Here is a 56,321-nt window from a genome sequence, read left to right as displayed (position 1 = left end):
GCGCCGCATGGCAGGCCGGCGATCACGGCGCCGCCGGCGAAGACCTCCGGATAGTCGGCCAAGAGCGCGCTCGCCATCGCGCCGCCGGCCGACAGGCCGGTGACGAAGATGCGCGCTTCGTCGATCTTGTGACGGTCGACCATGAGGGCGATCATCTCGCGGATGGAGCGGGTCTCTCCCAATCCACGCGCGGCGTCTGCGGCCAAAAACCAGTTGAAGCAGCGCTGGGGGTTGTTGCCGCGCTGCTGCTCCGGATAAAGCACCGCGAAGCCCTCGCGGTCCGCAAGCCGCGTCCAGCCGGCGTGGGAATCATAGCCATGCGCGTCCTGGGTGCAGCCGTGTAGCACCACGACCAGGGGAGCTCCGGGCGCCAGATCCCGCGGCGCATAGGCCAGCATGCGCAACGATCCCGGATTGGGTCCGAACTGCTCGATCTCCCGAAGCCGCCGCTCGCCCGTGGCGGAGCCGGCGGTTCGCTTCGACTTCGGCGCAGCCCACGCTTCCCAGCGATTCCGCTCGCGCCGGCCGTCCAGATCGAGTTTGGCCAAAGCCACCTCCTGAGAATGCTTTCGCGCCCGCCGCGTTACCCTGATGTGGATGCTGCGCTGCGCAAAGCAATATTGCGATGCAGCAACACCGCCATGCGCCGGCACGGCGCGACGGTCATATTTCGGCCGCTCGGCGCGGACTTGACGCCGTCGTCGGGATCGTGGCCCAACACCGTCGATCGCAGGAGCTGACAGAATGGCCGACACCCCGCCCGACCATCTTTCCGTGAATCCCGAGAGCCCGTTCTATGACGAGGCCGCTCTGGCGCGCGGCGTCGGCATCCGGTTCAAGGGCGTCGAGAAGACCAATGTCGAGGAATATTCCGTCAGCGAAGGCTGGATTAAGGTCGCCGCCGGAACCGCGCGGGACCGGGCGGGGAATCCGATGACGCTGAAGCTCAAGGGCGCGGTCGAGCCCTATTTCAGGGACGACGCCGACGCCGGCGAGGCCTGACCGCTTCACTCGATCGCCACGACCTCGACGGTCCCGTTCGGGATCGTCGCCCTATCCCCGACCTCCTTACCCATCAGCGCCTGCGCGAGCGGAGCGATATAGGACACCGACCCGCGGGCCGGATCGGCCTCGTCCTCGCCCACGATGCGGAAGCTCTGCTGGCGGCCGTCTTCCCGCTCGAAGGTGACGCGCACGCCGAAGGCGACGCTGGTCGGGGCCTGCGCATGCGGGACGAGTTCGGCGCTGGCGCGACGCGCCGCATAATAGCGTAGGTCGCGCGTGGCGCGCGCCATGGCGGTTCTGTCGCCGGCGATGTCGCCTGCAGCCTGAGCGGCGGCGTAGGCGGCGCGCGCCTCGGCGAGCGCCCGATCAAGCTCGGCCAGCCCCTCGGGCGTCACAAGATTGCGGTGAGGCGAAATCGGCCGGTCGGGCAGATTGGCCGCCACCGACTCGAAATCCTGCTCCTTTGTAAACGCGACGCTCATGACGACCTGCCGGATGGAACCCGGCTGAGCCAAGCATGCGCCGAGCGGAAGCGATAGCGGGCGAAAAGTGCAACGCCGCCATCTTCAACGCTTCCTAAAGGCGTGACCGATAGGCTCACCAGCCGCCGGGCGCGAAATGGAACGCCCGGATGCGGAGGGTGGCGTGACATTCGGGATGGCGGCCGCCTTCGCAGGAGGGATTACGGTCGGGGCGCTGGCGGCGGCCGGGCTGGCGCGCCGCGCGCTGGGGCGCCTGCGCGCCCGGACCGATGCGGAACTGGAGAGCCAGCAGGACGCGCTGTGGCGCGCGACCGAAGCCGAGGAGCGCGCGCGCGGCGAGCGCGAGGCTGCGCTCAGGGCGGCGGAAGCCGGCGACCGGGCCAAGGCCAAGTTCCTCGCGAGCGTCACGCATGAGATGCGGACGCCGCTGTCCGGCGTGATCGGAACCACGGATCTTCTGCTCGAGACGGGGCTCGCCCCGGACCAGCGGACCTACGCCAGCGCAGTCCGGCGGTCGGCGACCGCCATGCTCGATCTGGTGGACGAGATCCTGGACCACTCGCGCATCGAGGCCGGCGGCTTGACGCTGCAGGACGAGCCTTTCGACCCGGTCGATCTCGTCGAAGGCGTCGCCGAACTGTTGGCGCCGCGCGCGCAGGCCAAGGGCCTCGACCTCGCCTGCCTGACGGGGCCGGGCGCCGCCACGCTGCGCGGCGACGCCGGACGCGTGCGCCAGATCCTGCTGAACCTGGCCGGCAACGCGATCAAGTTCACCGCTCAAGGCGGCGTCGGCCTGCGGCTCGATCTTGCTGATGAGGAGGCGAGGTTCTCCGTCGTCGACACCGGCCCCGGCTTCGAGCCGTCCGACGCCGAACGGTTGTTCGAGGAGTTCACCCGGGAGGCTGCGGACCCCGCCGCGAGCGGCGTCGGCCTTGGCCTTGCGATCAGCCGCAAGCTCGCCACGGCGATGGGCGGCTCGATCGCCGCCGAAGGCCGCCCCGGGGCTGGGGCGACTTTCATGCTGCGGCTTCCGCTGCGGCGCGCCGAGGCGGCGTCTTCCGCGGCCGGTAAGCCGCCTCTGGCGGGCCGCCGGGTCCTGGTGGTGTCGGACGCCCCGTTCACCGGCCCCTGGCTTGCCGAAACACTCCGGAACCTGGGCGCGGACGCCGCCCTGTCCGCGCAGCGCGACGACGTCACGGGCGGCTACGACATCGTGATCATCGACAGCGTGGCCCCGCCGGCGTTGGCGCGCGCCATGGCGGCGAAGGCGGCGGGCGCAGCGCGCGCCGTGGTGCTGCTGACGCCTGCGGAGCGCAGGGACCTCAGCGGACTGCTCTCGGACGGCTTCGACGGCTATCTGGTGAAGCCGATCCGGGCGGCGTCGCTCTACAGCCGGCTGGTCGAGCCGCGCCGCAGCCGCCCCGCCCCCGTCCCGGCGGCGACCGCCTCCGCCCTGCCGATGTCCGCCGAGAGCGGGCTGCGGGTGCTGCTGGCGGAGGACGACCCGGTGAGTTCGCTGATCGCGCTCGCGCATCTCAACCGCCTCGGACACTCGGCGCACCATGTCGCCGACGGCGCCTCCGCCCGGGCGGCATTCGCGGCCGCGTCCTACGACGCCGCCCTTCTCGACCTCCGGATGCCGACGCTCGACGGCTGCGCCGCCGCCCGGGCGATCCGGGCGGTCGAGGCCGCCGAGGGCCGGCGGCCGGCGCTGCTGCTCGCCGTCACGGCGAACGCGACGTTGGAGGACCGGGCCGCTGCGCTCGCCGCCGGCATCGACGACGTGCTGGCGAAGCCGCTCGAGCGCAAGGCGCTCGCGGAGGCTCTCGCGCGCCTGCGGCGGACGGGATCCCGGGTGGCCTGAGCGGGGAGCGGGCCGCGCTCTCGTTGTCACACGGGTGTGCGGCGAATATGGTCTTGCGTTGCGCGGGACCGGTTCGGCCCCCGGATGGCCAGAGTTCCGCTGCCTCCGGACATCGGGGACATGAGACGTCCCCTTGGGGAGGCGCCTCATGTCGACAGATCCGATCGATTTCCCGCCTGCGGCCATCGCTCTCGAGCCTTCTGTCGGGGGGCTCGGCTTCAGAACAAAGCCGCCGTCCCAGAAGCTGCTGGCCCGGCCGCTCGGGCGGATCGGCTCGCTGGAGATCAAGCTCGCGGAGTCCGCGAAGGAAATCCGCCGCGCGCAGCGGCTCCGGTACCGTGTGTTCTTCGAAGAGATGCAGGGCGCGCCGAGCATGATGGCGCGGTTTGCGCGGCGCGACGCCGACCCGTTCGACGCGGTGTGCGACCACCTGCTCGTCACGGATCACCAGCTGCGGGCGCCGAAGCCGACCGCAGTGCTGCCTGGCCTGAAGGGTTTCGACGTCGGCGCGGTGGACCCGTCCTCGCCGTTCAGGATGAGGAAGCCCAAAGTCGTCGGAACCTATCGCCTGCTGCGCGGCGAGGTCGCCGACCGAACGTTCGGGTTCTACAGCGCGAGCGAGTTCGAGGTCGACGGGCTGGTTTCAAGGCACCCGCGTCTGTCGTTTCTGGAGCTCGGCCGGTCCTGCGTGCTCGAGCCCTACCGCGACAAGCGAACCGTCGAGCTGCTGTGGCACGGCATCTGGGCCTATGTGCTCGCGCATGGCGTGGACGTGATGATCGGCTGCGCCTCGCTCGAGGGAACCGACCCCGAGCGGCTCGCGCTGCCGCTTTCCTACCTGCACCACTTCCACGCCGCTCCGCCGCAATGGCGGGTTCCGGCGGTCGAATCGCGGCGCGCCGAGATGCGTCTGCTGGCGCGCGAGGCCATCGACCCCCGCGCCGCGCTGCGCGCCCTGCCGCCGCTGATCAAGGGCTACCTCAGGCTCGGCGCCTTCATCGGGGACGGCGCTGTGGTCGACCATGCGTTCGGCACGACGGACGTGCTGATCGTGCTGCCGCGCCAGTCTATCAATCCGCGCTACGTTGCGTATTACGGAGCCGACGCGGGCCGTCACGCCGCCTGAGGGCGTGCGACGTCGCGTCGGCTTCACGCTCCGCGGCGGACTGCGCCACCTTCGGGCGGGCCGGGCGGAGGCGCGGCCGCCTGTGCAGGAACATTGATGCCCGAACGCCCGCCCGTCCCGGACCGGCCCGTCAAGATCGTGCTCATCGACGAGAGCCCGGTCCGCGCCGCCATTCTGGAGGAAGGCCTGCGGGCGGCCGGGCATGAGGCCATCATGCTCATCTCCGACCATGTGAACCTGCTGGAGCGGATCTACGCGATAGACCCGGACGTCATCCTCATCGATCTCGAGAACCCGAGCCGGGACGTGCTGGAGCAGATGTTCCAGGTGAGTCGGGCGGTTCGCCGGCCGGTCGGCATGTTCGTGGATCAGACCGACGCCGCCTCGATCGAACTCGCCATCGACGCCGGCGTCTCGGCCTATGTGGTGGACGGGCTGAAGAAGGAGCGCATCAAGCCGATCCTCGACACCACGATCAGCCGGTTCAACGCCTTCGCGAAGCTGAAGGCCGAGCTCGAGCAGGCCAAGGGGCAGCTCGAGGAACGCAAGATCATCGACCGCGCGAAGGGCATCCTGATGCGCTCGAAGAACATCGACGAGGAGCAGGCCTATGTGCTGCTGCGCAAGGTCGCGATGAACGAGAAGAAGAAGATCTCGGAGATCGCCCAGTCGGTGGTCACCGCCGCGGAGCTGCTGGGATGAACGCTGAGCGCGTGAAGATCGGCTTCATCCCGCTGGTCGACGCCGCCGCGCCCATCATCGCGGCCGAGCGCGGCTTCGCCGCCGAGGAGGGACTCGAGATCGAGCTGGTCCGCGAAGTCTCCTGGGCCAACATCCGCGACCGCCTGACCTTCGGCCATTTCGACGCCGCCCATCTTCTCGCGCCGCTCGCGATCTCGACGTCGCTCGGCCTGGGCGGGATACGCGCGGCTCTCGCGGCCCCGATGGCGCTGGGCCTGAACGGCAACGCCATCACCCTGACGCCCCACCTCCACGAGGAACTGCTCGCGAACCTTGCGCCGGGCGCCGACCCGAACGATCCCGCGGCGACCGGCGCAGCTTTCGCACAGACGGTGCGGGCCCGCCGACGGCGGGGCGACGAGCGCCCGACGCTTGGAATGACGTTTCCGTTCTCGACACACAACTACCAGCTCCGGCTCTGGCTCGCGGCCGCGGGCCTCGACCCGGACGACGACGTGCGTCTGGCGGTCGCGCCGCCGCCCTACATGGTCGACGCGCTCCGCAGCGGGCACGTCGAAGGCTTCTGCGTCGGCGCGCCCTGGAACTCGGTCGCAGTCGAGCTCGGCATCGGCCGCATCCTGCATCTCGGCGTCGACCTCGTACGGCGCTGCCCCGAAAAGGTGCTGGCCACGCGGGCGGCCTGGCTGGACGAGGATACCGGGCGGACCGAGCGACTGGTCCGGGCGATGGTCAAGGCTGGCGAATGGCTCGACGCGCCGGACAACCACGCCGAAGCCGCCCGTCTGCTCGGCGCGCCCGGCATGCTGGACGTGCCGGAGCCGCTGATCCGGCGCGCGCTCGACGGCCGCATTCCGACCGGCCCGAATGGCCCTGTCCGAGAGGCCGCAGACTATCTCGTCTTCGCCCGCGACGGCGCCATGCGGCCCGATCCGCGTCACGCGCGCTGGCTCTATGGCGAGATGGCGCGGTGGGGCCAGGCGACCGGCGCCGAGGCCGCAGAAGCCGAGGCTGTCTACCGACCCGACATCTTTGACGCCGCCGTCGGGGCGCCCGCCGTGCCGCAGCCGGCCGATCCGCTGGGCCTGTTCACCGACTGACGCGTGCCCGCTTCGGGTGCATCGCACAATTTTCACGCACCATCGGCCCGACCTTGCGGCGCCGACGCGATTGTCGAGGGGGTCGGGCCACGCTCGGCCTCGGTCAAAACTGCTCCGATCCCAGCGCTTCCAGAAGCTGAAACCCGGTTGGCACGCCGCTTGTATGGAGAGTGGCGCAGGTTCGCGTCGCCGCTGACGCCCGGACCCGCCGCCCAATGATGGGCCGCCAGCGACGCCGCTGAACGACTGCGCGACTGCGCATCTCGTCAGCGGCTTTTTTTTGTTCTCACGCCCTCCTTCGGGGCGATCCGCAGCGCCGGCGCCTTGCGCCTTCACGGAGCCGACCAGCATGACCGACCGCGTGAAGACCCTCCTGACGACCGGCGCCAGCCGCCGGTCCGTGCTGCGCGCCGGCGCAGGCGCCGCCGCCACGCTGCTGGCGGCCCGCGCCCTGCTGCCCTCCGGCGCCTACGCCCAGGCGGCGGGGCCCGAGACGCCCAAGGCGAAGCTCGGCTTCATCGCCCTGACCGACGCAGCGCCGCTGTTCGTCGCCAAGGAGAAGGGGCTGTTCGACAAGCACGGCATGACGGAGGTCGAGATCGCCAAGCAGTCGTCCTGGGGCACGACGCGCGACAACATCGTGCTCGGTTCCAGCGGCGGCGGTATCGACGGCGCGCACATCCTGACCCCGATGCCGTACCTCATCACCACCGGGGCGATGACCCAGAACAACCGGCCGACCGAGATGATGATCCTCGGCCGGCTGAACGTCGCCGGCCAGTGCATCTCGGTCGGCCAGGAATATGCGGATCTCAAGCTCGGGCTCGACACCAGGCCGTTCAAGACTGCGCTCGACAAGAAGAAGGCTTCGGGCAAGGACGTCAAAGCCGCGATGACCTTCCCGGGCGGCACCCACGATCTGTGGATCCGCTACTGGCTCGCGGCCGGCGGCGTCGATCCCAACAAGGACATCCAGACGATCGTCGTGCCGCCCGCCCAGATGGTGGCGAACATGAAGGTCGGCACGATGGATTGCTTCTGCGTCTGCGAGCCCTGGAACGAGCAGCTCAAGAACCAGAAGATCGGCTACACGGCGCTGACCACCGGCGAACTCTGGGACAAGCATCCCGAGAAGGCGTTCGCGCTGCGCGCCGACTATGTCGAGAAGAACCCCAAATCCGCAAAAGCCCTGCTGATGGCCGTGATGGAGGCCCAGCAGTGGTGCGAGAAGATGGAGAACAAGGAGGAGCTCGCCGCCATCTGCGCCAAGCGCAACTGGATCGGCGCTCCCGTCTCCGACACTGTGGCCCGGATGAAGGGCACGTTCGACTACGGCGCCGGCAAGCCAGTGGTCGAGAACAGCCCGTTCATCATGCACTATTGGGCCGACAACGCCGGCTATCCTTACAAGAGCCATGACCTTTGGTTCATCACCGAGGACATGCGCTGGGGCTATCTGCCCGAAAGCACCGACGCGAAGGCGCTGATCAACAAGGTCAACCGCGAGGATCTGTGGCGTGAGGCGGCCAAGGAGCTTGGCGTGACCGACCTCCCGGCCTCCACGTCGCGCGGCGTAGAGACATTTTTCGACGGCAAAGTATTCGACCCGGAAAAGCCCGGCGAATACCTGGCGAGCCTCGACATCAAGCGCATGGCCTGAGGCGGCGGACGCCGCCCGCCGCGCCGCCCCCTGCCCGGAGACATCTGATGACACAGACCGCCGCCGCGACGTCGAACGTGACGCCGCTCAAGACGCCGGCCTCTTCGGGAGGAACGGTGGTCAGCCTGCCCGCCCCTGTCGCCCGGCCGCTGTTCGGACGCCGCGCGCGGACGCAGCTTGCGGATATCGCCCGCGCCATCGTGCCGCCGCTGCTGACGGTCGCGGCGCTGCTGCTGCTGTGGGAACTGCTCTGTTCCTCCCCGACCGCCTCGCTGCCCTCGCCCTCGCGGGTCGTCGGCGACACCTGGGAGCTGATCACGCACCCGTTCTACGACAATGGCGGCAACGACAAGGGGCTCGGCTGGCAACTCTATGCCAGCCTGAAGCGCGTGGCGCTCGGCTATGCGCTGGCGGCGATCGCCGGCGTCGCGCTCGGAGCGCTGGTGGGCGGTTCCGTGTGGGCGATGCGCGGCCTCGATCCCGTGTTCCAGGTGCTGCGGACGATCCCGCCGCTCGCCTGGCTGCCGCTGTCGCTCGCGGCGTTCCGCGACGGCGAGCCCTCGGCGATCTTCGTGATCTTCATCACCGCGATCTGGCCGGTGATCATCAATACGGCGGTCGGCATCCGCAACATTCCGCAGGATTACAAGAACGTCGCCCAGGTCCTGCGGCTGAATCCGCTCGAATATTTCATCAAGATCATGCTGCCCGCCGCCGCTCCATACATCTTCACCGGGCTTCGCATCGGCATCGGACTGTCGTGGCTCGCTATCGTCGCAGCCGAGATGCTGATCGGCGGCGTGGGCATCGGCTTCTTCATCTGGGACGCGTGGAACTCGTCGCGGATCAGCGACATCATCCTTGCGCTCGTCTATGTCGGCGCGGTCGGCTTCATCCTCGATCGCATCGTCGCCCTGATCGCCGTCGCGGTGACCCGCGGCACGGCCAACGCGTGAGGACGAGCCCATGGCCAAGTCGTTCCTGACCGTCGACCACGTCGACAAAAGCTTCACCCGCGGCGCCGTCACCAACGAGGTGCTCAAGGACATCTCGCTCGAAGTGAAAGAGGGCGAGTTCATCTCGATCATCGGCCATTCGGGCTGCGGAAAGTCGACGCTGCTCAACATCGTCGCGGGCCTGACCCAGGCCACGACGGGCGTCGTCTTCCTGGAAGGCGCGGTGGTCGACGAGCCCGGCCCGGATCGCGCGGTCGTGTTCCAGAACCACAGTCTTCTGCCCTGGCTGACCTGTTACGAGAACGTCGCGCTCGCGGTCGACAAGGTGTTCGGCAAGACCAAGTCGAAGGCCGAGCGCCACGACTGGACGATGCACAAGCTCAAGCTCGTCCACATGGAGCACGCCAAGGATCGGCGGCCGTCGGAAATCTCGGGCGGCATGAAGCAGCGCATCGGGATCGCCCGCGCGCTTGCGATGCAGCCGAAGGTGCTCTTGCTCGACGAGCCGTTCGGGGCGCTCGACGCGCTGACCCGCACGCATCTGCAGGACCAGGTCATGCAGATCCAGGCGGAGCTCCGCAACACCGTGATGATGATCACGCACGACGTCGACGAGGCCGTGCTGCTGTCGGACCGCATCGTGATGATGACGAACGGCCCCGCGGCCCGCATCGGCGACGTGCTCGAAGTGCCGCTGGAACGTCCGCGCAAGCGGCTCGAGCTGGTGTCGGACCGCGCCTACATCGCGGCGCGGGCGGCGGTGCTCAAGTTCCTCTACGAGCGCCATCGCTTCGTCGAGGCGGCGTGAGCGAGATGGAGCGCGAGCGCCTCGTCGTCATCGGGAACGGCATGGCCGGCCTGAAGCTCCTCGAGGAGCTGAGCGTCGCCTGCCGGGGCCGTTACGCGGTCACCGTGGTCGGCGGAGAAGAGAAGCCGGCTTATAATCGCGTCCTGCTGTCCTCTCTGCTCGCCGGCGAGGCGAGCGAGCAGGACCTTCGCCTCCGCGACCGCGACTGGTATGCGGCGAACGGCTTCGGCCTGCTGACCGGCGCGCCGGCCCAGGCGATCGACCGCGCCGAAAGGCTGCTAACCCTGAGCGACGGCCGCGCGGTCGCCTATGACAAGCTCGTCCTCGCGACCGGCTCCGAGGCGATCCGCCTGCCCCTGCCGGGCGCCGATCTGCCCCAGGCGCTGGTATTCCGCGACCATAACGACGCCACCCGGCTGCGCGCGCTCGCAGGCCCTGGCCGGCGCGCGGTCGTGATCGGCGGCGGACTGCTCGGGCTCGAGGCCGCCTGTGGCCTCGTCCGGCTCGGCTGCTCGGTCACGGTCGTCCACCTGGTCGACCGGCTCATGGAGCGGCAGCTCGACGCGAGAGGCGCCGCCACGCTGCGGCGCACGCTGGAGCGGCAGGGCGTCGCCTTCGTGCTCGGCGCCGAAAGCCGTCGCATCGTGGGCGAGGCCGAAGTCGCGGGCCTCGAACTGAGCTCGGGCGAAATCCTGCCGGCCGACTTCGTGGTGATGGCCTGCGGCGTGCGGCCCAACATCGGCCTCGCGAGGGCGGCAGGGCTGGCCGTCAATCGCGGGATCGTGGTCGACGACCGCCTCGCGACCTCGGATCCGGAGATTTTCGCCCTCGGCGAGTGCGCCGAGCATCGCGGCGCGCTCTACGGCCTCGTCGCTCCAGCCTATGAGCAGGCCAGGACGCTCGCCCGCCACCTCGCAGGCGACAGCGGCGCAAGCTACGCCGGCAGCGTGCTCTCGACCAACCTCAAGGTCTCCGGGATCGGCGTGTTCTCCGCCGGCGCGATCGAAGCGGAGGACGGGGACGAAACCATCACCCTCGCTGACCCGGGCCATGGCCAGTACCGCAAGCTGATCGTTCGCGATGACCGGCTGAAGGGAGCGATCCTGGTCGGCGAGACCTCTGACGCGCTCTGGTACCTCGATCTGATCACGGCCAAGACGCCGCTCGGCCCGCTGCGCGAAGACCTCGCCTTCGGCCGCGGCTTCGCCGTGGCGGCGTGAGGGAGAGACGATGAGCCAGGATTTTTCTCCCGACCAGAAACGCTATCTCGAAGGCTTCGTCTCGGGCGTGCAGGCGGTGCGCGGCGCGCGCGGGCTGCCGGGCTTTGGCGGCGCGACTGCGTTCCAGACGCAGCCGGCCGTAAATTCGCCGGCTACGGTTTCAGGACCTGACGCGGTTCATCTGGAGGCGATGGCGCGCTTCGAGCGCGAGGGCCGGAAGCTCAGCCCGCAGGAGGTCGCCAAGCGCGAGGAGCACCCGTTCGACGCCTACGCCCGGTTCAAGACCATGGCGAAGGAGAACAGGTTCGCAAAGCAGCTCGACGATTTTCGCATCCGCTTCCACGGCCTGTTCTATGTCGGGCCGACCCAGGACTCATACATGTGCCGGCTAAGGATCCACAATGGCATCCTGCGCGCGTGGCAGTTTCGCGGCGTCGCCGACCTCGCGCGGCAGTATGGCGGCGGCTACAGCCACGTCACGACCCGCGCCAACTTGCAGGTGCGCGAGATCGGCGCCGCTGACGGCATCCCGTTCATCGAGGGCCTCGTCGACCTGGGCCTGACCTCGAAGGGCTCTGGCGCCGACAACATCCGCAACGTCACGGGGACGCCCACCGCCGGGATCGACCCGCAGGAGTTGGTCGACACACGGCCCTACGCCAAGGAGTGGCACCACCACATCCTGAACGACCGCTCGCTCTATGGCCTGCCCCGCAAGTTCAACGTCGCGTTCGACGGCGCGGGCCGCATCGCGGCGCTCGAGGACACCAACGACATCGGCTTCCAAGCCGTTGAACTGCGCGAGGGGTTTGGCGTCGAGGCGGGCGTGTGGTGGCGGCTCGCGCTCGGCGGCATCACCGGACACAAGGATTTCGCGCGCGACACCGGCGTGATCGTTCCGCTCGAGCAGGCCACGAGGGTCGCCGACGCCATCGTCCGCGTCTTCATCCGCGCCGGCGACCGCACCGACCGGACCAAGTCGCGGCTGAAATACCTGCTCGACGCCTGGGGCTTCGAAAAATTCCTCGAAGCGGTCGAAACCGAGCTTGGCCTCAAGCTCACCCGGGCGCCGGCGGGAGCCGTGGCGCCGCGCCCCGAGAGCGATCGGATGGCGCATATCGGCGTCCATCCGCAGCGGCAGCCCGGCCACAACTGGATCGGCGTCACCCTGCCGCTCGGCCGGATGACCTATGAGCAGATGCGCGACCTTGCCGGGCTGGCCGAGGAATATGGCGACGGCGATATCCGCCTCACCGTCTGGCAGAACCTGCTGATCTCCGGCGTGCGCAACGCCTATGTGGCCGAGGTCGAGCGGCGCGTCGCGGAGATCGGGCTCGCGACCTCCGCCTCCAACGTCCGGGCCGGCCTCGTGGCCTGCACCGGCAGCCGCGGCTGCAAGTTCTCCGCCGCTGACACCAAGGGCTACGCGGACCAGATCGCGAGCCACATCGACGCCGTCGGGCTCACGGTGGATACGCCCATCAACATCCATGCGACCGGCTGCCACAACTCGTGCGCGCAGCACTACATCGGCGACATAGGCCTGATCGGCGCCCGCGTCGCGGTCAGCGAGGAGGACACCGTCGACGGCTTTCATCTGCATGTCGGCGGCGGCTTCGGCGGCGACGCCAATATCGGCCGCGAGCTCGTCCGGGACGTGAAGGGCGAGGACTGCCCGGCCGTCGTTGAGAAGATGCTGCGCGGCTATCTCGCCCGCCGCTCCGGCCCGCAGGAGACCTTCGCGGCCTTCTCGCGCCGTCACGAGATCGACGAGCTGAAAGCCATCTTCGAACTCGAGGGAGCGTGAGAGATGACCGCGCAGACCCCCATTCTGCCGCCGATCTTGCCCGAGAACGCGCCCTTCAGCCCGGAGCAGCGCGCCTGGCTCAACGGCTTCTTCGCCGGCCTGCTGTCGCTCGACGGCGGGGTGCAGTCGCTGTCTCCGGACGCCGCCAAGGCGCTGCTGGGTTCGCCGCTTCCCGGTGAGGCGAAGCCTGCGGAGGAGGATGACGGCGCGCCCTGGCACGACGCCTCTATGCCGATCAACGAGCGCATGCAGCTCGCGGAGAGCAAGCCGCTGCGGCGGCGCATGATGGCCGCGATGGCGCAGCAGGACTGTGGCCAGTGCGGCTATCTCTGCGAGAGCTATGCGGACGCGCTCGCCCGGGGCGAGGAGAAGAAGCTCAACCTCTGCGTGCCGGGCGGCAAGGAAACGCAGCGCATGCTGAAGAAGCTTGCGCTCGAGCTCGACGGCGGCGCGGCCCCGACGGCCGAGGCGCCCCCCCCGGGCGCGCCGGCCGCGGACGCCCCCGGACGGTCGCGGGAGTCCCCGGTTGAGGCGACCTTCCTGTCGCGGCGGCGCCTGAACGCGGAAGGCTCCGATAAGGAGACGAACCATGTCGAGATCGATCTCTCGCAATGCGGGCTGACCTACGAGCCCGGCGACAGCTTCGGCCTGTTCGCCAGCAACGCGCCGGAGCTCTGCGGCGAGGTCACGGCGCGGCTCGGCGCCGCAATGGACGACGCCGTGACGCATGACGGCGAGACCCTGACCCTGAGGGCGTGGCTCTCCGACAAGGTTTCGCTCGGCGTCGCGCCGGACGCGCTGTTCGAACTGCTCGGAACTTACGCGGAAGACGCCGACGACAAGGCGAAGCTCGCGCGCCTCGCCGAGGGCGATGATCCGGACGGCGACCTCGAGACGCTGGACGTGCTCGCCGCGCTTGAGAAATTCCCGGGCGCGACGCCGCCCGTCGCCGAATTCCTGGCGAGCCTCGAACCGCTGCAGCCGCGGCTGTACTCGATCTCCTCCGCGCTTTCCGCCGACCCGGGCAAGGTCAGCCTCACCGTCGACGCCGTGCGCTACCGCGTCGGCGACCGCACCCGTCTCGGCCTCGCCTCGACCTATCTGGCCGACCGGGTGGGACCGGGTGACCGTCTCAGGGTCTATGTGCAGAAGGCGCACGGCTTCGCGCTGCCGAAGGACGGCGCCACGCCGATCATCATGGTCGGCCCCGGCACCGGGATCGCGCCGTTCCGGTCGTTCCTGCGGGAGCGGCGCGCGACCGGCGCCGAGGGCGACGCCTGGTTGTTCTTCGGTCATCAGCGCGAGGCGACCGATTTTCTTTACCGCGAGGAGCTCGCCGAGCTTCAGGAGGCCAAAACCCTGACCCGGTTGTCGCTCGCCTGGTCGCGCGACGGGTCGGAGAAGGTCTATGTGCAGGACCGCATGCGTGAGGCCGGAGCCGAGCTCTGGAGCTGGCTCGAGCGCGGCGCGCATTTCTATGTCTGCGGCGACGCCAAGCGCATGGCGGCGGACGTCGAGAAGGCGCTGGTCGACATCGTCTCCGAGCATGGCGGGCGGGACGGCAAGGCGTTCGTCGCCGAGCTGCGCAAGGCGGGCCGCTATCAGGCGGACGTCTATTGATGAACGCAGCCGCTACTGGATCCTGGGCGGCTGTCCGCCGATGAACGCCTATGCGCGCGAGCGGCCTCCGGTCCGCACCACCTGCCCCTATTGCGGCGTCGGCTGCGGGGTGCTGGCGACCCCCGACGGCGCCGGCGGCGCGACGATCGCGGGCGACCCGGAGCATCCGTCGAATTTCGGCCGGCTCTGCTCGAAGGGCTCAGCGCTGGGCGAGACGCTGTCGCTCGACGGGCGGCTGCTGCACCCGGAGATCGACGGCCGCAGGGTTTCCTGGGACGAGGCGCTCGACGCCACCGCGCGCGGCTTCCGGGACACTCTGGAGCGCCACGGGCCGGAGGCGATCGCCGTCTATCTGTCCGGGCAACTGCTGACCGAGGATTATTACGTCGCCAACAAGCTGTTCAAAGGCTTCTTGGGCTCGGCCAATGTCGACACCAACTCGCGGCTTTGCATGTCCTCGTCGGTCGCCGGCCACAAGCGGGCGTTCGGCGCCGACACGGTGCCGGGCGTCTATCGCGACCTCGAGACCGCCGACCTCCTCGTGCTCGTCGGCTCCAACGCCGCCTGGTGCCACCCGGTGCTGCACCAGCGGATGCTGGCGGCGCGGGCGGCGCGTGGCGCCAGAATTGTCGTGCTGGACCCCCGCCGCACGGCGACCGCCGAAGAGGCTGACCTGCACCTGCCGCTGAAGGGCGGCTCCGACGTCGCGCTGTTCTCCGGCCTGCTCGTCGCGCTGGCGGACGGCGGCTTCGTTGATCAGGCTTATGTCGACGATCACACCGCCGGCTTCGAAGCGGCGCTCGCGCGGGCCCGCGAGATCGCTCCCGACCGCGCCGCCGTGGCGGCGGCCTGCGGGCTGGCCGAGACCGAGCTCGTCGCGTTCTACGAGCTGTTCGCCGGCGCCGAGCGGGTGGTGACGCTCTACAGCCAGGGCGTGAACCAGTCGGCGCGCGGCACCGACAAGGTCAACGCGATCATCAACGTTCATCTCGCGACGGGACGCATCGGCCGCGAAGGCATGGGGCCGTTCTCGCTGACCGGCCAGCCGAACGCGATGGGCGGCCGCGAGGTCGGCGGCCTGGCCAACCAGCTCGCGGCCCATATGGGCTTCGACGCCGTCTCGATCGACAGGGTCCGGCGGTTCTGGGGCGCGCCCCGCATGGCGCATTCCGAGGGCCGCATGGCCGTCGACATGTTCGACGCGATCGGCCGTGGCGAGATCAAGGCGCTCTGGGTGATGGGCACCAACCCCGCCGCGTCGCTGCCGCGCGCCGACGCGGCGCGTGACGCGCTTCGAAAGCTCGAGCACTTCGTGGCGTCGGAAAACGTCGCCTCCAACGACACGCTTGGGGCCGGAGCGAAGATCCGCCTGCCGGCCGCGGCCTGGGGCGAGAAGGACGGCACGGTCACGAATTCCGAACGTCGCATCTCTCGGCAGCGCCCGTTCCTCGCTCCGCCGGGCGAGGCGCGCCCCGACTGGTGGATTCTTTCGCGCGTCGCCGGGCGGCTCGGCTTCGGAAGTGACTTCGGGTGGCGGACGGCCGGCGAGGTGTTTCGCGAGCACGCCGCGCTATCGGCGTTCGAGAATGACGGCGCGCGCGACTTCGACATCGGCGCGCTCGCCGCGCTGGACGGGCCGGCCTATGACGATCTGGAGCCCACCCAGTGGCCTGCCCGCAAGGGCGCGGCTGGCGGCGAGACCCGCTTCTTCGCCGAAGGCGGGTTCTTCACGCCGGACCGCCGCGCGCGCTTCGTGGCGGTGGAGGTCCCGGCCGCCACCGACGCCGCCCGACCGCTCCGGCTCAACACCGGCCGCATCCGCGACCAGTGGCACACCATGACGCGAACCGGCAAAAGCCCGCGCCTCGCCAGCCACCTGCCTGAACCCTTCCTCGAGATATCGCCTGCGGACGCGCTTCGCGCCGGGCTCGCCGACGGCGGCTTCGCGCGCGTGACGAGCGCCCATGGCGAGGCGGTGCTCCGGGTGCAGCTCGACGAGCGCGCCGCCGACGGCGCCGTGTTCGCGCCGATCCACTGGACCCGCGAGACCTCCTCCCACGGCCACGTTGGCGCGCTCGTGCACGCCGTCACCGACCCGATCTCCGGCCAGCCGGACGCCAAGGCGACGCCGGTCTCGGTTGCGCCCGCGGCCTTTGCGCGACAGGGCTTTGCGCTGACTCGCGGCGTCCTCGGCGTACTGGATGGCGACGCCTGGTGGGCCCGGGCCGCGGCCCCGCAGGGTGTCAGCCTGCTGTTCGCCACCAACGCCGCCGTCGCGCTCGACCGGGTATTTCCCGATCTTCACGAGCGCGACGAGGTCGTCGACTTCGTCGACGCCGCCCGCAAGACCTACCGGGCCGCGGCGTTCCGCGACGGACTGCTCCAGGCGGCGCTCTTCGTCGGCGCCGGGCCGCAGGCGGGAGCGTGGAACTTCCTTCGAGCCAAGCTCGGGACCGCGCTCACCGACGGCGAGATCCGCGGCCTTCTTCTGGCCGGACGCGGGCGGGACGAAGCGGACTGCGGTCCTCTGGTCTGCGCGTGCCATGGCGTCGCCCGGGGCGCGATCGAGGATGCGCTGCGCTCGGGCGCGAGAGACGCCTCGGCAGTCGGCAGCATGACGAAGGCCGGCACCAATTGCGGCTCCTGCCTTCCGGAAATTCGCCGGATGGTCGCCGCGAGCGCGAGGACAAGCGTCCCGGCGTGAGCCTGTGCCCGGGACGGCTCAGGCCGGAAAGGCGAGCACGATGCGCGTGCCGTGATGCCCGGAGTCGCGTTCGATGCGTGACTGGATCGTCGCCGCCATGGTGCGGACGATCTTCTGGCCGAGCCCGGTGCCCTTCGGAGCGGCGTCTTCCGCCATGCCGATCCCGTCATCCTCCACGCTGAGCGCCAAGGTCGCGCCGGCGCGCGTGAGCTTGACGCGGACCTCGCCTTCGACGCCCGTCGGATAGGCGTATTTGAACGCGTTCGTGACGAGCTCCGTCACGATCACGCCGAGCGAGACTGCCCGGTCCGTCGCCATCTTCATCGGCTCGACCGCAAGCGCGATGCGGTGCGGGCGATCGCTGGTCCGAAGCGAGCTCTCGAGCTCTTCGGCGAGCCCGGTCAGATAATCGTCCATGTCGACGGATCGCACGTCGTGCGACGTGTAGAGCCGGCGATGGATCTGGGCGATGGCCAGGATGCGGGCCTCGGTCTCGCGCATCATGTCGCGCGCCGGACCGTCAGGCAGCGCCGAGGACTGCAGGTGCACGAAGGCGGAGACGAGCTGCAGGCTGTTGCCGACGCGGTGGTTGACCTCGCGCAGCAGCGTCTCGGCGCGATCGCGCGCCTCGACCATGGCGCGCTCGGCGGCTTCCTTCTGGCGCCGCACCTCGACCTGCTCGATCGCCTGCGTGATCGCGGCCCGCAGCAGAGCAAGGAACTCGCCCGCGACATCCTTAATGACATAGTCCGAGGCGCCGGCCTTGAGGGCCGCGACCGCGACCCGGCCGTCATCCGTGCCGGTGACGTAGATCACCGGCGGCCGCTCGGGCAGCGCCCTGATCGCCGGCAGCAGATCGAGACCCGTTTCGCCGGCGAGGAAATGATCGAGCGCGACGACGTCGAAGCGCTGCTCCCCGAGCAGCATCAGACCCTCGGCGCAGGTTCCGACCGCCGTCACCGCGTAGCCGGCCCGCGCCAAATCGCGCGAGACGAGGCGGCGCAGCGCCTCGTCATCCTCGATGTAGAGGATCTTGCCCGCGACCTCTGAGGGCCCTTGGCTCATGCGTCGGGGACCTGCATCACCGACAGGAACAGGCCGAGCTGGCGGATGGCGGTTGCGAAGGTGTCGTAGTCGACCGGCTTGGTGATGTAGACGTTGCAGCCGAGATCATAGCAGCGCTGGATTTCGACCTTGTCGTCGGTGGTGGTCAGCACGATCACCGGCGCGCGCTTCAGTCGGTCGTGGTGCTTGAGGATCGTCAGGATGTCGATCCCGGTCATGTCCGGCAGGTTGAGGTCGAGCAGGATCAGCAGGGGGCCGTTCGCGGTCGTCTCGCTCGACCGCAGGAACTGCAGCGCGGACGTGCCGTCGGCGAAATGGCGGATCTCGTTGTTCACGCCCGCCCGCCGGACGTTCTTCTCGATCAGCCGGGCATGACCTTCATCGTCCTCGATCATCACGATCACGACGGGACGTTGGTTGCTGGTGCTCATGCGGCGGCCTGCGTCTCGGTTTGCGGCCGCAGAACGGCCGGGAAGGTCAGATGGAAGCTCGAGCCCTTGCCCGCCTCGGAGGTCAGGCTGATCGTTCCGCCAAGGCGGCGCACGCTCGCGCGCACGAAGGCGAGGCCAAGGCCCTCGCCGGGCTTGTCCTGCGCGCCCGCGCGGCGGAAGAGCTCGAACACGCGCTCATGATCCCTGGCGTCGATGCCGCGTCCATTGTCCTCAATCGTATACTCGACCTGCGGCCCAATCCGCCGGCCGCGGATCTCGATCCGCCCCGGGCGCGCCGGATCAAGATATTTGACGGCGTTCTCTATCAGGTTCTGGAAGATCTGCTCTATAGAAAGCCGGTCCGTCACGAGCGCAGGCATGGCGGGATCGACCACGATCTCCGCGCCCACCGCAGTGGTCTGCTGATGCAGCGTCGCCGCGATGCCGTTCGCCATTTCGCTGACTGAGACGCTCTCGGGCGTCACCACGCGTCGGCCCTCGCGCGACAGCCGCAGGATCGCGTTGATCAGCCGGTCCATCTTCGAGGTCGACGTCCGGATGAAGCCGATCGCCTCCGGCAGGTCGACCTCCACCGCCTCACGCGTCTCCGGCTTGATCTTGTCCGGCACGCTTTCAGTCAGCTCGTCGAGCTGCTCCTTCAGCACGGCCCGCGCGGCGTCGAGTTCGCTGGTGAAGCCCATCACATTGACCAGCGGCGCCCGGAGATCATGGCTGACGATATAGGCGAAGCGCTGGATTTCCGCATTGGCGGCGAGGAGCTCCGACGTGCGCTCGGTCACCGCCGCCTCGAGCCCCTGATTGGCCTGAGCGAGCTCTTCCTGCGCCGCCGCAAGCACGCGCGTCTGACGGCGGACGAGCATTTGCGCCACGAAGGCGAGCGCCCCCGCGATGAGCAGGCCGAGCACCACGACGGCGAGCAGCCCGTTGGACAACCGGGCGGCGTCGTCGGTGCGTTCCGCAAGCGTGCGATCCTCGCGGACCGTCATCTGCGCGACCAGCTGGCGGACCTGCTGCATCGCCTCGCGCCCGCGGTCCGACATCACGATGGCGAGCGCCTCGTCGCGCTTGCCCGAGGTGCTGAGCCCAACGGTCTCCGAAAGCTCGTCGAACTTGACCTTCACCGCCGCCCGCAAGGCCTCGAAATCGGCGCGCTGCGGCCCCTCCGGGGCGACCAACTCGCCGAGGCGACGAATGTGATCGGCGATCTGCTCCATGGCCCGGCGGTAGGGCCTGAGATAGCGATCCTCGTTGGTGAGCAGATAGCCCCGCTGGCCCGTCTCGGCGTCCTGCGTGAGGCTCAGCGTCCTGACGATCTCGTTCTTGGTCTCGAGCGTGACCGCGACCTGGCGATTGAAGTCATCCGACTTGCTGACGAGCCAGACCGAAGCTCCCGCCACGCCAACGAGGGCGGCGAAGCCGAGAATGAGCATCAGGATTTCGTTGCGGACGGCCGAGCTCTTCGCGAGCATCCCAGTCATCGCGGCGTCCCGCGCGACGCGGAAAGGCGCAGTTCCCAGTCCCCCGGCACCCCGATTATCAACGTCACCGCCTGGTTGTTTATCCGCGGGTAGTCAAATGCCCCCTATCGGGGGCGCCGTCCAGCCCGAAATCGGCCGTGCGGCCCAGCTCTGGAGAAAAAACGGCGGATATCGCTCAGTCGGCGATCTTCAGGCTCCCGGCCGCCGCCTTGTCGAGCGCGCGGCGACGCAGGTCGACGGCGCGCCAGTTGAAGGTCATCCGGACGCGGCCGCCCGGCAGCCGCTTCACGCCCGCGATCCGACGCGGGCCGGCGGCCGCCCCGAAGGTCGCGACCGGGACGGTCCCGGTCACCTTGAAGCCGCGCGCGGCGAGCAGCGCCCTCACCTTCACGCAATAGTCGACCGAGCGCTGCGAGTAGCGGGTCTCGCCGTGGCCGGCGCGGTATTTCATGACGGTCGCGCAGATGTCCTGGCCGGTCTTCCGCCAGGCTTGGCTGAGATAGCGGACGCCGTAGCGCACGTTCACCGCGGGATCGAACAGTTCCGGCAGAGGCTCACGGAAGCCCAGCATGCGGGCCGTCGAGGGCAGCACCTGCATCAGCCCGACCTCGCCGACCGAGCCGACCGCATTCGGGTTGAAACCGCTCTCGACTTCGGCCACCGCCTCGGCGACCTCCGGCGGCAGTTCGTCCGCCACCGCCTGCTCGCGAACCATCTTGCGCAGGGTCGCGGCGTCGGGCGCGGCCGGAGGAGCCTCCGCAGCCGCGGGCGGCGCTGCGGGCGGGTCCGCGGGCGCCTGCGCGGTCGCGACATGCGCCCAGGCCAGCCACCCAAGCGCCGCCAGGCCGATCCGCCCGAGGCCGCCGCCGGTCGATCGACGCGGGCGCAGGCTGGCGCAGATTTGGGTCTCGCAAGGCATCGGGTCGATCTTGCGCAGCCGCGCGCCGCGACGGCAATCCTGGAGCGCCGTTAGGCTTTCAAGAAAGCTTTGGCGCCATGCTTCGCGCCTTGCCGCGCGAGACGCCGGAGCCAGACGCATGACCGCCTTCGACGCCGCGGGTCGGCCGCGCAGCCTGCCGTTCGATCGCTGGACGGCCGTCACCGTGATCGCAGTCGCGCTCGCGGCGGCGCTCGTCGCAGCGGCTCTTTATCGCGCGCTCGGCGAACATGGCGGCGTCAACAGCTACGCGCTGCTCGCCGACGCCTTCCTGCACGGCCGCTTCGACAGCCCGACCTGCTTCGACAGCGACTGCGCCCGCTTCCAGGACCGCATCTATGTGATCTTCCCGCCGGTTCCGGCGGTGATCGCGATGCCGCTGGTGGCGCTGTTCGGCGTCGACGCCCGCGGCTTCATTCCGATCTCGCTGGCGCTCACCGCCGTCAGCGGCTGGGCCTGGTGGAGCATCGCCGGCCGGCTCGGCCTCGGCCGTGACGCGCGGCTCTGGGCGACGCTCGCCTTCATCTTCGGCGCGCCCGCCGCTTATGTGACGCTGCGCGGCGACGGCGTCTGGTTCTTCGCCCAGGTCGTAGCGCTGGCCCTGGTCAGCCTGGCGATCCTGGCCGCGCTCGACCGGCGCCTCGTGCTCGCCGGCGCGCTGATCGGCCTCGCCTTCCTGTCGCGCCAGATGGCGCTGTTCGTCGCGCCGTTCCTGTTCGCGCTGTCGCGCCCCAGGGGCGCCCGGCTGATCGCCTTCGACCGCGACACGATCTCGGACGCGCTCCGGCTCGGCGCGCCGATCGTCGCCGCGATCGGCCTCTACTGCCTCTACAACTGGGCCCGGTTCGGGGCGCCGCTCGACACCGGCTACGCCCACATCGCCGACTACCCGCCGGAGAACGACCGCAACTTCATCACCTGGCGGATCCTCGATTTCGGCCTGTTCTCGAAGGACTACCTCGTCTTCAACCTGGCGCATCTGTTCCTGCAGGGCTTCCATGTCGAGTTCGGCGGCAAGTACATGACGGAGCTGGTCCGGATGGACCCGATGGGGACCTCGCTGATCGCCGCCAGCCCGTTCCTGCTCTACGTCTTCTACGCCCGGGCGGACGCCAGGCTCCTGGTCGGCGTCGTCGTGATCGCGATCGTCGCCGGGATCACGCTGTTCTACCATTCCAACGGGTTTTCGCAGCACAACGTGCAGCGCTACGCGCTCGACTGGCTGCCGGTGCTGTACGTCCTGCTGCTGCCCGCCTTCGCGGCCGATCCGGAGAAGGCGGCCGAGCGTCTCAAGATGTTCAGGCTGCTCGCGACCTACGCGATCGCGCTCAACGTGGCGGCGTTCGCGCTGGCGGCGGTCACCAAGGGCGCGACCTGAGCAAACGGCTCAGCGCGAGCCCTTCATGATCTGCCGGAAAGCGTCATCGAAGATGTAGCTGATCGCGAGCGCCGCCCCGATCGTGATGTGATCGGCGTCGCTGTAGAGCAGCTGCCCGTCCTGCTCGACCGGGCACACGACCGGTCCGCAGAGCGCCGCCGTCGGGTCGACGAACAGGCCGCCGTCCTTCTCGGTCTCTTCCGTCAGGATGTCGCGGGCGCGGGCCTGGCGCGCCGCCACGGCCTCCAGCGTCGGGGCGATCGCATCTGGCGGGGTGCGCTGCAGCAGCGCCTTCGCCACGCTGTAGGGCACGTCGTAGCCCGGCTCTGGGACCGCCATCACCACCACCGGCTTCTCGCCGCCGGCGACGATCTGGCTGAGCGTCTCATCCATCGCCGCCGCGAGCTTGGCGTCCTCGCCCGGCACCGCGCCGGGCACCTTGGCGGGGTCGAACATCATGCCCTCGCGGCCGTATTCGTTGCCCTGCGCGTATTTCGTCCAGCGCGCGACCATGAACACCGCGCCGACCTTGTGGGTGCGGAGGAAATCGAGAACCGCCGCATTCGTCTCGGCGCAGCGCCGCTCGGTCGAGGGCCGCACGCCGACCGTGTCGAACTCCCGCAACGGCGGGCAGGAGCCTGCGCCGACGAAATAGCCTCTGGCGCCGAAGCGCTTGGCGGCCGCCAGGATGCCGGGCGCGATCGCATGGGCGTGGGAATCGCCCCAGATCAGGAAATCCGCCGTCGTCCGGTCGGCGGGGCCGAAGGTGCAGATCTTGCCCGCGCGGATCTCAGCCGGCGTCGGACCGCCGCTGCCGTCCGTGTCGATGAAGCAGCGCTCCTCATTCCAGCGGTCGCCATGCGCCGAATAGGCGGCCAGCACGGGCTCCGGAAGCCGCGACGGCAGGCCGTGGGTCACGACCAGAACGCCGCCGGCGAGGCAGCAGACCGCGGCCCCGGCGGCCCCTGCGGAATACAGAGCGCGGCGCGAGCCGAACCTCTCGGGCCGCCGGAAGGGCTGCTCCACCAAGCGCCATGACAGCGCGGCCAGCAGGATCGAGAGCGCCGCGACGCCAGCGGCCTGCCATGGCCCCAGTTCCGCGCCCTGGCGGTATTCGATGAAGACGATCAGGGGCCAGTGAACGAGATAGAGCGAATACGAGATCTTGCCGACGAAGGTCAGGGGCGGCGCGCTCAGGAGCCGCGCCACCAGGCCTCCTTTGCTCGCCCCGTTGATCACGAGGGCTGCGCCGAGGGTCGGCAGCAGGGCGGCCACGCCCGGAAACGCGGTCGCGCCCCCGTAGAACGTGAAGGCCGCCGCGATCATCAGCGCCCCGACTGCGGCTGCGCCTGCGCCTTCCAGCCTGCGGACCGGCCGCAGCGCGATGAGTCCGCCGAGCAGAAGCTCCCACAGCCGGAACGGCGCGAGATAGAAGGCCGCGCTCGGCAGGGCGTCGGTCGCCACGATCCCGGCCGCGAGAGAGACGACGAAAAGCCCCGCGAGGACGGGCGCAACCGCCCTCGGCCGGCGCCGCCAGAGCCACGCCAGCAGCAGCGGATAGAACAGGTAGAACTGCTCCTCGATGCCAAGCGACCAGGTGTGCAGCAGCGGCTTGCTCTGCATCGCGGCGTCGAAATAGCCGGCCTTCAGCCAGAAGCCGATGTTGGACACCATCAGCGTCGCCGCGACGGCGCTCTTGCCAAACGAGATCAGATCGGCCGGCAGCAGAAAGATCGCGGCGCCGATCGTCGTGACGAAGATCGTGGCCAGCAGCGCGGGCGCGATGCGGCGGATGCGCCGCTCGTAGAACCGCGCGATCGTGAACTCGCCGCGGCTAAGCTCCGCAGCGATCACCGAGGTTATCACATAGCCCGAGATGACGAAGAAGACGTCGACGCCGGCGAAGCCGCCCGGCACGATTCCCGCCGCGTGATAGGCCAGCACGCCAAGCACGGCGACAGCTCGCAGCCCGTCGATCTCGGGGCGATAGGGGACGCTTCGCACTGACGAAAAAGCACCGGTGGAGGGACGGTCTTCCTACGCGCTGACTTTGTCAGCAGCAAGACGCCCGCCGGTCATGGCGCCGCGCGGAAGGTCAGCAGACGGTGGCCGACATAGCTGGTCGCGGCCCCGATGCCGATCGCCGCGGCGTGCGAGATCGGCTCGACCCAGAGCGTCCATCCGAGGGCAGGCGCGAGCCAATGCACGAAGGCGACGGCGAGCGCCCAGACCTCGATCGCCCCGATCACGTTCACGAGCACGAATTTCCAGAGCTGGGAGCGAGCGTCGCCCTGGTGCGCCTCGAACACGAAGAAGCGATAGAGGAAGAAGCCCACCACCATGCCGATCGCATAGGCGGCGATCACAGCGGCGCCGAACGGCATGACCTCGTTCAGCGGGAAGCGCGCCGCCCAGTTCACCAGCGCCGCGAAGCCGCCGGCGAGCAGGAAACGGCCGATCCGGCGCATCTCCTCGGGAGACATGCGGGAGCGGATCGCGGGGGGCATCAGCGCCTGCGCAAGCTCGTACACCGGACGCCTCACCAGAACGCCAGAGACCGCGGCAGCACCGCCGCGACAAAGGCGAGCGCCATCACGGCGCCGAGCGCCAGGCTCGGCTTGTCGCGCACCGCGAAGGCGACCGGGTCGTCATGGAGTTCGTCCCGCCCCGAGAGCACCCACACCCGGCCGAGCCAGAGGAACAGCACGCAAGGGAAGGTCCAGAGCGCGGCGGGCGTCGTGTAGAACCCGGCGCGGAACGCCTCGTTGATCAAATAGAGCACCATGACGAGCACGGCCGACATGCCGGTCGCCACCCCCATGCCGATCAGGAACGGCGCGTCCGCCGCCACATAGCCGCGCCCGCTCGCCTTGTCGGCCCCGGAGCGCGCGACCCGCACCATCTCGGTGTGCCGCTTGGCGAAGGACAGGGAGGCGAAAATGAACATCGAGAACACCAGCAGCCACGGCGATCCCGGCACGCCGGCAAGCGCGATGCCGATCACCAGCCGAAGCGTGAACAGCGCCGCGAGCGTGAACACGTCGAGCACCGCGACTCGCTTGAGGCGGAACGAATAAGCCACCGTGACGGCCAGATAAGCCAGAAAAGAGGCCAGCGTGGCGGCACCCAGCATCGCCGCGCCGGCCAGCGCGACGGCGATCCCGAGAGGCGCGGCCGTCAGGCCGGCGAGGATCGGCAGCCGTCCGCTCGCGAAGGCGCGGTCTTTCTTCGACCAGTGCCCCCGGTCGTCGTCGAGGTCCCACAGATCGTTCAGGACATAGGTCGACGAGGCGAGCAGGCCGAGCAGGAGGAAGCCGATCAGGACCGTCGCCCAGGCGTCAGGGTCGAACGCCCTGCCGCCGAGCACCAGCGGCACCGCCACCAGCGCGTTCTTGGCCCATTGATGCACGCGCGCCGCTTTGGCGACGGTTCGGAGCCCCAACGGCCGGCGCGGAATGACCGCAAGCGGCGCCCGGATGGATTCGATCGCGCGCAGCGTCCTGCCGCGGGGTTCGACCGCCACCGCTTCCTGCGCCGCGCGCCAGACCGGCAGGTCCTCTGCGGCGCCGCCCGCATAGGCGAAGCCGCCCGGAAACCGCTCCCGCAGCGCCCGCGCCCGCGCATCGCCTCTGAGTTCGGCCACGCCGCCGCCCGCGACCACGCCGCCGACGAAGCCGAACCGGCGGGCGATGCGGGCTGCGGTCGCGGGATCCGCGGCGGTCACGAGATGCACCTCTCGACCGCCCGCATGCTCCGCCTCGGCCATCTCGACCAGGTCGCGATTGACGGGCAGCGCGCCGACATTGATGTCGTTGCGCGCCGCCAGCCGACGCCGAAGCGCCGCCGGGCCGCGCAGCAGCCAGCCGAGAACCGTAAAGATCCGCAGAGGATTCTCGCGGAGAAAAGCCAGCGTGGCTTCAGCCGCGAGGTCGCCGCGCAAGAGGCCGCCCTCGACGCTGACGACCAGCGGCGGCCGGCCTCGAGCGGATGTCCGACGCGGCTCCGCTTCGGCCGGCGAAGGGCTGGGCGACATGCGCGGCTCCACGGCCATCGGCTGCGCTCCGGGGACGAGTGTCAGTTCCGCCGCGGCCATTTTTTGCGGCGTTTCGCCTCCTCCTAGGACAATCGGGTTAAGAACCGCCCTATGTCCGCCGCGATGACGCGTTTGTCTTCGTCCGCCGCAGGTCCCGGGTTGCGCGTCCCGGGGCCGGATGACATCTCCTCACGGCAGACATGTCCCGACCGATCGACACGGCCGCCGAAACCGAGACGCCGCGGCTCGCCCCGCATGTGACCGACCCGCCCCCCGGCGGGACGGACCGCGGACCCGTGGGCGGGGGCGCGCCGGAGATCGACCCCGTCCCCCCGACACAGTTCCCGAGACTTCGCGCGTTCGCCGCCCGGGCCCCATGGCGCACCATCGGAGCGTGCGGCTCGCTGCTGCTGTTCGGCATGGTGCTGTTCGTGCTGCACCGGCTCGTGCAGGAAGTCGACATCGCCGACGTCAAGGCCGCCGCGGCGGCCACTCCCTGGCGGATGCTGGCGATCTCGCTCGCCGCCACAGCCGCGAGCTACGTAGCCCTCACGGGCTATGACTGGTTCGGCATCATCCACATCAAGCGCCGGGACGTGGGCTACCCGATCGCGGCGCTGGCCTCGTTCACCGGCTATGCGCTGTCCTACACGATCGGGTTCCAGATCGTGGTCGCGGGCGCGGTGCGCTACCGGATCTACGCCGGCGCCGGCCTCGGCGCCGCCGAAGTCGCCGCCATCACGGCGATTTCGGCGCTGACGCTGTGGATCGGCATCTTCTTCACGCTCGCGCTCGGCCTCGTCACCGAGGCGCCGGACGTCTCTCGGCTCGACGGCCTGTCGGCGACGGTCAACGCCACCCTCGGCGTGATCATACTGGTCGCGCTCGCCGCCTATCTGCTGTGGATCAGCCGCCGCGAGCGCGCCGTCACGATCGACGGCTACCGGCTCGCCCTGCCGAACGTGAAGTCGACCGGCGCGCAGATCATCATCGGGCTGGTCGACCTGATGGGCGCGTCCTTCGCGCTCTGGATCCTGCTTCCGCCAGACGCCGCCATCGCCTTCCCGACCTTCGCCGCGCTGTTCGTCGTGGCCATGACGCTCGGCATGCTGAGCCACGCGCCCGGCGGCGCCGGCGTGGTCGAGGCGACCGTCCTGCTCGCCTTGCCGAACCTGCCGACCGACGCCGTGCTGGCTAGCCTGCTGCTGTGGCGCGTCGTCTACTACCTCATCCCCTTCACGCTCGCGCTCGCCCTGCTGGGGGCGTCGGAATTGGCCCGGCGACGCGGGCGCATGCACCGCGCCGGCGTCATGCTGGCCGCCGTGATGCGGCCGGTCGCCCCGATCGTGCTCGGCGCCGCGGTGTTCCTCGGCGGCATCGTGCTGCTCGTCTCGGGCGCGCTGCCCGCCGAGACCGACCGGCTGCATCTCCTGCGCCGCGTCGTGCCGCTGCCTTTCGTGGAGGCTTCGCATCTGCTGGCGAGCGTGGTCGGCGTGGTTCTGCTCGTGGTCGCGCACGGCCTCCTGCGGCGGCTCGACAGCGCATACCGGGTCGCCCAGGCGCTGCTCACCGCCGGACTGATCTTCTCGCTCACCAAGGGCTTCGACGTCGAGGAAGCGGTCGTGCTCGGCGTCGTCCTGGCGCTGCTCACCGTGAATCGCCGCGCCTTCTACCGGCGCGCGTCGCTGTGGGACCAGGACCTCGCCCCGGCGTGGCTCGCCGCCGTCGCGATCGTGCTCGCGGGCTCGATCTGGCTCGGCTTCTTCGCCTATCAGGGCGTCGACTACTCCAACCAGATGTGGTGGGACTTCGCCTATCGGGGCGACGCTCCCCGCTTCCTGCGCGCCAGCCTCGCGGCCTGCGTCGCGGCGCTCGCGATCAGTCTGCACGCGCTGCTGCACCGGCATGGCCGCCCGCGCGAGACCACGCCGGAGCCCGAGGAGCGGATCGCCGCCATCGTGGCGACGTCGCCGCGCGCGGATTCGAACCTCGCCTTCCTGGGCGACAAGCGCTTCCTGTTCTCGGAGGCCGGCGACGCGTTCATCATGTATCAGGTCCAGGGCCGAAGCTGGGTCGCGATGGGCGACCCGGTCGGGCCCGCCGAGCGCACATCGGAGCTGCTCTGGGCGTTCCGGGAGCTCGCCGACCAGCACGGCGGCTGGCCGGTGTTCTATCAGGCGAGCGTGGCGCGGCTGCCGACCTATCTCGACCTCGGCCTGTCGCTGCTGAAGCTCGGCGAAGAAGCCCGGGTGGACCTCGCGAAATTCACCCTCGAGGGCAAGGCCGGCTACGAGTGGCGCTATGTCGACCGCAAGGCCAGCAAGGAGGGCCTGGAGGTCGCTGTGGTTCCGGCGGGAGACGCCGTGGCGCTCTATCCGGAGCTGAAGCGCGTCTCCGACGCCTGGATGTCCTCCAAGAAGAACAGCGAGAAGGGCTTTTCGCTCGGCTTCTGGTCTGAGGATTATCTACGGCACTTCGACATCGCGGTCGTGCGCCACAATGGCCGCATCGTGGGCTTCGCCAACATGTGGTACGGCGCGAACCACGAGGAGGCGACGGTCGATCTGATGCGCTACGCGCCCGACGCGCCCAAGGGGGTGATGGACGCGCTGTTCGTCCGCCTGATGCTGCGCGCGAAGGCCGACGGCTATCGCTGGTTCAATCTCGGCATGGCGCCGCTCTCCGGCCTCGCCGACCACCCGCTCGGCCCGACCTGGAACAGGGTGGGCGCCTTCCTGTTCCGCTACGGCGACAACTTCTACAATTTCGAGGGCCTTCGGACTTACAAGGCCAAATTCCAGCCGGTCTGGGAGCCGCGCTACCTGGCCTGTCCGGGCGGCTGGGTGCTGCCGCAGATCCTGCTCGACGTCACGGCGCTGATCGGCGGCGCGCCGAAGCGCGCGACGCCTCACGCGCCGGCGCCCGAGCCGAGCCTGACCGAGGACTCCGCCGCGTGAGGGGCTCGCTGCTTCTCCCGGCGCTCGTCGCCCTGGTCGCGCTCGCCGGCCCAGCGGCGGCCGACGACCTCCGCCGCACCACCGTCGAGAACGAGACGCTGAAGGACGTCGCCGTGCTGGCGCCCGCCGGGGAGCCTTCGGCGATCGTCGCGCTGATTTCCGACCTGGACGGCTGGACTCCCGCCCGCGCCGCGGAAGCGGAGGCGATCGCCAAGGAAGGCGGGGCAGTGATCGCGATCGACCTGCCGCGCTACCTCGCGGGCGTCACCAAGACCTCCGAGGACTGCATCTTCATGTCCGGCGACATCGAGGATTACGCCCGCCTCGCCGGCAAGACGCTCGGCATGAAGAGCTATCGGCTGCCGGTGCTGCTGGGGGTCGGCAAGGGGGCCGACGTGGTTTACGCGATGCTCGCCCAGGCGCCCGCCAACATGTTCTCCGGCGGAGTGTCGGTCGGCTTCAGCGACCGGCTGCCGCTGTCGAAGCCCCTGTGCGACGGGCCGAAGTCGACCCGCAGGGAGGGCGATGATCTTGTGGTCGGCGACGACCCGCCCGAGGGGCTGCAGGGCGAATGGCGGATTCTCACGCCAGCGCCTGCCGCCGAGAGCCTCAAGAACTTCGTAAAGAACCTGCCGAACGCCGACGTGGTGGAGGAGGAGCCCGGCGCCGACATGGCCGCGGAAGCCCGCGACGCCGCTTTCGACATCGGCGGCGGCGAACCCGACGCGGTCAATTCGCTGCCGCTCGTGCTCTACCCGCCGAACCGCCCGGACCCGAAGGGCCTCGCGGTGATCTATGCCGGCGACGGCGGCTGGCGCGATCTCGACAAGAGCGTCGCCGGCTACTTCCAGCAGGAAGGCTACGGCGTCGTGGGCGTCGACACGCTGCGCTACTTCTGGAACGAGAAGACGCCGCGTGAGCTCGGCGACGATCTGGAGGCGATCGTCGGGCGCTACGCTCCGGAATGGAAGGCCAAGCGCATCCTGCTCGCCGGCTATTCCTTCGGCGCCGACGTCATTCCGTTCGCGTGGCAGCGCATCTCGCGATCGGTGCGCGACCAGGTCGGGCTAATCGCCTTGCTGGGCCTCTCCAAGACCGCCGACTTTGAGGTCAGCGTGGCGGGCTGGCTCGGGGTCGGCTCAGGCGAGCACGACGTGCTGAAGTCTTCCGCGAGTCTCCCGATGGACCGCGTGATGTGCGTCTACGGCAAGGAGGAGCTCGAGGAGAAGGACAATGACGTCGCCTGCGCGACCGACGTGTTCCCGCCCTCAGCGCGGCTCGAGCTCCCCGGCGGGCATCATTTTGACGAGGATTACGCGGCGCTCGCCAAGCGTATCGACGACGAGTTCACCAAGCGCGCCTCCACCGGCCGCTGACCGCCGAGCGCTATCGCGACGGCGCGTCCAGAGCTAACCTGCATCAAGCATCCGCCGCGGGCGCGGCGAATGGGCGGAGGACAGCCCATGTCGGTGAGCTCCGAACCGGTCGCTCCGGCGGCGCTTACGGCGCAATGCTGCGTCGTGGGCGGCGGGCCTGCGGGCCTGATGCTGGGCCTGCTCTTGGCGCGGGCCGGAGTTGACGTCGTCGTGCTGGAGAAACACGCCGACTTCCTGCGCGATTTCCGCGGCGACACCATCCACCCCTCGACGCTCGACGTCATGGCGGATCTCGGGCTGCTGAAGCGCTTCCTCGACCTGCCGCACCAGGAGGTCGAGACGCTGACCGGCTTCGTCGAGGACGAGCCGTTCCGGATCGCCGATTTCCGGCGGCTTTCCACCCGCTGCCGGTTCATCGCCTTGATGCCGCAGTGGGATTTTCTCGACTTCATCGCCGGCGAGGCCGAGCGCTACCCGAATTTCCGCCTGCTTCGGCGGGTCGAGGCGACAGGTCTGGCGCGGCGCGAGGGACGCGTGACCGGCGTCGAGGCCCGCGCAGAAGCCGGTCCGCTCGCCGTGACCGCCGATCTGGTGGTGGGGTGCGACGGCCGCCGTTCGACGGTCCGCCAGAGCGCCGGCCTGGAGAGCGAAACGCTCGGGGCGCCGATGGACGTGATGTGGTTCCGGCTTTCGCGCGAGCCGACCGACGGCGACGCCACCGCAGGGCGGTTCAGCGCCGGCGCGGTGTTCGTGACGATCAACCGCGGCGACTATTGGCAGTGCGCCTATTTGATCCCGAAAGGCGGCGCGATCGCCGTCCGGCAGAAGGGCCTGGAGGCATTTCGTCAGGCCGTGGCGCGGCGGGCGCCGTTCGCGCCCGAGCGGGTCGCGGACCTCGCCTCCTGGGATCAGGTCAGCCTGCTGACCGTGGCGGTCGATCGGCTGAAGCGCTGGGACCGGCCGGGCGTGCTGTGCATCGGCGACGCCGCTCACGCGATGTCGCCGATCGGCGGCGTCGGCATCAACCTGGCGATCCAGGACGCGGTCGCGACCGCCAATCTCCTGGCCGCTCCCTTGCGTGAGGGCCGGCTCGGCCAGGAAGACGTCCGGCGCGTGCAGGCCCGTCGGGAATGGCCGACGCGGGTGACGCAGGCGCTGCAGGTCCAGGTCCAGAACCGCATCATCTCGCCGGCGCTCAGCAGCGGCGAGCGCCTGAGGCCGCCGCTCGCGCTGCGGCTCCTGGGGCGGTTCCCGGCGCTGACGCGGATACCCGCCCGGATCGTCGGCGTCGGCGTCCGCCCCGAGCGGGTGACGGCGCCGGCCGCAGCGACGCCGCGGCCGCTCTAGGGGCGGCCGGGCTCCTCGGGCGCCCGCGCGTCGATCGCCAGCGCATGCACCGGCCCGGCGAGCTCCGCGGCAAGCAGCGCGTTGACCCGCCTATGGCGCTCGATCCGGCTCACGCCCGAAAACGCGTCCGAAACGATCCGCACGCGGAAATGCGTCTCGCCGCCCGGGCGCGACCCCGCGTGGCCGGCGTGCAAGTGGCTTTCGTCGACGACCTCCAGCCGCTGCGGTCGCAACGCCTCGGTCAGGGCGCTCTCGATGCGGTCGCGCACGCTCATGCTAAGTCTCCGTCTTCGCCGCTGAATCGATCCGGGCGGGGCGCTCGTCAAGCCGCCCGGACGAAGAGCGGTGTTGCGCCGCCGCATCCTTGTTCGGGTCCGCCGGCGCAACCATAATGGACCTCGTGATGAAGCTCGACAGTCCCTGGTTTGATCGGATCCGCGTCTCCCGCTCCCGCTCAGAGGAGCGCCCGGAGCCCAAAGTCGCGTTGTGTCAGCATCCCGGATGCCGGGCGCCCGGAACCTATCGGGCGCCCAAGGGGCGCGACCGCGAGAACGACTACTGGCGCTTTTGCCTGGAACATGTGCGCGCCTACAACTCTTCCTACAACTTCTTCGCCGGGATGTCCGACGAGGATCTGCGCGCCTATGAAAAGGACGCGCATGTCGGCCATCGCCCGACCTGGCAGATGGGCCGTAACGGCCCTGCCAGCGCGGACGCCCGCAAGCGGAAGGGGCGGCAGCGCGGCTGGGCGGGCGAGTTCGTGTTCGATGACGCCTTCAACGTCTTCGGCGAGGAGCGCGCCGGCCGGCCAGAGCCGGAGCGCGAGCTGAAAAAGGTCGAGCGGAAATCGCTCGAGGCGCTGAATCTCGGCGCGAGCGCGACCGGCGACGAGATCAAGGCGCGCTACAAGGAGCTGGTGAAGCGGCTGCACCCGGACGCGAATGGCGGCGACCGCAGCATGGAGGACAAATTGCGCGAGATCATCCAAGCCTATAACTATCTCCGATCCGCCGGCTTCTGCTGATCCGAACTTTTGAGCGCGCGTTCCGCGCGCCGCCGGGCCTGCCGCGCGGGCTCTTGCCCGGCCAGGAGGCCCCATGACCGCTCTCATCGACGCTCCGTCCGCCGACACGCTCCTGCCCGACATGAAGGTGTCAGCGCGCCAGGTCTTCGGCATCGACAGCGATCTCGAGATTCCAGCCTATGCGGAGGCGCACGGCGCGGTGCCGGACCTCGATCCGGACTATCTGTTCGACCACGACACCACTCTGGCGATCCTGGCCGGATTCGCCCGTAACCGGCGCGTCATGGTCACGGGCTATCACGGCACCGGAAAGTCGACCCATATCGAGCAGGTGGCGGCGCGGCTGAACTGGCCCTGCGTGCGGGTCAACCTCGACAGCCATGTCAGCCGCATCGACCTCATCGGCAAGGACGCGATCGTCCTCAAGGACGGCAAGCAGGTCACCGAGTTCCGCGACGGCATCCTGCCCTGGGCGCTGCAGCACAACGTCGCGCTGGTGTTTGACGAGTACGACGCCGGCCGGCCGGACGTGATGTTCGTGATCCAGCGCGTGCTCGAGCAGTCCGGGAAACTCACCCTGCTCGACCAGCGGCGCGTGCTGCGCCCGCATCCGGCGTTCCGTCTGTTCGCGACAGCCAATACGGTCGGTCTGGGCGACACCTCCGGCCTCTATCACGGCACGCAGCAGATCAATCAGGGCCAGATGGACCGCTGGTCGATCGTGACGACGCTGAACTATCTGGCGCACGACAAGGAGGTCGACATCGTGCTCGCCAAGGCGCCGCAATACCGCGGCGCGCCGAACGGCCGGGACACGGTGTCGAAGATGGTGCGGCTCGCCGATCTGACGCGCCAGGCCTTCATCAATGGCGATCTGTCGACCGTCATGAGCCCCCGCACGGTCATCACCTGGGCCGAGAACGCCGACATCTTCGGCGATCTGGGCTTCGCGTTCCGGCTCACCTTCCTCAACAAATGCGACGAGCTCGAGCGCTCGCTTGTCGCGGAATTCTACCAGCGCTGCTTCGGCAAGGAGCTGCCGGAAAGCGCCGTCAACGTCGTGATGAGCTGACCTCCCGGCCGTGATCTCCAACCGCAAGCCCGGCGAGAAGGTCGCGCCGCCCTCCGAGCCGCTGAAGCGGGCGGTGGCGGGCTGCCTGCGGGCGATCGCGGGCGACGCGGAGGTCGAGGTCTCCTTCGCGCCCGAGCGGCCGGCGCTGTCGGGCCAGAAGGCGCGGCTTCCGGAGCCGCCGCGGCGCATGAGCCCCGAAGACGTCGCGATCCTGCGCGGCCACGCCGACTCCATGGCGCTGCGGCTCGCCTGCCATGATCAGGCGACGCACGCCCGGCTGGCTCCGCAGGGCTCGGAAGCGCGCGCGGTGTTCGATGCGGTGGAGCAGGCGCGCGTCGAGGCGATCGGCGCGCGGCGGATGGCGGGCTCGGCGACCAATCTCGCCGCCATGCTGGAGGACCGCTATCACCGCGGCCCCTATGCGGACGTCACCGACCGCGCCGATGCGCCGCTCGAAGATGCGGTCGCGCTGATGGTGCGCGAGCGCCTGACGGGCAGGAAGCCTCCCGAATCCGCCCGTAAGCTGGTCGAGCTCTGGCGCCCCTGGATCGAGGAGAAGGCCGGGGCCAACCTGTCGCGGCTCGACAAGGTGCTCGAGGACCAGAACGCCTATGCGCGCACGATCCGCGACCTGCTGACCTCGCTCGACATGGGCGAGGAACTGGCGTCCGACCGCCAGCAGAACGAGGAAGAGGGCGAAGCCGACGGCGAGCAGCCGCCCCCGCAGCAGGGCGAATCCGCGGACGCGCCGCAGGATCAGAGCCAGGGCGCGGACGAGGCAGAGACCGAGGCATCGTCGGAAGCCGACGAAGACGCGGAGCAGATCGAGGCCGCCGACGCGCCGCCGACCGACGCGCCGGATGACGACGAGCTCGGCGAGGCCGAGGAGGCGACCGAACCGTGGCGCCCGAAGGACGACCGCCGCAACGAGCGCGACCGGCCGGATTACGTCGCCTTCACCACCAGATTCGACGAGGAGGCGCTCGCCGAGGAGCTCTGCGACGCCGAAGAGCTCGCCCGTCTGCGCTCCTATCTCGACAAGCAGCTTTCGGCGCTGCAGGGCGTCGTCGGCCGGCTCGCCAACCGGCTCCAGCGCAGGCTGCTCGCGCAGCAGAGCCGCGCCTGGGACTTCGACCTCGAAGAGGGCATGCTGGATCCGGCGCGGCTGTCGCGGGTCGTGATCGACCCGATGAGCGCTCTGTCCTTCATGCATGAGCGCGACACCGAGTTCCGCGACACCGTAGTGACGCTGCTGCTCGACAATTCCGGCTCGATGCGCGGCCGCCCGATTACGGTCGCGGCGACCTGCGCGGATATCCTGGCGCGCACGCTTGAGCGCTGCGGCGTGAAGGTCGAGATCCTCGGCTTCACCACCCGCGCCTGGAAAGGTGGCCAGTCGCGCGAGCAATGGCTCGCCGCCGGCAAGCCGATGGCGCCCGGGCGGCTGAACGACCTGCGGCACATCATCTACAAGGCCGCCGACGCGCCTTGGCGGCGCACCCGCAAGAACCTCGGGCTGATGATGCGCGAGGGGCTGCTGAAGGAAAACATCGACGGCGAGGCGCTGATCTGGGCGCATGAGCGCCTGCTGCGCCGCCCCGAGCAACGCCGCATCCTGATGGTGATCTCCGACGGCGCGCCGGTCGACGACTCGACGCTTTCGGTCAATCCCGGAAACTATCTCGAGCGGCACCTGCGCAAAGTCATCCACGAGATCGAGACGCGATCGACCGTCGAACTGATCGCGATCGGCATCGGCCACGACGTCACCCGCTACTACAGGCGGGCCGTCACGATCGTGGACGCCGAGGAGCTCGGCGGCGCGATGACCGAGAAGCTCGCCGAACTCTTCGAGGAGACCAGCGGGCATCGAGGCGGCCACGCGTGAGGCTCGTCGTGGCGCTCGCGGCGCTGCTCGCCTGCGCCGGAGCGGCCGCGGCCGAGCCCGCGGCGGAACCAGCCGCGCGCGAGGCGCCGAAGCCGATCGAGGTCGCAGTCTCGGCCATCGATCATTTCGACAGCCGAACGCCGATCGGCGGCGCCTATGACCAGTTGATCTTCCTCGGCGGGCTGCAGCTGAAGTCCGCCGAGCCGAGGTTCGGCGGCCTTTCCGGGCTGCGGCTTTCGCCGGACGGCCGCCGTCTGACCGCGATCAGCGACCGCGGTTCGTGGTTCACCGGCGCGTTGCGCTATGAGGGGTCGCAACCTGTAGGTCTCGACGATGTGGTCGTCGCCGACACGCCGGGCCGCGACGGCAGGCCGCTGCGGGGACGCAAAGGCTTCGACACGGAAGGGCTCGAGATCGAGGGCCGCGCCGCCTGGGTCTCGTCGGAACGCGCGAACTGGCTGACGCGCTATCGGCTCGACGACGCGGGGCGGCCGATCGGTCGTGGCGAGGCGGTCGCGCTGCCGAAGCCTGCGACCGGAGCGCCGCTCAACTCAGGCTACGAGGCGATCGCGGCGCTGCGCTCCGGGGCGCTCGTGATGATCGCCGAGAGGTTTCTGGACCCCAACGGCGACAATCGCGCCTTCGTGGTCGGCAAGTCCCCTGTCGCCTTCAGCGTCCGGCGCACGGACGATTTCTCGCCGACCGATCTCGCGCGGTTGCCGGACGGCGACTTCGTGCTGCTCGAGCGCCGTTACGTCCGGCCGCTGTCGCTCAGCGTCCGCGTCCGGCGCCTCGCCGCAGCCGACATGCGCGCCGGCGCGCTCGTCGATGGACCGGTCCTGATGCAGGCCACGCTGTCTCAGGCGATCGACAATTTCGAGAGCGTCTCGGCTCACACGGGGCCGGACGGCCGCACCGTCCTGACCCTCGTGTCCGATGACAATTTCTTCGCGTTCCAGCGCACCCTGCTGATGCAGTTCGCGCTGCCTGACTGAGCCTACTGGATGTGGGGCTCCGGCAGGTCGCGGACGTTCATCGCGCGGCCGCTGCCGAGGTCGATGTCGCCCGGCTTCATGCTGGCTTCGCACTCGCCGACCCGCTTCGCCTCGATCGTGGTCTCCTGGCTGTCGGGGCCCTGCGGAGAGACCTTGTCGATGGCGCCCGGAGAGTCGCGCTGGCCGCTCATATGCACCGTGGTCTTCATCGTGTAGGCGCTATTGAAGTCGCCCGTGACGACCGTGTGGGTCGACGACTGCATCTGCCCAAGGGCGCACTCGCTGTCGAGGATGATCGAGTCGCCCTCGGTGCGCTGCTCCTGCTTCGTGCACATGTTGGCCGCGAGCCCGCCGAAGCGGTCGTTCAGCATCTTGTCGGTCTCGGCGTCGAGGCACATCCGGATGATCTGCGGCGGCATCGCGGCGGTGTCGACTTGGATCTTCATCTCCCACTGGCCGGGCTTGCGCGGCGGCAGGTTGAAGCCGGCGGCCGCGACAGGCGCAGCGACGGCCATGAGCGGGAGGAGGATCATGAGACGGCGCATGGGCATTCTTCCCTCAATCTTGCTTTGCGGGAGTCCAGATCACGGCCTGAAGGCGCGGGCAAGGCGGCGCGTTGCGCCTTTTTAGCGCGCGAGCGCCGCGATCCCTTCGCGGTAGGTCGGAAAGGCGAGCCGCACGCCGAGCTGTTCGCGCAGCACGCGGTTCGCGACCCGCTTGTTCGACGAATAGAAGCTGCGCTGCATCGGTGAGAGCTCCGCAGTCTCGAACCCCACCTCCGGGGGCGGAGCGACTCCCAGGCGCGCGGCCGCATAGGCGATGACGTCCTGAGGCGCAGCCGGCTCGTCGTCGGTCACGTTGATCACAGGCCCGACCATCGGCCGCTCGATCCCTGCGGCGATCGCCGCCGCGATGTCGTCGACATGGATGCGGTTGAACACCTGTCCGGCCTTGATCAGCCGTTTCGCCGTCCCGGCGCGCAGATGCTCGACCGGGCCGCGGCCGGGCCCATAGATGCCCGCAAGGCGGAAGATCTGCACCGAAACGCCCGTCTCCGCGCCGAAGGCGAGCCAGCTTCCCTCTGCGACCACCCGCCGACGGCCACGCTCGCTGTCGGAGTCGGGAGGCGTGGCCTCGTCCACCCAGCCGCCATCGGCGTCCGGATAGACGCCGATCGTCGAAAGATAGCCGACCCAGCGCAGGTTCTGCGCAGCCCGCAGCGCCTCACCGGCGCCGCGCAAGGTAGGGTCGCCCGCTGCGTCCGGCGGCGCCGAGACCAGCACATGCGTCGCCTCGGCGACGGCCGCGCGCAGCGCGGCCGAGGCCGGCGCGCCGTCGAACAGATGCGCGCTTACGCCCTCGGCTCGCAACGCGGCGGCTGTCGCCTCGCTCCGCGTCGTGGCGTCGACAGCGTCGAAGCTCCCGCCGTGCAATTCAAGGAAGCGCCGCGCCGAATAGCCGCAGCCGAACACCACCAGCCGTTTCAAGCCGCCTCCCGCGCCAGCGCCACGTCCCATTCCTCCCGCACCGCGGCGTCGCGTTCGGCCGCTTGCGCTCGCGCCGCCAGGGACGCGAGCCTTCCGGGATCGAGCCGCGCCAAGGCCCACACCGCCGCGCCCCTCACCAGAGGGGACGGGTCCCCGAGCAATGGGACGAGGGTCGGCGCGAGATCCGGGGCGCCCGAATTGCCGATCGCGACCGCGACATTGCGGATGAAGCGGTCGCGGCCGATCCGCTTCACGGGCGACTTGGCGAACAGCCTGCGGAACCCGGCGTCATCGAGCGCGGCGAGCGCCGCGAGCGGCGGGGCGCGTAGCTCGTCCCGCGCTGACAGCCGGGCTTCGCGCCCGGCTTGCGCGAACTTGTTCCAGGGGCAGGCCGCAAGGCAGTCGTCGCAGCCATAGATGCGGTTGCCCATCGCGGCGCGGAATTCGCGCGGGATCGGACCGGCGTGCTCGATCGTCAGGTAGGAGATGCAGCGCCTGGCGTCGAGCCGGTAAGGCGCCGGGAAGGCGTCGGTGGGACAGGCGTCTAGGCAGGCGCGGCAGGAGCCGCAATGGTCCGCCTCCGGCCCGTCCACGGGCAGTTCGGCGGTGGTGAAGATCGCGCCAAGGAACAGCCAGGACCCGAACTCGCGGGACACCAGATTGGTGTGCTTGCCCTGCCAGCCGAGCCCGGCCGCCTCGGCGAGCGGCTTTTCCATCACCGGCGCGGTGTCGACGAACACCTTGATCTCGGCGCCGGCGGCCGCCAGCGCGCCGGCGATCTGCTTGAGCCGGCCCTTGATGACCTCGTGATAGTCGTCGCCCTGGGCGTAGACCGATATGGCCGCGCTCTCCCGGCGGCTGAGCGTCGCCCGAGGGTCGTGATCGGGGCCGTAATTCATCGCGAGCATGACCACCGAGCGCGCTTCCGGCCACAGCGCGGCCGGGTCGCCGCGCCATGCGGCGCGATCGGCGAGCCAGCCCATGGTGGCGTGGTGCCCGTCGGCGAGCGCGCGGGCGAGCCGCGGCGCGGCCTGCGGGATGGCGGCCGGCGTGGTGACCGCCACGGCGTCGAAGCCGAGCGCCTTCGCCCGGCGCTCGAGGGCGGCGCGGAGGGCGGCGGGCGTCATCGAAGCCGCCAAGCCGCGCTGAGCCGACCGCGGATGGTCCTGAGAACGCCGCGCGTCAGATGCGGCGGAAGATCGCGGCGCTCCGCTGCGCCCCAGATGGGACGGCGCGCCGGAACACGGGGGTCGATGCTCAGAAATCGAGGTCCGCATAATGCGGTGCAGCCGCCGTGCCGGGCACCGACTCGGCCAGAAGCGGGCGGAACGACGGGCGCGATTTCACCCGCGCATACCAGCCTCTCGCGGTCTCGTCCTCGTCCCACGGCACGTCGCCCAGATAGTCCACGACCGAGAAATGGGCCGCGGCGGCGAGATCGGCATAGGTCAGCCGATCGCCCGCCAGCCATTTCCGCTGCCGGATCAGGTAGCCGACATATTTGAGATGATAGCGGATGTTCGCCCGGCCGGCGCGGATCGCGGCCATTTCGGGCGCGCCTCCGCCGAGATTGGTCGGCATGAACCGCTTGTAGATCTTCTCGGTCACGAGGTGGCTCGAGACTTCCTCGAAGAACTTGCGGTTGAACCAGTCCGTCAGCCGCCGGGTCTCGACCCTCTCCCGCGGCGATTCCGGCAGCAGCCGGCGGTCGCCGAGCGCAAGCCCGCGAGTCTCGTCGAGATATTCGGCGATGACGTCCGCGCCGGGCACCGAGGGCATGCTGGCTTCGACCAGGACCGGCGTCGCGCCGGCCGGATTGAGAGCCAGAAACGGCTCGCGCCGCTCCCAGACGCGCTCTTCGACAAGATCGGCGTCGAGCCCGTATTCGCTCATGGCGAGACGCACGAAACGCGAATGCGGGCAAAGCGGATGATGGTAGAGGATGGCCATTAATGCCGGAGGTCGCGCTGTAAGGAGGTGTGGCCGACGCGCAGCGGCCCGCGCCGGAACGCCGAGCGTTCGATGGCGCGGCGCAGACGCCCCGTATAGAACCGCCCTCGCCGCGCGACAACAACGAATCGGCCGCGGGTTACGGGGAGATCGGCATGAACGTCGTGAACCTGCTGGAAGCCGCCCTGCTCGGGGTGGTCGAAGGCCTCACAGAGTTCCTTCCGGTCTCGTCCACGGGACATCTGCTGCTGCTCGGGCACTTCCTTGGCTTCGAGGCCAAGGGCAAGACCTTCGAGGTGCTGATCCAGCTCGGCGCGATCCTGGCCATCCTCGTGGTCTATTCGGGCCGGCTCACGAATGTCGCGGTGCGCCTGCCCTACGATCCGGCGGCGCGGCGCTTCGCGCTCGGCGTGCTGATCGCCTTCCTGCCGGCCGCCGTCATCGGCGCGACGCTGCACGGCTTCATCAAGAACGTGCTGTTCGAGACGCCGCTCGTCGTCTGCATCGCGCTCATTCTGGGCGGCCTCGTGCTGCTGTGGGTCGACCTGCGCCATCAGCCGCAAACCGTCGCTTTGCGCACCACCTCCGGGCCCGCGACAGGCTGGTCCGAAGGCGCCCAGCCGGACGTCCGCTACGACGACGCGATGCGCTTCCCGCTGCCGGTCTGCTTCGTGATCGGCCTTTGCCAGTGCCTCGCGCTCGTGCCGGGCGTCTCCCGCTCGGGCTCCACCATCGTGGGCGCGCTGCTGCTCGGCGCCAGCAAGCGGGCGGCCGCCGAGTTCTCCTTCTTCCTCGCGATCCCGACCATGTCGGGCGCGTTCGCCTATGACCTCTACAAGAGCCGGCACGAGCTGAACTTCGACGATCTGGCGCTGATCGCCGTCGGTTTCGTGTTCGCCTTCGTGACCGCGCTGATCGTGGTGCGCTACGTTCTCGATTTCATCTCGCGGCACGGCTTCAGCGCCTTCGCCTGGTGGCGGATGATCATCGGCGCGGCCGGCCTGGCGGGCCTGATCGCCTACGGATGATGCCGCGGCGGGCGGCCGCGCTATGTCGCTCGTCGGAGGCGCGCCCGTGACCGGAATCATCCTGACCGACGTCACCAGGATCTATCGCGGCGGGACCACCGCCGTCGCGAACCTGTCGCTCGACATCCCCGCCGGCGCCTTCTGCGTCCTGCTCGGTCCGTCGGGCAGCGGCAAGTCCACCCTGCTGCGGCTGATCGCCGGCGCCGCGCCGCTGACGGCGGGCGTCATCGAGATCGGCGACGCCGTCCGGCAGTCCTGGCGGATCGGGCGCGACGACGTCGCGGACCTGATCGACCCTCAGAGGCTGCGGCCGCGCCGCACGCTCTACGACAACATGGCGCATGGCCTCGCGGATCACGGGCTCGGCCGCAAGCAGGTCCAGGAGCGCGTGCTGCGGGCAGCGGATGCGCTGGCGCTCGGGCCTGTTCTGGCGCGCCGGCCGAGACTCGTCTCCGCCGGCGAGCGCAGCCGCGCGGCCCTCGCCCGCGCCTTCGCGCACCAGCCCCGCGCGCTGCTGTTCGACGAGCCCCTGGCGCATCTGGAGCCCCGCGAGCGCCTCGCGCTGCGGCGGCAGATCCGGCAGCTGCACAAGACTTCGGGCGCCACCACGGTCTACGCCACGCACGACGCGGCCGATGCGCTGGCGCTCGCCGATCTGCTGGTGGTGATGGAGAACGGCGCCATCGTCGAGGCTGGCCCGCCCGCCGAGCTTTACGACCGGCCTCGGCGCCGCCGCACGGCCGAGCTGCTCGGCGCGCCGCCGATGAACATTCTGCCGGTGCGGGCGAACCAGACCGGCCTGTCGCTCGAGGACGGCACGCATCTCGGCGGCGCGAGCGTGATGACGACGGCCGTCTATGCCTTTTTGGGAGTCCGTCCCGAGAAGCTGTTCGCGCCGGACGATGTCGCCCAGCCCCTGGGGGCGAAGCTGCCCCTCACGGTCGAGGAGATGGAGTTCGCGGGAGCCGACGTCTACGTCCACGGTCGCGTGGGCGGGATCCCCGTGACGGCGCGCCTGCAGGGCCGCCCGGAAATCGGCCCCGACGGCAAGCTCGTGCTGGGCGCCTCGCGCGAGCATCTCCATATGTTCGACGCCGAAACCGGCAAGCGGCTCTAGCGCTCGCGCCGACCGGCCCTGCCCCGCTCTTGCTTGAAAGCAGGTCCGTCCGAGACCATCTCTAGGCTTGGCCGGATCCCCGGCCATCGGAGCGCTTTGTTTACGAGGCTCCGTCAAAGTCGCTTCTGGCGAGGACTTTGAACGATGTCGCGTCTGACGAGTCTGCAGAGCCCGTTCCTGCTCGGTTTTGACGGGCTGGAGCGCGCGCTCGACCGCGTGGCCAAGAGCGCCGACGGCTACCCGCCCTACAACATCGAACGGCTTGCGCCGAACGAGGGCGAGCCCGAACGGCTGCGGATCACGCTTGCGGTCGCGGGCTTCGCCCCCGACCAGATCGAGGTCACGGTCGAGAAGAACGAGCTCGTCATACGCGGCCGTCCGCCGGCGGAACGAGAGGATCGGCAGTTCCTGCATCGCGGGATCGCGGCGCGCCAGTTCACGCGCGCCTTTGTTCTCGCGGAAGGGATGGAGGTTCTCGGCGCGGATCTTGCGACGGGACTTCTGGTGGTCGACCTCGCGCGGCCGGAACCGAAGCGTTCCGTTCAGCGTATCGCGATAAGGGCGCGCGATGAAAACCGCCGCATCGCGGAGAAGGAGTGAGTCATGGTGCGTGGAAATCCAGGCAACGAAGGCCGCAATCCGCTGACCCCCGCGGAATTCGCCGCGATCGGCGACGGTCACATCGCTTACGTGAAGCCCATCCTGTCGCAGGATCTCAACGCGCTGTTTCCGGAGGCCCCGGAACTCGAGCCGGGGCTTGAGCTGTTCGCCCTTCTCGGCGCGGACGGCGTGCCCATCGTGGTCGCCGACACGCGAGAGGCGCTGATCGAGAGCGCGCGCGAGCACGAGCTGGTCACGGTCAGCCTGCACTGAGCGAAGGCGCCCTTGGGGCGCCTTCGTCCGCGCCTCACGCAGCGTTCGAGGCGGCCACCTGGGTGAGGACGGCGTGCAGCGCGCTCGCGTCACGCGACGCGCGAAGCTTCTGCGCTGTGAGCGGATCCCTCAGCACGCGCGCGACCCGCGCCAGCGCCTTGAGGTGATCCGCGCCGGCCGTCTCCGGCGCCAGCAGCAGGAAGACAAGATCCACCGGCTCGCCGTCGAGGGCGTCGAAGTCGATCGGCCGGTCGAGCCGCGCGAAGAGGCCGAACAGCCGGTCGAATCTGGGCAGCTTGCCGTGCGGGATCGCAATACCGGCGCCGACGCCGGTCGAGCCCAGCCTCTCACGCTGCAGCAGCGTGTCGAACACTTCCCGCTCCGGCAGGCCGCTGAGCTCGGCCGCACGGGCGGCGAGCTCCTGCAGCGCCTGCTTCTTCGAGTTCACCTTGAGCGCCGGCAAAACGGCGTTCGGCGCTATGAGATCAGTCAGGGGCATCAGACGTCTCAACCTTGGATCGCAGCTTTGAGCGGCGAAAGCCTCCAGGCTTCCGCTCCGCTCAGTCGCCGCTGAGTGTCTCAATGGCCGTCGGCGCCGCCGGAGGGCGGATCAATCCAACCGACGTTTCCGTCTGACCGTCGATAAACGATGTTCACGCGACCATGGCCGGCGTGCCGGAACACGACCACTGGCGCGCCGGTGAGGTCGAGCTCCATCACTGCGAAGCCGACCGTCATGCGGCGCAGCGGCTTGGTCGATTCCGCCACGATTACCGGACTCCACCCTTCCGCCTCCTCGACCCCGTCGTTCGGCGACTCGAAGACCACGTAAGACAGCGGATCTCCATTGTCGGCGTCGGCATGGTGATCGCGCAGGCGGTTCTTGTAGCGCTTGAGCCGAGTCTCGATCCGGTCCGCGGCCTGATCGAAGCTCGCATAGGCGTCCGGCGCCTCGCCGGCCGACTGCAACACGATTCCGCTGTCGAGATGAAGGGAGCATTCGGTCCGGAAGCCGGCGCCGTCCTTCGCGACGGTCACATGGCCGGAGAAGCCCCCACCGAAATATTTCGTCATCGCGTCGGAGATCCGGTCCTGAACCTGTCCGCGAAGCGCCTCGCCAAGGTCGAGGTTCTTCCCGGAGATGCGCAAGCCCATGTAGTCCGCTCCACTCAGGACGTTCGGCCACAGGCCGGATCGGCGGCCCCGGCGAGGGTTCATCAAGGAGTAAGAGCGGCGCGACACGAAGTCAATCGAGCGTCTCCGGGCTTGTGGGAGCACGCTAAACATCTGTGATTGAAGTCAAATCGGGGCTAGACGGACTCCGCCGCGCCCTTCTTCTCACGCCGCCGTTGGACCGACGAGGGGATGCGCAGGCTCTCGCGATATTTCGCGACCGTGCGGCGGGCGATTTCGACGCCGCTGTCGTGCAGCCGTTTCACGATGGTGTCGTCAGAGAGGACGTCGTCCGGACTCTCGGCGTCGATCATCACCCTGATCCGGTGCCGCACAGCTTCCGCCGAGTGGGCGTCGCCGCCGTCCGCGTTCGCGATCGCGGCGGTGAAGAAGTATTTGAGCTCGAATACGCCGCGCGGCGTGGCGATGTACTTGTTGGCCGTCACCCGCGAGACGGTCGATTCATGCATGCCGATCGCGTCGGCGATCATCCTGAGATTGAGCGGCCGCAGATGCGCCACGCCGTGCGTCAGGAAGCCGTCCTGCTGGCGCACGATCTCGGTCGCGACCTTCAGGATCGTGCGCGCGCGCTGCTCGAGGCTGCGGGTCAGCCAGTTGGCGGTCTGCAGACATTCGGTCAGGAAGGTCTTCTCGACCTCGTTCTTCGCGACCTTCACCACCTTGGCGTAATAGGACTGGTTCACGAGCACGCGCGGCAGCGAATCCGCGACCAGCTCGACTATCCAGGAGCCGTCGGGCGCGGCGCGGACGATGACGTCGGGCACCACCGGCTGGACGATCTCGGCGCCGAACATGTGGCCGGGCTTCGGGTCGAGCCGGCGGAGCTCGCCGAGCATGTCCGAAAGGTCTTCGTCGTCGACGCCGCACAGCCGCCGGAGCGCGGCGTAGTCCCGGCGCGCGGCGAGCTCGAGATTGTCGACCAGCGCCTGCATGGCGGGGTCGAAGCGATCGCGCTCCCGTAGCTGAAGCGCGAGGCATTCCTGCAGGGAGCGGGCCCCCACCCCGGTCGGCTCGAAGGTCTGGATGACGGCGAGCACCCGCTCGACCGCCGGGAGCGGCGCAGCCAGCCGCTCCGCCACCGTCTCCAGCGGCTCCCGGAGATAGCCTGCGGGATCGATCAGATCGATCAGATGGGCGCCGATCAGCCGCTCTGTCGAATCCGTCACCGCCAGCGCCAGTTGGCGCTCCAGATGGTCGGCGAGCGTGGTGCGCTCGGCCACATAGGCTTCGAGGTCGGCGCCTTCGCCGCTATAGGCCGCGCCGGCGCCGAGGCCGGACCAGTCGCCCGGCTCGGGCGAAGCCGGCGCGGTCGGGCGGTCGGGGGACTGCGGGGCGTCGTCCGGGAACACGTTTCCGAAATCGGTGTCCAGCCGCGCCTCCATGGAGGAGCGGGACTCCGGCTCGCCCGGCTCGGCCCACGACTCATGCGCCTCGCGATCGACGGCGCCTGCGTCCGCCGGCGCCTCGGCGACGGCCTGCTGGCCCTCGTGAAGCTCCAGAAGGGGGTTCTGCTCGAGCTCGCGGTCCACATAGGCGGCGAGGTCGAGGCTCGAGAGCTGCAGCAGCTTGATCGCCTGCATCAGCTGCGGCGTCATCACCAGCGACTGGGATTGGCGCAGCTGCAGCTTCGGGGTCAAAGCCATCAGGCGGGTGCTCTCCGGCGCGAGCCGCCCTCACCCGAGGTGACGAGACCGACCCGAACCAAACCAGTGACGCGCGGGCTGGACAGCCCAGTGGGCCAATTCTTGCATGAGGATTGGCCGCGCCCCTGTTAAAGCCGAAATTCCTCCCCGAGGTAAAGCCGCCGCACGTCCGGGTTCTCGACGATCTGCTCCGGCGACCCCTCCATCAGCACGCCGCCGGAATGGATGATGTAGGCGCGGTCGATCAGCCCGAGCGTCTCGCGGACGTTGTGATCGGTGATCAGCACGCCGATGCCGCGATTGGTGAGATGACGCACCAGCGCCTGAATGTCGCCGACCGCGATCGGATCGATGCCGGCGAACGGCTCGTCGAGCAGCATGAAGCTCGGCCGGCTCGCCAGCGCTCGGGCGATCTCGACGCGGCGCCGCTCGCCGCCCGACAGCGCGATCGCGGGAGATTTGCGCAGCCGCGTCAGGCCGAACTCGTCAAGCAGCGCCTCAAGGTCGTGCTTGCGCCGCGCGCGATCCGGCTCGACGACCTCCAGCACCGCGCGGATGTTGTCCTCGACCGAAAGGCCGCGGAAGATCGACGCCTCCTGTGGCAGATAGCCGATGCCGAGCCGGGCGCGGCGGAACATCGGCAGCCGCGTGACGTCGACGCCGTTGAGCTCGATGCGGCCGCTGTCGACCGGCACGAGGCCGGTGATCATGTAGAACACCGTGGTCTTGCCGGCGCCGTTCGGGCCGAGCAGGCCGACCGCCTCGCCGCGGCGGACCCAGAGGCTTACGTCCTTCACGACGGAGCGCGCGCCATAGCTCTTGGCGAGCCCGGTGGCCGACAGCGCGCCGTCGCCCCCGGTCGTGACGTATTCGAATTCCGTCATGCGATGCGACGCCCCGCCGCCGGCGCCCTCGGGAGCCGCAAGCGGAAGGCAGCCCACGGCGCCGCGCGAGATCACCGACAAGACCGGCTCCATCCAGACTTCTTGAGGATCGCGCGGTTCAGCGCTTGGCGGGCCCGGAGGCGGCCGCGCCCTCCTGGTTCCGCTGGCGCGGCTTGAACACGCCCTGCACGCGTCCGCCGCCGCCGCTTTCGATGCGCGAGGTCTGCGTCGTCATGTTGACGTGCAGCCGGTCGCCGCGGACCACGTTGTCGTTCTGCGTCACGACCACGCCGCCCGTGAGATCGGCGGTGTTCGCCTGCGTGTCGAACACGCCCCGCGCGCCGGTCGCCCGCTGATCCTTCTGCGTCACCACGACGTCGCCCTCGGCTTCCATGCGGCGGATGTCGCGGCCGGTCTCGGGCGTCGCGCCGCCTGCGGGCGCTTTGGTCTCGCCCTGGGTGGGCTTCGCCCCGCCCGCGTTTTTGTCGGGCGACTTGTTCTTCTCGAAATAGAAGATCGTCAGCTTGCGGGCCGTCAGCGTCGACTCGCCCTGCTTCATCACCACATTGCCGGTGAAGATCGCCGACTGCTCCTGGTCCCGAACCTCGAGATTGTCGGCCTCGATGTTGACCGGCTCGTCGGACTTCAGCGAGAAGCCGGAGAAGGCGCTTGTGACGCCCTGCTGCTGCTGCTGTGCGGCGGCCGGCGAGGCGACGGCGAGAACGGCGAGAACGGCAAGCGGAAATCTCATCGTCGTCTCCTCGTCCGCGGCGCGGACAGGCTTCCTCTGCGCCGGCCTGCGCGCGGCGCCGTCTTTCGTGTCCGGCTTGCAGACGGCCGTCAACTGGTCTCGTGACGATCTTGCGACGCCGCGGACGCTTCGCGAAGTATGGACGAGGCGCGTCGGCGGCAAGCCTCGGCGAGACGCCAACTCAGGCGTGGGAGAAGATGTCGCTGTCGGCCCAGCCGGCGAGATCGAGCGCGGCCCGCACCGGCACGAAAGCGAAGCAGGCGTCCGCGAAGGCCGAGCGGCCCTCGCGCGCCAGCAGCACGTCGAGCCGTTCGCGCAGAGCGTGGAGGTAGAGCACGTCGCTCGCCGCATAGGCGAGCTGGGCGTCCGAAAGCTCGGCCGCGCCCCAATCGGAGGACTGCTGCTGCTTGGAGATCTCGACGCCGAGAAGCTCGCGGACCAGGTCCTTGAGCCCGTGCCGGTCGGTGTAGGTGCGCACCAGCTTCGAGGCGATCTTGGTGCAGTAGACCGGCTCCGTCATCACGCCGAACGCCTTGTAGAGCGCGGCGACGTCGAAGCGGGCGAAATGGAACAGCTTCTGGACGGAACGGTCGCGCAGCAGGCGCTCGAGATTGGGGGCGCTGTTCTGGCCCGGAGCGATCTGCACGAGATCGGCGGAGCCGTCGCCGGTCGAGAGCTGCACGAGGCAGAGCCGGTCGCGGTTTGGGTTGAGGCCGAGCGTCTCGGTGTCGATCGCGACCGCGTCCCCGGCCGCATAGCCGTCGGGAAGATCGCCGCGGTGGAACCGGATCGTCATGCTGCCGCCTCTGGAAGGATCGGACGCGCGCCGACGGCGGCCCTGAAGGGAGAGGCCGCGCCGGCGCCGCGGATCGTTGCGGCGCCGGTCGGCGTCATGGTGCCCAGGAGAGGACTCGAACCTCCACGGTGTTACCCACACGGACCTGAACCGTGCGCGTCTACCAGTTCCGCCACCTGGGCTCGCGGCGGGTCTTAGGGGGCCGGAGGCCGCTGTGTCAATGGCGTCGACCGCCGAGCGCTCGCTTTACGGCTCCGGGGTTCTGTCCTAGGTCTGGCCTGGCCGCGGCGCGAGGCCGCAAGGAGACCAGGAAATGACGATGGCTGAAGTCCGCCGCCCGGTGGGGGACAAGCTCGTCACCGTGTTCGGCGGCTCCGGATTCATCGGGCGGCACGTGGTGCGCGCGCTCGCCCGCGATGGCTGGCGCGTGCGGGTGGCGGTGCGCCGGCCGGATCTCGCCGGCCATCTGCAGCCGCTCGGCGGCGTCGGCCAGATCGTGGCCGTGCAGGCGAATGTCCGCTTCCCCGAATCGGTCGCGCGGGCGGTGCAGGGCGCCGACGCCGTGGTCAATTTGGTCGGCATTCTGGCCGAGAGCGGAAAGCAGAGTTTCGAGGCCGTGCAGGCGCGCGGCCCGGCCGTCGTGGCCGAAGCCGCCCGGGCGGCCGGAGCTGGCCGTTTCGTGCAGATGTCGGCGATCGGCGCGGACCGAGCGAGCCGCGGCCTCTACGGACGCAGCAAGGCGGCGGGCGAGGAGGCGGTTCTCGCCGTCTATCCGGACGCCGTGATCCTGCGCCCCTCGGTCGTGTTCGGCCCCGAGGACCAGTTCTTCAATCGCTTCGCCGCCATGGCGCGGTGCTTGCCGGCGCTGCCGCTGATCGGCGGCGGCCGCACTCTGTTCCAGCCGGTGTTCGTGGGCGACGTCGCCGAGGTCGTGGCGCTCGCCGTCTCGGGCGGCGTCAGGGGCGGGCCGCAGGCCTACGAGCTTGGCGGCCCCGAGGTTCTGAGCTTCAAGGCGATCCTGCGTTACGTGCTCAAGACGACCGGCCGGCGCCGGCTGCTTGCGCCTCTGCCCTTCGGGCTCGCGCGTCTCGAGGGACGGATCCTCCAGCTGCTGCCGAACCCGCCCCTGACGGCCGATCAGGTGACGATGCTGGAGACCGACAACGTGGTCTCGCAGGAGGCCCGCGCCGCCGGCCGGACGCTTGAGGGGCTCGGCCTCGCGCCCACCCCGATCGAGGCCATCGTGCCCACCTATCTGTGGCGGTTCCGCAAGGCGGGGCAGTTCGAGCGCACCCGACAGGAAGCCTGAGCGGCGGCGGCCGGGACCGCTTGCGGCGGTTTGCCTCGCCGCCGCGATGGCGCTATCGCACGCGCCTCGCCGCCCCAGAGGCGGGCTTTAGGAAGGCGCCGACGTGAAAGCCATCATTCTGAGCGCAGGCCAGGGCCGCAGACTGCTTCCGCTCACGGCGGAGACGCCGAAGTGCCTGATCCCGTTCTCGGGCCGCCCGCTGGTCGAGTGGCAGGTCCGCGCGCTTGCGGAGGCGGGCGTCACCGACATCGTCGTGGTCACCGGCTTCGAGGCCGGCAAGGTCGAGGCGGCGCTCGAGGCCATCCGCCTGCCCGGAGTGACGGTGCGGGCGACGCACAACCCGTTCTTCGAGCTCGCCGACAATCTCGCGAGCTGCTGGATCGCCCGGCACGAGATGAAGGGGCCGTTCCTCATCCTGAACGGCGACACGCTGATCGAGCCCGAGATCGCCCGCCGCGTGCTGGCCGACCCGGCCGTGGCGCCGATCACGGTCACGATCGACCGCAAAGCCGAATACGACACCGACGACATGAAGGTGCGGACGCAGGGCGACCGGCTGCTCGCGATCGGCAAGACCCTGCCGAACGACCTCGTCACCGGCGAATCGATCGGTTTCCTCCGGTTCACCGACGACGGCTGCCGGGCCTTCGTGGCCGAGATCGAGCGCCTGATGCGTTCGGAAGAGGGCCTGAAGCGCTGGTATCTCTCGGCGATCGACGGCATCGCCCGCTACCACAGCATCGTCGGCGTGCGTTCGATCGAGGGCCTCGAATGGAGCGAGCTGGACTTCCCGGCCGACCTCGACCGCGGCGTCGCGATGACCGAAGGCTGGGTGAAGCGCGGCCTCTGAGCCGCGTTACTGGCTCGCCCAGACGATCCTGGCGATCCAGGCAATTTCGCTCGGTGCCAGCGACACGTCGGGGTGCTCGCGGTTGAGCGAGCGCAGCTCGACCTGCTTGGCGGTGCGTCGGGCGAGCTCCTTGGCCATCACCTCGCCGTCCGTCGTCTTGACGATCACCCGGTCGCCGCGCCTGACGGCCGCGCCCGGCGCGACCAGCACCACGTCGCCCTCGCGGAACGCCGGCGCCATCGAGTCGCCGGAGATCTCCAGGGCATAGACGTGTTCGCGATCGACGTCCGGGAACGCGATCTCGTCCCAGCCCTGACCGGTCGGAAACCCGGCGTCGTCGAAGAAGCCGCCCTGCCCGGCCTGCGCCAGGCCGATCAGCGGGACGTTCTGGCGCAGTCGCGGCGAGCCCTCCACCAGCAGGCTCATAAAGCCGTCGAGACTGGTGGTCGTGGCGTCGAGCGCCTTGGCGATCGATTCGGTCGAGGGCCAGCGCGGCCGGCCGTCCGGCGCGATACGCTTCGAACGGTTGAAGGTCGTCGGATCGAGCCCGGACTTCCGGGCGAGGCCCGACGCAGACAACCCGTTCTTCGCCGCCAAGGCGTCGATCGCAGCCCAGATCTGGCCGTGGCCCAGCATGTTCCTGATGGTCTCCTTGCCGCCGCGAGGCGAGACCCACACGATAGGAATTAGTACCTTTTCGGCGCCGTGTCCACCTTCGCGATGCGGCGGACTTGTCCGGCGATCCGAGCGGTCCTAAAGCTCCCGCGTCGCCGCACAAACGTTTCCGCGGCGGAACGTGTTCCGCCCCCCGCCGCCGCGAAGGGCGAATCCGGGGTCCGCGATGCTCCCAGCAATCTACAAGATCGCGCCGTCGAGCCTGTGGGGCGAAGCCGAGCGCGCCGGCCGTTTCACGGGCGCGCCTGTCGACCACGCCGATGGCTACATCCATTTCTCGACGGCCGAACAGGCGCGCGAGACCGCGGCGAAGCACTTCGCCGGGCAGCCTGACCTGCTGCTCGTCGCGGTCGACCCGGAAGCGCTCGGCCCCGCGCTGAAGTGGGAGCCCTCCCGGGGCGGCGCTCTGTTCCCGCACCTCTATGGCGAGCTGCCGCTCTCCGCGGTGATCTGGACAAAGCCGCTGCCTCTCGGTGCAGACGGGCTGCACGTCTTCCCGGAGGCGTTGCGATGATCGCGTCGTTCTGGCCGCTGCTGCGCCCGGCGCTGCACGCGCTCGAACCCGAGACCGCGCATCTTGCGACGCTCGCCGCGCTGGAGCGGTTGCCGCGCGGCGCGGCGCGCCCGGACGACCCGCGGCTAGCGGTCCGCGCCTTCGGGCTGGATTTTCCGAACCCGGTCGGCCTCGCGGCCGGCTTCGACAAGGACGCGCGCGCCCCCGACGCGCTGCTCGCGCTCGGCTTCGGCTTCGTGGAGATCGGCTCCGTGACGCCCCGGCCGCAGCCCGGCAACCCGCGGCCGCGGCTGTTCCGGCTGACGCAGGACCGCGCCATCGTGAACCGCATGGGGTTCAACAATGAGGGCGCGGAGGCCGCCCGCAGGCGGCTCGCGGCGCGCGCCGGGCGGACGGGTCTCGTCGGCGTCAACATCGGCGCCAACAAGGATTCGACCGATCGCGCAGCCGACTACGTCGCAGGCGTGAAGACCTTCGCGCCCTACGCCGCCTTCTTCACGGTCAACATCTCGTCGCCCAACACGCCGGGCCTGCGCGATCTGCAGGGGCGCGTGGCGCTCGACGATGTCGTCGCCCGCGTCATCGCGGCCCGGGACGAGGCTGCGGCGGCCTCCGGACGCCGCCCCGTTCTGCTGAAGATCGCGCCCGACCTCGACCTTGCGGGCCTCGATGACGTCGTGGCGGTGGCGCGCGCCCGCCGGCTCGACGGGCTGATCGTGTCGAACACCACGCTCGCGCGGCCCCCCTCGCTGCGCGACGCTGCGGCGAAGGAGGCTGGCGGTCTCTCGGGCGCGCCGCTGTTTCGGCGCTCCACCTGGATGCTCGCAGAGGCCTTCGGGCGCATGGAGGGCGCGATGCCGCTGATCGGCGTCGGCGGGATCGCGTCGGGCGCCGACGCGCTCGCCAAGCTGCGCGCCGGCGCGACGCTGGTCGAGCTCTACAGCGCGCTGGTGTTCGAGGGACCGGGGCTGATCCGGGCGATCAAGGCCGAGCTGCTGGCGACGCTGTCGCGCGACGGCGGCCGCCTCACCTCCCTGATCGGTCGTGACGCCGCAGCGGTCGCCGCGGCGGGGCCGGGCGACTGAACGCCTAGCGCCCCGATCCGATGCGGAAGATCCGCAACACGATCCAGATCGGCACGACCACCACCGCGCCGATCAGGAAATAGCGCCCGATCATCCGCAGCAGATCGGCGCTGTTTGCGATCGCGTCGCGGACGACATGGGCCGCCCAGCGAAACAGCTCGAAAGCGTCGAGGTCGAGCTGGTCGAGCAGGAGCCCGACGATCACGCACAGCAGCGCGAGGCGGACAAGCACGCCGATCGGCGAGCCGCCGAACACGCGGGCGAGGCCGGCGGATCCATAGCGCATGCGTCCTGCCTCCCCGTCGCGGCGGAAGATCATGTGACCGGCTCCTCAAGCGCCGCGAAGCGCGCGAGCTCGCCGTCGAGCGCGCGGCGGATCAGGGCGCGGGTCTCCTCCACGCCGTAGAGCGCGGCGAAGGATCCGAAGCGCGGCCCCTTCTCCTGCCCGATCAGGATCCGGTAGAGCGCCGAGAACCATTCCTGCGAGACTCCCGGTCGCTGGGGCGTCGCGCCCTTGGCGGCGAAATCCTGATAGCGCGGCACGGCCCGGCCGACGTCGTAGATCGCCTCCTGGACCTGTTCCGGCGTGGGCTCCGCGTCGAGCTGCCCAAGCGCGTCGCGCAGCCGCTCGAGCGCCTCCCGCTCGACCTCGTCGGGCGCCGAAAAGCGCTTGGTCGGCTTCACGTGGTCCTCGTAGTAGCGCAACGCGTAGCCGACGAGCTCGTCGAGCTTCGGATGGGTCTCGGGGCTGACGCCCGGCGCGTAGCGGCCGATGAAACCCCACAGCACCGATCGGTTCTCGGCGTTCGACGCCGAAACCAGGTTGAGCAGCAGCGCGAATGTCACCGGCATGTCGATCGCCGGCGGGCGCCCGCCATGGATGTGCCAGACCGGGTTGCCGAGCTGCTGCTTCGGCTCCTGACGCCTGAAGCCGCCGAGGAACTGGAAATACTCGTCGACCGCGCGCGGAATGACGTCGAAGTGCAGCTTCTTCGCCTCACGCGGCTTCTGGAACATGTAAAGCGACAGGCTCTCGGGGCTCGCATATGTGAGCCACTCGTCGATCGTCAGGCCGTTGCCCTTGGACTTCGAGATCTTCTGTCCCTTCTCGTCGAGGAACAGCTCGTAGTTGAAGCCTTCCGGCGGCGTCCCGTCGAGCGCGCGGCAGATCTGGCCGGCGAGCTTAACCGAGTCGATCAGATCCTTCCCGGACATCTCGTAATCGACCTTGAGCGCGGTCCAGCGCATCGCCCAGTCGGGCTTCCACTGCAGCTTTACGTGGCCGCCCGTCACCGGGCTCTCGAACCGCTCGCCGGTCTCGGGATCGCGCCACACGATCGTGCCGGCGGCGACGTTCCGCTCCTCGATCGGCACCTGCATGACCACGCGCGTCTTCGGATGGATCGGCAGGAACGGCGAATAGGTCGCAGAGCGCTCCTCGCGGAGCGAGGGCAGCATGATCTCCATGACCCGGTCGAAGCGCTCGAGCATCAGCAGCAGCGTCTCGTCGAAGCGGCCCGCGCGGTAGTATTCGGTCGAGGAGGCGAACTCGTAGTCGAAGCCGAACTGATCCAGGAACGCGCGCAGTCGCGCGTTGTTGGCGGCGCCGAAGGAACCCTCGGGGCTTCCGAACGGGTCCGGCACCTCGGTCAGCGGCTTGCCGAGATTGGCGCGCAGCAGCTCCTGGTTCGGGACGTTGTCCGGCACCTTGCGCAGGCCGTCCATGTCGTCCGAGAAGCACAGCAGCCGGGTCGGCACCTTATCCTCGGTGAGCGCCCGGAAGGCGTTCCGGACCATGGTGGTGCGGGCGACCTCGCCGAAGGTGCCGATATGCGGCAGGCCCGACGGGCCGTAACCGGTCTCGAACAGCACCGGCCCGTCCTTCGGCCGCTTCTTCAGCCGCTCGACGAGCTTCTTCGCCTCCTCGAACGGCCAGGCGTTCGAGGAGCGGGCGAGTTCGGCGAGAGCTGCGGGATCGGCGATCGTCATCTGCATGCGGGTCCGGTCGAAAGGGCGCGCACGTTAAGAACGGCTTCCGCGAGGCGTCAATGAGGCGCGCTCACCAGATCCCGATGGGGAAGTGCTTGAGATAGATCTCCGCATAGGCGCCAGATTCGTCCAGGCGCTGCAGCGCGTAGTCGATCGCCTGCCTGAGTTTTTCATCGCCGGGCTTGAGCAGGACGCCGACGCCCTCGCCAAAATAACGCGCATCCACATAAGGCCCGCCGACGAAGCGGCAGCAGCCGGCCGACGACGTGCCGTTCAGCCAGAAGGCGAGCGAAACCGCGTCGCCGAACGCAAGGTCCGCCTCGCCGTCCTTGACCGCCGCGCGCGCGGCGTCGGTCTTGTCGAACGGCTTGAGCTTCGCCTTCGGGAAGAACGCCTTGAGGAAAGCTTCGTGGGCCGAACCCTCCACGACCGCGACGACGCGGCCGGCGAGCGCCTCCGGCGTGACCTCCGCGGGCGCCTTGTCGCTGCGCGCCACGAAGCGGGCCGGCGTCTGATGCACCCGGCCCGACATCGCGAAGCGCGAGCGGAGCTCGGGCGTCGGCCGGACCATCGCCAGGATGACGTCCGCCTGGCGCTTGTCGATCGTGTCGAGCAGCGTGTCCCACCGCCATGCCTGCAGGGTGCAGGCGATCTTGAGCTCGCTGCAGACCGCGCGCGCGAGGTCGACGGCGAAGCCGGCCGGCTGCCCGTCGGCGTCGATGTAGTGGAACGGCGGATAATCGTCTCCCGTCGCCCACCTCACGACGCGGCCTGCGGGCAGGTCCGGACCCTCGATCCGCGCGTTCGGATCGGAAAAGCGCGGGATGGCGACGGCAGGCGCCTGCGCGGAGGTGGGAGGCGCGGCGCGCGCGGGCGACGCCAACGACCCCGCTGCCGCCGCGACGGCCAGCGCGCCAGCCAGGACATACGCGAAAACACCTAGAGGTTGCATCCGACTCGACTCCTCGCCCGACGCGATTCTACACTTTTGGCCTTGGCTTGGCGTGCATGCGGCGCCGTTGCGCGCGCTCGGGGGCGAGGCTCGCGTGAGCTTGTATATCGGTCCGGCTCAGGAGAGCGGGGAGCGCGCAGAGGGCGCGCGCTTCGGTTGGCCGCCTGCGCG

At 69.6% G+C, this 56,321-nt stretch carries 53 protein-coding genes and 1 tRNA gene (2 of these 54 only partly in view); 29 read left to right on the top strand and 25 right to left on the bottom strand.

Annotated elements, in window-relative coordinates; genetic code table 11:
* On the bottom strand, positions 1-548 hold the start of the coding sequence (locus VM780_RS14430; RefSeq protein ID WP_325448498.1) for a PHB depolymerase family esterase. 598 nt of this gene lie to the left of the window's left edge; 548 of the gene's 1,146 nt are visible here — the first part of the coding sequence; the start codon lies at positions 546-548; its stop codon lies off the left edge, out of view.
* Between the two features lie 196 nt (positions 549-744).
* Here VM780_RS14430 and VM780_RS14425 point away from each other — a divergent pair, with 196 nt between their 5' ends.
* Entirely contained in the window at positions 745-1,002 is a 258-nt protein-coding gene (locus VM780_RS14425; protein WP_325448496.1) for a DUF3297 family protein, read from the top strand.
* 5 nt (positions 1,003-1,007) lie between these two features.
* Here the strand turns inward: VM780_RS14425 and greA are convergent, their stop codons facing one another.
* The gene (greA, locus tag VM780_RS14420) at positions 1,008-1,487 is read right to left on the bottom strand and encodes a transcription elongation factor GreA (RefSeq protein WP_325448494.1); all 480 of its coding nucleotides are present in this window, start codon (positions 1,485-1,487) and stop codon (positions 1,008-1,010) included.
* 163 nt (positions 1,488-1,650) lie between these two features.
* Here greA and VM780_RS14415 point away from each other — a divergent pair, with 163 nt between their 5' ends.
* The 11 genes from VM780_RS14415 to VM780_RS14360 all read left to right on the top strand — a co-directional run bounded on the left by VM780_RS14415 (position 1,651) and on the right by VM780_RS14360 (position 17,051).
* Positions 1,651-3,351: a hybrid sensor histidine kinase/response regulator gene (locus tag VM780_RS14415; protein ID WP_325448492.1), complete on the top strand. Its 1,701-nt coding sequence runs from the start codon at positions 1,651-1,653 to the stop codon at positions 3,349-3,351.
* A gap of 148 nt (positions 3,352-3,499) precedes the next feature.
* The gene (locus tag VM780_RS14410) at positions 3,500-4,477 is read left to right on the top strand and encodes a GNAT family N-acetyltransferase (RefSeq protein ID WP_325448489.1); all 978 of its coding nucleotides are present in this window, start codon (positions 3,500-3,502) and stop codon (positions 4,475-4,477) included.
* A gap of 96 nt (positions 4,478-4,573) precedes the next feature.
* Positions 4,574-5,179, top strand: a complete 606-nt coding sequence (locus VM780_RS14405; protein ID WP_325448487.1) for an ANTAR domain-containing response regulator — start codon at positions 4,574-4,576, stop codon at positions 5,177-5,179.
* Positions 5,176-6,276, top strand: a complete 1,101-nt coding sequence (locus tag VM780_RS14400) for a CmpA/NrtA family ABC transporter substrate-binding protein (protein WP_325448485.1) — start codon at positions 5,176-5,178, stop codon at positions 6,274-6,276. The genes VM780_RS14405 and VM780_RS14400 overlap by 4 nt, the downstream gene beginning before the upstream one ends.
* 349 nt (positions 6,277-6,625) lie before the next feature.
* A complete protein-coding gene (locus tag VM780_RS14395; protein ID WP_325448483.1) occupies positions 6,626-7,936 on the top strand; it encodes a CmpA/NrtA family ABC transporter substrate-binding protein in 1,311 nt (436 codons plus the stop codon).
* Positions 7,937-7,983: 47 nt separating this feature from the next.
* The gene (ntrB, locus tag VM780_RS14390; RefSeq protein ID WP_325448481.1) at positions 7,984-8,892 is read left to right on the top strand and encodes a nitrate ABC transporter permease; all 909 of its coding nucleotides are present in this window, start codon (positions 7,984-7,986) and stop codon (positions 8,890-8,892) included.
* A 10-nt stretch (positions 8,893-8,902) separates the two neighbouring features.
* Entirely contained in the window at positions 8,903-9,700 is a 798-nt protein-coding gene (locus tag VM780_RS14385) for an ABC transporter ATP-binding protein (protein ID WP_325448479.1), read from the top strand.
* Between the two features lie 5 nt (positions 9,701-9,705).
* Entirely contained in the window at positions 9,706-10,920 is a 1,215-nt protein-coding gene (locus VM780_RS14380) for an NAD(P)/FAD-dependent oxidoreductase (protein WP_414652831.1), read from the top strand.
* A 10-nt stretch (positions 10,921-10,930) separates the two neighbouring features.
* Positions 10,931-12,727: a NirA family protein gene (locus tag VM780_RS14370; RefSeq protein ID WP_325448477.1), complete on the top strand. Its 1,797-nt coding sequence runs from the start codon at positions 10,931-10,933 to the stop codon at positions 12,725-12,727.
* 3 nt (positions 12,728-12,730) lie between these two features.
* A complete protein-coding gene (locus tag VM780_RS14365) occupies positions 12,731-14,347 on the top strand; it encodes a sulfite reductase subunit alpha (protein ID WP_325448475.1) in 1,617 nt (538 codons plus the stop codon).
* Positions 14,348-14,387: 40 nt separating this feature from the next.
* Positions 14,388-17,051, top strand: coding sequence for a molybdopterin-dependent oxidoreductase (locus VM780_RS14360; RefSeq protein ID WP_325448473.1), 2,664 nt, complete (start codon positions 14,388-14,390; stop codon positions 17,049-17,051).
* Between the two features lie 18 nt (positions 17,052-17,069).
* On the opposite strand, the gene VM780_RS14355 is transcribed toward VM780_RS14360, so the two are convergent.
* The 4 genes from VM780_RS14355 to VM780_RS14340 form a co-directional block, all read right to left on the bottom strand.
* Positions 17,070-18,116: a sensor histidine kinase gene (locus VM780_RS14355; protein ID WP_325448471.1), complete on the bottom strand. Its 1,047-nt coding sequence runs from the start codon at positions 18,114-18,116 to the stop codon at positions 17,070-17,072.
* Complete coding sequence (locus VM780_RS14350; RefSeq protein ID WP_325448469.1) at positions 18,113-18,547, bottom strand: response regulator; 435 nt, start codon at positions 18,545-18,547, stop codon at positions 18,113-18,115. The genes VM780_RS14355 and VM780_RS14350 overlap by 4 nt, the downstream gene beginning before the upstream one ends.
* A complete protein-coding gene (locus tag VM780_RS14345; protein WP_325448467.1) occupies positions 18,544-20,046 on the bottom strand; it encodes a sensor histidine kinase in 1,503 nt (500 codons plus the stop codon). Before VM780_RS14345 ends, VM780_RS14350 begins: the two co-directional genes overlap by 4 nt.
* A gap of 175 nt (positions 20,047-20,221) precedes the next feature.
* Positions 20,222-20,965 carry a lytic transglycosylase domain-containing protein gene (locus VM780_RS14340; RefSeq protein WP_325448465.1) on the bottom strand — a complete coding sequence of 248 codons (744 nt, stop codon included), beginning with the start codon at positions 20,963-20,965 and terminating at the stop codon, positions 20,222-20,224.
* A 118-nt stretch (positions 20,966-21,083) separates the two neighbouring features.
* Here VM780_RS14340 and VM780_RS14335 point away from each other — a divergent pair, with 118 nt between their 5' ends.
* Complete coding sequence (locus VM780_RS14335) at positions 21,084-22,361, top strand: hypothetical protein (RefSeq protein WP_325448463.1); 1,278 nt, start codon at positions 21,084-21,086, stop codon at positions 22,359-22,361.
* 9 nt (positions 22,362-22,370) lie between these two features.
* Here VM780_RS14335 and VM780_RS14330 read toward each other — a convergent pair whose 3' ends face one another.
* From VM780_RS14330 to VM780_RS14320, 3 genes are all read right to left on the bottom strand, one after another.
* Complete coding sequence (locus VM780_RS14330; protein WP_325448461.1) at positions 22,371-24,365, bottom strand: acyltransferase family protein; 1,995 nt, start codon at positions 24,363-24,365, stop codon at positions 22,371-22,373.
* 71 nt (positions 24,366-24,436) lie between these two features.
* The gene (locus VM780_RS14325) at positions 24,437-24,904 is read right to left on the bottom strand and encodes a GtrA family protein (RefSeq protein WP_325448460.1); all 468 of its coding nucleotides are present in this window, start codon (positions 24,902-24,904) and stop codon (positions 24,437-24,439) included.
* Positions 24,901-26,394 carry a UbiA family prenyltransferase gene (locus tag VM780_RS14320; protein ID WP_325448458.1) on the bottom strand — a complete coding sequence of 498 codons (1,494 nt, stop codon included), beginning with the start codon at positions 26,392-26,394 and terminating at the stop codon, positions 24,901-24,903. The genes VM780_RS14325 and VM780_RS14320 overlap by 4 nt, the downstream gene beginning before the upstream one ends.
* Before the next feature lie 200 nt (positions 26,395-26,594).
* On the opposite strand from VM780_RS14320, the gene mprF reads away from it, so the two are divergent.
* From mprF to VM780_RS14305, 3 genes are all read left to right on the top strand, one after another.
* Positions 26,595-29,351, top strand: a complete 2,757-nt coding sequence (mprF, locus tag VM780_RS14315) for a bifunctional lysylphosphatidylglycerol flippase/synthetase MprF (RefSeq protein WP_325448456.1) — start codon at positions 26,595-26,597, stop codon at positions 29,349-29,351.
* Positions 29,348-30,727 carry an AcvB/VirJ family lysyl-phosphatidylglycerol hydrolase gene (locus VM780_RS14310; RefSeq protein ID WP_325448454.1) on the top strand — a complete coding sequence of 460 codons (1,380 nt, stop codon included), beginning with the start codon at positions 29,348-29,350 and terminating at the stop codon, positions 30,725-30,727. The genes mprF and VM780_RS14310 overlap by 4 nt, the downstream gene beginning before the upstream one ends.
* An 87-nt stretch (positions 30,728-30,814) precedes the next feature.
* Positions 30,815-32,074, top strand: coding sequence for an FAD-dependent oxidoreductase (locus VM780_RS14305; RefSeq protein ID WP_325448452.1), 1,260 nt, complete (start codon positions 30,815-30,817; stop codon positions 32,072-32,074).
* On the opposite strand, the gene VM780_RS14300 is transcribed toward VM780_RS14305, so the two are convergent.
* Positions 32,071-32,349 (bottom strand): BolA family protein, encoded by a 279-nt coding sequence (locus tag VM780_RS14300; RefSeq protein WP_325448451.1) that lies wholly within the window; start codon positions 32,347-32,349, stop codon positions 32,071-32,073. The two genes, VM780_RS14305 and VM780_RS14300, sit on opposite strands and share 4 nt — an antisense overlap.
* 128 nt (positions 32,350-32,477) lie before the next feature.
* Here VM780_RS14300 and VM780_RS14295 point away from each other — a divergent pair, with 128 nt between their 5' ends.
* The 4 genes from VM780_RS14295 to VM780_RS14280 all read left to right on the top strand — a co-directional run bounded on the left by VM780_RS14295 (position 32,478) and on the right by VM780_RS14280 (position 37,053).
* Entirely contained in the window at positions 32,478-33,098 is a 621-nt protein-coding gene (locus VM780_RS14295) for a J domain-containing protein (RefSeq protein WP_325448805.1), read from the top strand.
* Positions 33,099-33,171: 73 nt separating this feature from the next.
* Entirely contained in the window at positions 33,172-34,170 is a 999-nt protein-coding gene (gene cobS, locus VM780_RS14290) for a cobaltochelatase subunit CobS (RefSeq protein WP_325448449.1), read from the top strand.
* Between the two features lie 10 nt (positions 34,171-34,180).
* Positions 34,181-36,058, top strand: a complete 1,878-nt coding sequence (cobT, locus tag VM780_RS14285; RefSeq protein ID WP_325448447.1) for a cobaltochelatase subunit CobT — start codon at positions 34,181-34,183, stop codon at positions 36,056-36,058.
* The gene (locus VM780_RS14280; RefSeq protein ID WP_325448445.1) at positions 36,055-37,053 is read left to right on the top strand and encodes an esterase-like activity of phytase family protein; all 999 of its coding nucleotides are present in this window, start codon (positions 36,055-36,057) and stop codon (positions 37,051-37,053) included. The genes cobT and VM780_RS14280 overlap by 4 nt, the downstream gene beginning before the upstream one ends.
* A 2-nt stretch (positions 37,054-37,055) precedes the next feature.
* On the opposite strand, the gene VM780_RS14275 is transcribed toward VM780_RS14280, so the two are convergent.
* The 4 genes from VM780_RS14275 to VM780_RS14260 form a co-directional block, all read right to left on the bottom strand.
* Positions 37,056-37,598, bottom strand: coding sequence for a DUF3617 domain-containing protein (locus VM780_RS14275; protein WP_325448443.1), 543 nt, complete (start codon positions 37,596-37,598; stop codon positions 37,056-37,058).
* Positions 37,599-37,679: 81 nt separating this feature from the next.
* Positions 37,680-38,540, bottom strand: a complete 861-nt coding sequence (locus VM780_RS14270) for an SDR family oxidoreductase (RefSeq protein WP_325448441.1) — start codon at positions 38,538-38,540, stop codon at positions 37,680-37,682.
* Positions 38,537-39,667: a tRNA epoxyqueuosine(34) reductase QueG gene (queG, locus tag VM780_RS14265; RefSeq protein ID WP_325448439.1), complete on the bottom strand. Its 1,131-nt coding sequence runs from the start codon at positions 39,665-39,667 to the stop codon at positions 38,537-38,539. The genes VM780_RS14270 and queG overlap by 4 nt, the downstream gene beginning before the upstream one ends.
* A 130-nt stretch (positions 39,668-39,797) precedes the next feature.
* Positions 39,798-40,490 (bottom strand): glutathione S-transferase family protein, encoded by a 693-nt coding sequence (locus VM780_RS14260; protein ID WP_325448437.1) that lies wholly within the window; start codon positions 40,488-40,490, stop codon positions 39,798-39,800.
* Between the two features lie 155 nt (positions 40,491-40,645).
* Here VM780_RS14260 and VM780_RS14255 point away from each other — a divergent pair, with 155 nt between their 5' ends.
* From VM780_RS14255 to VM780_RS14240, 4 genes are all read left to right on the top strand, one after another.
* Positions 40,646-41,518: an undecaprenyl-diphosphate phosphatase gene (locus tag VM780_RS14255; protein ID WP_325448435.1), complete on the top strand. Its 873-nt coding sequence runs from the start codon at positions 40,646-40,648 to the stop codon at positions 41,516-41,518.
* 46 nt (positions 41,519-41,564) lie between these two features.
* Positions 41,565-42,635, top strand: coding sequence for an ABC transporter ATP-binding protein (locus VM780_RS14250; protein WP_325448433.1), 1,071 nt, complete (start codon positions 41,565-41,567; stop codon positions 42,633-42,635).
* 144 nt (positions 42,636-42,779) lie between these two features.
* A complete protein-coding gene (locus tag VM780_RS14245; RefSeq protein ID WP_325448431.1) occupies positions 42,780-43,235 on the top strand; it encodes an Hsp20 family protein in 456 nt (151 codons plus the stop codon).
* A 3-nt stretch (positions 43,236-43,238) separates the two neighbouring features.
* Entirely contained in the window at positions 43,239-43,508 is a 270-nt protein-coding gene (locus tag VM780_RS14240; protein ID WP_325448429.1) for a DUF1150 domain-containing protein, read from the top strand.
* Positions 43,509-43,542: 34 nt separating this feature from the next.
* Here the strand turns inward: VM780_RS14240 and ptsN are convergent, their stop codons facing one another.
* The 7 genes from ptsN to VM780_RS14205 form a co-directional block, all read right to left on the bottom strand.
* Positions 43,543-44,007, bottom strand: a complete 465-nt coding sequence (gene ptsN / locus VM780_RS14235) for a PTS IIA-like nitrogen regulatory protein PtsN (RefSeq protein WP_325448427.1) — start codon at positions 44,005-44,007, stop codon at positions 43,543-43,545.
* Between the two features lie 80 nt (positions 44,008-44,087).
* Complete coding sequence (gene hpf / locus VM780_RS14230) at positions 44,088-44,663, bottom strand: ribosome hibernation-promoting factor, HPF/YfiA family (RefSeq protein WP_325448425.1); 576 nt, start codon at positions 44,661-44,663, stop codon at positions 44,088-44,090.
* Between the two features lie 155 nt (positions 44,664-44,818).
* Entirely contained in the window at positions 44,819-46,345 is a 1,527-nt protein-coding gene (rpoN, locus tag VM780_RS14225; RefSeq protein ID WP_325448423.1) for an RNA polymerase factor sigma-54, read from the bottom strand.
* Positions 46,346-46,473: 128 nt separating this feature from the next.
* Positions 46,474-47,322, bottom strand: coding sequence for an LPS export ABC transporter ATP-binding protein (gene lptB, locus VM780_RS14220; RefSeq protein ID WP_325448421.1), 849 nt, complete (start codon positions 47,320-47,322; stop codon positions 46,474-46,476).
* Between the two features lie 25 nt (positions 47,323-47,347).
* A complete protein-coding gene (locus VM780_RS14215; protein ID WP_325448419.1) occupies positions 47,348-47,980 on the bottom strand; it encodes an LptA/OstA family protein in 633 nt (210 codons plus the stop codon).
* Between the two features lie 181 nt (positions 47,981-48,161).
* Positions 48,162-48,776 carry a ribonuclease D gene (locus tag VM780_RS14210; RefSeq protein WP_325448417.1) on the bottom strand — a complete coding sequence of 205 codons (615 nt, stop codon included), beginning with the start codon at positions 48,774-48,776 and terminating at the stop codon, positions 48,162-48,164.
* Positions 48,777-48,873: 97 nt separating this feature from the next.
* Positions 48,874-48,958, bottom strand: a tRNA-Leu gene (locus VM780_RS14205).
* A 137-nt stretch (positions 48,959-49,095) separates the two neighbouring features.
* On the opposite strand from VM780_RS14205, the gene VM780_RS14200 reads away from it, so the two are divergent.
* A complete protein-coding gene (locus VM780_RS14200) occupies positions 49,096-50,085 on the top strand; it encodes a complex I NDUFA9 subunit family protein (RefSeq protein WP_325448415.1) in 990 nt (329 codons plus the stop codon).
* 103 nt (positions 50,086-50,188) lie between these two features.
* Positions 50,189-50,935, top strand: a complete 747-nt coding sequence (locus VM780_RS14195; RefSeq protein ID WP_325448413.1) for a phosphocholine cytidylyltransferase family protein — start codon at positions 50,189-50,191, stop codon at positions 50,933-50,935.
* 6 nt (positions 50,936-50,941) lie between these two features.
* On the opposite strand, the gene VM780_RS14190 is transcribed toward VM780_RS14195, so the two are convergent.
* Complete coding sequence (locus VM780_RS14190; protein ID WP_325448411.1) at positions 50,942-51,571, bottom strand: helix-turn-helix transcriptional regulator; 630 nt, start codon at positions 51,569-51,571, stop codon at positions 50,942-50,944.
* A 205-nt stretch (positions 51,572-51,776) separates the two neighbouring features.
* On the opposite strand from VM780_RS14190, the gene VM780_RS14185 reads away from it, so the two are divergent.
* Both VM780_RS14185 and VM780_RS14180 read left to right on the top strand, forming a co-directional pair.
* The gene (locus VM780_RS14185) at positions 51,777-52,124 is read left to right on the top strand and encodes a DUF952 domain-containing protein (RefSeq protein WP_325448409.1); all 348 of its coding nucleotides are present in this window, start codon (positions 51,777-51,779) and stop codon (positions 52,122-52,124) included.
* Positions 52,121-53,209, top strand: coding sequence for a quinone-dependent dihydroorotate dehydrogenase (locus VM780_RS14180; protein WP_325448407.1), 1,089 nt, complete (start codon positions 52,121-52,123; stop codon positions 53,207-53,209). The genes VM780_RS14185 and VM780_RS14180 overlap by 4 nt, the downstream gene beginning before the upstream one ends.
* Before the next feature lie 4 nt (positions 53,210-53,213).
* Here VM780_RS14180 and VM780_RS14175 read toward each other — a convergent pair whose 3' ends face one another.
* From VM780_RS14175 to VM780_RS14165, 3 genes are all read right to left on the bottom strand, one after another.
* On the bottom strand, positions 53,214-53,528 hold the full coding sequence (locus VM780_RS14175) for a DUF6460 domain-containing protein (protein WP_325448405.1): 315 nt from the start codon (positions 53,526-53,528) through the stop codon (positions 53,214-53,216).
* Positions 53,525-55,198, bottom strand: a complete 1,674-nt coding sequence (locus tag VM780_RS14170; protein WP_325448803.1) for a lysine--tRNA ligase — start codon at positions 55,196-55,198, stop codon at positions 53,525-53,527. Before VM780_RS14170 ends, VM780_RS14175 begins: the two co-directional genes overlap by 4 nt.
* A 70-nt stretch (positions 55,199-55,268) precedes the next feature.
* Positions 55,269-56,081 (bottom strand): transporter substrate-binding domain-containing protein, encoded by an 813-nt coding sequence (locus VM780_RS14165; RefSeq protein ID WP_325448403.1) that lies wholly within the window; start codon positions 56,079-56,081, stop codon positions 55,269-55,271.
* Between the two features lie 163 nt (positions 56,082-56,244).
* On the opposite strand from VM780_RS14165, the gene VM780_RS14160 reads away from it, so the two are divergent.
* Positions 56,245-56,321 carry the beginning of a glycosyltransferase family 2 protein gene (locus tag VM780_RS14160; protein ID WP_325448401.1) on the top strand. 1,876 nt of this gene lie beyond the right edge of the window, so only the first 77 of its 1,953 coding nucleotides appear in the window; its start codon is at positions 56,245-56,247; the stop codon falls past the right edge of the window.

The organism is Hansschlegelia sp., from assembly GCF_035538955.1.
Classification (GTDB): Bacteria; Pseudomonadota; Alphaproteobacteria; order Rhizobiales; family Methylopilaceae; genus Methylopila.
This window is presented reverse-complemented; position numbering and strand designations above follow the sequence as displayed.

Bases quoted from the DNA above. Each gene is read 5' to 3' on its own strand.
- VM780_RS14170 (WP_325448803.1), bottom strand. From the start codon at position 55,198: ATGACGATCGCCGATCCCGCAGCTCTCGCCGAACTCGCCCGCTCCTCG.
- VM780_RS14370 (WP_325448477.1), top strand. From the start codon at position 10,931: ATGAGCCAGGATTTTTCTCCCGACCAGAAACGCTATCTCGAAGGCTTC.
- ptsN (WP_325448427.1), bottom strand. From the start codon at position 44,007: ATGCCCCTGACTGATCTCATAGCGCCGAACGCCGTTTTGCCGGCGCTC.
- ntrB (WP_325448481.1), top strand. From the start codon at position 7,984: ATGACACAGACCGCCGCCGCGACGTCGAACGTGACGCCGCTCAAGACG.
- lptB (WP_325448421.1), bottom strand. From the start codon at position 47,322: ATGGAGCCGGTCTTGTCGGTGATCTCGCGCGGCGCCGTGGGCTGCCTT.
- VM780_RS14190 (WP_325448411.1), bottom strand. From the start codon at position 51,571: ATGCTGGGCCACGGCCAGATCTGGGCTGCGATCGACGCCTTGGCGGCG.
- VM780_RS14380 (WP_414652831.1), top strand. From the start codon at position 9,706: ATGGAGCGCGAGCGCCTCGTCGTCATCGGGAACGGCATGGCCGGCCTG.
- VM780_RS14345 (WP_325448467.1), bottom strand. From the start codon at position 20,046: ATGACTGGGATGCTCGCGAAGAGCTCGGCCGTCCGCAACGAAATCCTG.
- VM780_RS14360 (WP_325448473.1), top strand. From the start codon at position 14,388: ATGAACGCCTATGCGCGCGAGCGGCCTCCGGTCCGCACCACCTGCCCC.
- VM780_RS14255 (WP_325448435.1), top strand. From the start codon at position 40,646: ATGAACGTCGTGAACCTGCTGGAAGCCGCCCTGCTCGGGGTGGTCGAA.
- VM780_RS14200 (WP_325448415.1), top strand. From the start codon at position 49,096: ATGGCTGAAGTCCGCCGCCCGGTGGGGGACAAGCTCGTCACCGTGTTC.
- VM780_RS14335 (WP_325448463.1), top strand. From the start codon at position 21,084: ATGACCGCCTTCGACGCCGCGGGTCGGCCGCGCAGCCTGCCGTTCGAT.
- VM780_RS14275 (WP_325448443.1), bottom strand. From the start codon at position 37,598: ATGCGCCGTCTCATGATCCTCCTCCCGCTCATGGCCGTCGCTGCGCCT.
- queG (WP_325448439.1), bottom strand. From the start codon at position 39,667: ATGACGCCCGCCGCCCTCCGCGCCGCCCTCGAGCGCCGGGCGAAGGCG.
- VM780_RS14300 (WP_325448451.1), bottom strand. From the start codon at position 32,349: ATGAGCGTGCGCGACCGCATCGAGAGCGCCCTGACCGAGGCGTTGCGA.
- VM780_RS14400 (WP_325448485.1), top strand. From the start codon at position 5,176: ATGAACGCTGAGCGCGTGAAGATCGGCTTCATCCCGCTGGTCGACGCC.
- rpoN (WP_325448423.1), bottom strand. From the start codon at position 46,345: ATGGCTTTGACCCCGAAGCTGCAGCTGCGCCAATCCCAGTCGCTGGTG.
- VM780_RS14410 (WP_325448489.1), top strand. From the start codon at position 3,500: ATGTCGACAGATCCGATCGATTTCCCGCCTGCGGCCATCGCTCTCGAG.
- VM780_RS14395 (WP_325448483.1), top strand. From the start codon at position 6,626: ATGACCGACCGCGTGAAGACCCTCCTGACGACCGGCGCCAGCCGCCGG.
- VM780_RS14215 (WP_325448419.1), bottom strand. From the start codon at position 47,980: ATGAGATTTCCGCTTGCCGTTCTCGCCGTTCTCGCCGTCGCCTCGCCG.
- VM780_RS14405 (WP_325448487.1), top strand. From the start codon at position 4,574: ATGCCCGAACGCCCGCCCGTCCCGGACCGGCCCGTCAAGATCGTGCTC.
- VM780_RS14295 (WP_325448805.1), top strand. From the start codon at position 32,478: ATGAAGCTCGACAGTCCCTGGTTTGATCGGATCCGCGTCTCCCGCTCC.
- VM780_RS14340 (WP_325448465.1), bottom strand. From the start codon at position 20,965: ATGCCTTGCGAGACCCAAATCTGCGCCAGCCTGCGCCCGCGTCGATCG.
- mprF (WP_325448456.1), top strand. From the start codon at position 26,595: ATGTCCCGACCGATCGACACGGCCGCCGAAACCGAGACGCCGCGGCTC.
- VM780_RS14185 (WP_325448409.1), top strand. From the start codon at position 51,777: ATGCTCCCAGCAATCTACAAGATCGCGCCGTCGAGCCTGTGGGGCGAA.
- hpf (WP_325448425.1), bottom strand. From the start codon at position 44,663: ATGGGCTTGCGCATCTCCGGGAAGAACCTCGACCTTGGCGAGGCGCTT.
- VM780_RS14260 (WP_325448437.1), bottom strand. From the start codon at position 40,490: ATGGCCATCCTCTACCATCATCCGCTTTGCCCGCATTCGCGTTTCGTG.
- VM780_RS14305 (WP_325448452.1), top strand. From the start codon at position 30,815: ATGTCGGTGAGCTCCGAACCGGTCGCTCCGGCGGCGCTTACGGCGCAA.
- VM780_RS14365 (WP_325448475.1), top strand. From the start codon at position 12,731: ATGACCGCGCAGACCCCCATTCTGCCGCCGATCTTGCCCGAGAACGCG.
- VM780_RS14180 (WP_325448407.1), top strand. From the start codon at position 52,121: ATGATCGCGTCGTTCTGGCCGCTGCTGCGCCCGGCGCTGCACGCGCTC.
- VM780_RS14350 (WP_325448469.1), bottom strand. From the start codon at position 18,547: ATGAGCACCAGCAACCAACGTCCCGTCGTGATCGTGATGATCGAGGAC.
- VM780_RS14175 (WP_325448405.1), bottom strand. From the start codon at position 53,528: ATGATCTTCCGCCGCGACGGGGAGGCAGGACGCATGCGCTATGGATCC.
- VM780_RS14210 (WP_325448417.1), bottom strand. From the start codon at position 48,776: ATGACGATCCGGTTCCACCGCGGCGATCTTCCCGACGGCTATGCGGCC.
- VM780_RS14425 (WP_325448496.1), top strand. From the start codon at position 745: ATGGCCGACACCCCGCCCGACCATCTTTCCGTGAATCCCGAGAGCCCG.
- VM780_RS14355 (WP_325448471.1), bottom strand. From the start codon at position 18,116: ATGAGCCAAGGGCCCTCAGAGGTCGCGGGCAAGATCCTCTACATCGAG.
- VM780_RS14245 (WP_325448431.1), top strand. From the start codon at position 42,780: ATGTCGCGTCTGACGAGTCTGCAGAGCCCGTTCCTGCTCGGTTTTGAC.
- VM780_RS14240 (WP_325448429.1), top strand. From the start codon at position 43,239: ATGGTGCGTGGAAATCCAGGCAACGAAGGCCGCAATCCGCTGACCCCC.
- cobS (WP_325448449.1), top strand. From the start codon at position 33,172: ATGACCGCTCTCATCGACGCTCCGTCCGCCGACACGCTCCTGCCCGAC.
- greA (WP_325448494.1), bottom strand. From the start codon at position 1,487: ATGAGCGTCGCGTTTACAAAGGAGCAGGATTTCGAGTCGGTGGCGGCC.
- VM780_RS14385 (WP_325448479.1), top strand. From the start codon at position 8,903: ATGGCCAAGTCGTTCCTGACCGTCGACCACGTCGACAAAAGCTTCACC.
- VM780_RS14320 (WP_325448458.1), bottom strand. From the start codon at position 26,394: ATGTCGCCCAGCCCTTCGCCGGCCGAAGCGGAGCCGCGTCGGACATCC.